The organism is Candidatus Brevundimonas colombiensis, assembly GCA_029202665.1.
Taxonomy (GTDB): Bacteria; Pseudomonadota; Alphaproteobacteria; order Caulobacterales; family Caulobacteraceae; genus Brevundimonas; species Brevundimonas colombiensis.
Genome location: CP119326.1, coordinates 907,061 through 962,838, shown reverse-complemented (window position 1 = coordinate 962,838; position 55,778 = coordinate 907,061). Strand labels below are relative to the sequence as shown.

At 67.6% G+C, this 55,778-nt stretch carries 53 protein-coding genes (2 of these 53 running past the window's edge); 36 read left to right on the top strand and 17 right to left on the bottom strand.

Annotation, left to right across the window (positions count from 1 at the left end; genetic code table 11):
• The 4 genes from truB to P0Y50_04515 all read left to right on the top strand — a co-directional run.
• Positions 1-570: the 3' portion of a tRNA pseudouridine(55) synthase TruB gene (gene truB / locus P0Y50_04530; GenBank protein ID WEK40881.1), read on the top strand. It extends 360 nt beyond the left edge of the window; only the last 570 of its 930 coding nucleotides appear in the window; its start codon lies beyond the left edge, outside the window; its stop codon occupies positions 568-570.
• A gap of 81 nt (positions 571-651) precedes the next feature.
• Positions 652-921 (top strand): 30S ribosomal protein S15, encoded by a 270-nt coding sequence (gene rpsO / locus P0Y50_04525; GenBank protein WEK40880.1) that lies wholly within the window; start codon positions 652-654, stop codon positions 919-921.
• A 253-nt stretch (positions 922-1,174) separates the two neighbouring features.
• Positions 1,175-3,412, top strand: coding sequence for a polyribonucleotide nucleotidyltransferase (gene pnp, locus P0Y50_04520; protein WEK40879.1), 2,238 nt, complete (start codon positions 1,175-1,177; stop codon positions 3,410-3,412).
• 149 nt (positions 3,413-3,561) lie between these two features.
• Positions 3,562-5,412: a DUF885 family protein gene (locus P0Y50_04515; protein WEK40878.1), complete on the top strand. Its 1,851-nt coding sequence runs from the start codon at positions 3,562-3,564 to the stop codon at positions 5,410-5,412.
• Here P0Y50_04515 and P0Y50_04510 read toward each other — a convergent pair.
• Genes P0Y50_04510 through P0Y50_04495 form a run of 4 tightly spaced genes read right to left on the bottom strand, consistent with a single transcriptional unit; the run spans position 5,409 to position 7,805 of the window.
• A complete protein-coding gene (locus P0Y50_04510) occupies positions 5,409-6,344 on the bottom strand; it encodes an NAD(P)/FAD-dependent oxidoreductase (protein WEK40877.1) in 936 nt (311 codons plus the stop codon). The genes P0Y50_04515 and P0Y50_04510 overlap by 4 nt on opposite strands.
• Entirely contained in the window at positions 6,329-7,465 is a 1,137-nt protein-coding gene (locus P0Y50_04505; protein ID WEK40876.1) for a DUF1176 domain-containing protein, read from the bottom strand. The genes P0Y50_04510 and P0Y50_04505 overlap by 16 nt, the downstream gene beginning before the upstream one ends.
• Positions 7,462-7,674, bottom strand: a complete 213-nt coding sequence (locus P0Y50_04500; protein ID WEK40875.1) for a DUF2945 domain-containing protein — start codon at positions 7,672-7,674, stop codon at positions 7,462-7,464. Before P0Y50_04500 ends, P0Y50_04505 begins: the two co-directional genes overlap by 4 nt.
• Complete coding sequence (locus tag P0Y50_04495) at positions 7,638-7,805, bottom strand: hypothetical protein (protein ID WEK40874.1); 168 nt, start codon at positions 7,803-7,805, stop codon at positions 7,638-7,640. The genes P0Y50_04500 and P0Y50_04495 overlap by 37 nt, the downstream gene beginning before the upstream one ends.
• 181 nt (positions 7,806-7,986) lie before the next feature.
• Here P0Y50_04495 and P0Y50_04490 point away from each other — a divergent pair, with 181 nt between their 5' ends.
• The 3 genes from P0Y50_04490 (at position 7,987) to P0Y50_04480 (ending at position 10,630) form a co-directional block, all read left to right on the top strand.
• Complete coding sequence (locus tag P0Y50_04490) at positions 7,987-9,207, top strand: NADP-dependent isocitrate dehydrogenase (GenBank protein ID WEK40873.1); 1,221 nt, start codon at positions 7,987-7,989, stop codon at positions 9,205-9,207.
• A 222-nt stretch (positions 9,208-9,429) separates the two neighbouring features.
• Positions 9,430-10,041, top strand: coding sequence for a DUF2939 domain-containing protein (locus tag P0Y50_04485; GenBank protein ID WEK40872.1), 612 nt, complete (start codon positions 9,430-9,432; stop codon positions 10,039-10,041).
• A gap of 34 nt (positions 10,042-10,075) precedes the next feature.
• Complete coding sequence (locus P0Y50_04480) at positions 10,076-10,630, top strand: DUF2939 domain-containing protein (GenBank protein ID WEK40871.1); 555 nt, start codon at positions 10,076-10,078, stop codon at positions 10,628-10,630.
• Positions 10,631-10,887: 257 nt separating this feature from the next.
• On the opposite strand, the gene alaS is transcribed toward P0Y50_04480, so the two are convergent.
• Positions 10,888-13,545: an alanine--tRNA ligase gene (gene alaS / locus P0Y50_04475; GenBank protein WEK40870.1), complete on the bottom strand. Its 2,658-nt coding sequence runs from the start codon at positions 13,543-13,545 to the stop codon at positions 10,888-10,890.
• 226 nt (positions 13,546-13,771) lie between these two features.
• Here alaS and P0Y50_04470 point away from each other — a divergent pair, with 226 nt between their 5' ends.
• Positions 13,772-14,050, top strand: a complete 279-nt coding sequence (locus tag P0Y50_04470) for a hypothetical protein (protein WEK40869.1) — start codon at positions 13,772-13,774, stop codon at positions 14,048-14,050.
• Between the two features lie 41 nt (positions 14,051-14,091).
• Here the strand turns inward: P0Y50_04470 and P0Y50_04465 are convergent, their stop codons facing one another.
• Positions 14,092-15,024, bottom strand: a complete 933-nt coding sequence (locus P0Y50_04465) for a pirin family protein (GenBank protein WEK40868.1) — start codon at positions 15,022-15,024, stop codon at positions 14,092-14,094.
• A 204-nt stretch (positions 15,025-15,228) separates the two neighbouring features.
• Between P0Y50_04465 and sdhC the strand changes: the two genes are divergently transcribed.
• The 8 genes from sdhC to P0Y50_04425 are packed head-to-tail and all read left to right on the top strand — an operon-like array spanning position 15,229 to position 21,714.
• Positions 15,229-15,693 carry a succinate dehydrogenase, cytochrome b556 subunit gene (sdhC, locus tag P0Y50_04460; protein WEK40867.1) on the top strand — a complete coding sequence of 155 codons (465 nt, stop codon included), beginning with the start codon at positions 15,229-15,231 and terminating at the stop codon, positions 15,691-15,693.
• A complete protein-coding gene (sdhD, locus tag P0Y50_04455; GenBank protein ID WEK40866.1) occupies positions 15,690-16,094 on the top strand; it encodes a succinate dehydrogenase, hydrophobic membrane anchor protein in 405 nt (134 codons plus the stop codon). The genes sdhC and sdhD overlap by 4 nt, the downstream gene beginning before the upstream one ends.
• An 8-nt stretch (positions 16,095-16,102) precedes the next feature.
• Entirely contained in the window at positions 16,103-17,887 is a 1,785-nt protein-coding gene (gene sdhA / locus P0Y50_04450; protein WEK40865.1) for a succinate dehydrogenase flavoprotein subunit, read from the top strand.
• Positions 17,888-17,893: 6 nt separating this feature from the next.
• Complete coding sequence (gene creD / locus P0Y50_04445; protein WEK40864.1) at positions 17,894-19,372, top strand: cell envelope integrity protein CreD; 1,479 nt, start codon at positions 17,894-17,896, stop codon at positions 19,370-19,372.
• Positions 19,372-20,166 carry a succinate dehydrogenase iron-sulfur subunit gene (locus tag P0Y50_04440; protein ID WEK40863.1) on the top strand — a complete coding sequence of 265 codons (795 nt, stop codon included), beginning with the start codon at positions 19,372-19,374 and terminating at the stop codon, positions 20,164-20,166. Before creD ends, P0Y50_04440 begins: the two co-directional genes overlap by 1 nt.
• Before the next feature lie 54 nt (positions 20,167-20,220).
• Complete coding sequence (locus P0Y50_04435; GenBank protein WEK40862.1) at positions 20,221-20,541, top strand: 2Fe-2S iron-sulfur cluster-binding protein; 321 nt, start codon at positions 20,221-20,223, stop codon at positions 20,539-20,541.
• A 1-nt stretch (position 20,542) separates the two neighbouring features.
• Positions 20,543-21,358, top strand: coding sequence for a kinase (locus P0Y50_04430; protein ID WEK40861.1), 816 nt, complete (start codon positions 20,543-20,545; stop codon positions 21,356-21,358).
• Positions 21,355-21,714, top strand: a complete 360-nt coding sequence (locus P0Y50_04425; GenBank protein WEK40860.1) for a PilZ domain-containing protein — start codon at positions 21,355-21,357, stop codon at positions 21,712-21,714. The genes P0Y50_04430 and P0Y50_04425 overlap by 4 nt, the downstream gene beginning before the upstream one ends.
• Here the strand turns inward: P0Y50_04425 and P0Y50_04420 are convergent.
• Positions 21,711-22,571 carry an HAD family hydrolase gene (locus P0Y50_04420; protein ID WEK40859.1) on the bottom strand — a complete coding sequence of 287 codons (861 nt, stop codon included), beginning with the start codon at positions 22,569-22,571 and terminating at the stop codon, positions 21,711-21,713. The genes P0Y50_04425 and P0Y50_04420 overlap by 4 nt on opposite strands.
• 42 nt (positions 22,572-22,613) lie before the next feature.
• On the bottom strand, positions 22,614-23,129 hold the full coding sequence (locus P0Y50_04415; GenBank protein ID WEK40858.1) for an S-type pyocin family protein: 516 nt from the start codon (positions 23,127-23,129) through the stop codon (positions 22,614-22,616).
• Positions 23,130-23,242: 113 nt separating this feature from the next.
• On the opposite strand from P0Y50_04415, the gene coaBC reads away from it, so the two are divergent.
• The 3 genes from coaBC (at position 23,243) to P0Y50_04400 (ending at position 25,357) form a co-directional block, all read left to right on the top strand.
• Positions 23,243-24,472 (top strand): bifunctional phosphopantothenoylcysteine decarboxylase/phosphopantothenate--cysteine ligase CoaBC, encoded by a 1,230-nt coding sequence (gene coaBC, locus P0Y50_04410; protein ID WEK40857.1) that lies wholly within the window; start codon positions 23,243-23,245, stop codon positions 24,470-24,472.
• A complete protein-coding gene (dut, locus tag P0Y50_04405) occupies positions 24,469-24,927 on the top strand; it encodes a dUTP diphosphatase (GenBank protein ID WEK40856.1) in 459 nt (152 codons plus the stop codon). Before coaBC ends, dut begins: the two co-directional genes overlap by 4 nt.
• Positions 24,928-25,084: 157 nt before the next feature.
• A complete protein-coding gene (locus P0Y50_04400) occupies positions 25,085-25,357 on the top strand; it encodes a hypothetical protein (protein ID WEK40855.1) in 273 nt (90 codons plus the stop codon).
• Here P0Y50_04400 and P0Y50_04395 read toward each other — a convergent pair.
• Together P0Y50_04395 and secB are read right to left on the bottom strand one after the other, a co-directional pair.
• Positions 25,354-26,307 carry a DMT family transporter gene (locus P0Y50_04395; protein ID WEK40854.1) on the bottom strand — a complete coding sequence of 318 codons (954 nt, stop codon included), beginning with the start codon at positions 26,305-26,307 and terminating at the stop codon, positions 25,354-25,356. The genes P0Y50_04400 and P0Y50_04395 overlap by 4 nt on opposite strands.
• A gap of 7 nt (positions 26,308-26,314) precedes the next feature.
• On the bottom strand, positions 26,315-26,827 hold the full coding sequence (gene secB / locus P0Y50_04390) for a protein-export chaperone SecB (GenBank protein ID WEK40853.1): 513 nt from the start codon (positions 26,825-26,827) through the stop codon (positions 26,315-26,317).
• A gap of 199 nt (positions 26,828-27,026) precedes the next feature.
• Here secB and timA point away from each other — a divergent pair, with 199 nt between their 5' ends.
• Both timA and P0Y50_04380 read left to right on the top strand, forming a co-directional pair.
• Positions 27,027-27,668 carry a TIM44-related membrane protein TimA gene (timA, locus tag P0Y50_04385; GenBank protein WEK41521.1) on the top strand — a complete coding sequence of 214 codons (642 nt, stop codon included), beginning with the start codon at positions 27,027-27,029 and terminating at the stop codon, positions 27,666-27,668.
• Entirely contained in the window at positions 27,668-28,810 is a 1,143-nt protein-coding gene (locus tag P0Y50_04380; GenBank protein WEK40852.1) for an MltA domain-containing protein, read from the top strand. The genes timA and P0Y50_04380 overlap by 1 nt, the downstream gene beginning before the upstream one ends.
• Before the next feature lie 23 nt (positions 28,811-28,833).
• Here the strand turns inward: P0Y50_04380 and P0Y50_04375 are convergent, their stop codons facing one another.
• The gene (locus P0Y50_04375; protein ID WEK40851.1) at positions 28,834-29,301 is read right to left on the bottom strand and encodes a universal stress protein; all 468 of its coding nucleotides are present in this window, start codon (positions 29,299-29,301) and stop codon (positions 28,834-28,836) included.
• Positions 29,302-29,383: 82 nt separating this feature from the next.
• On the bottom strand, positions 29,384-34,249 hold the full coding sequence (locus P0Y50_04370) for an NAD-glutamate dehydrogenase (GenBank protein WEK40850.1): 4,866 nt from the start codon (positions 34,247-34,249) through the stop codon (positions 29,384-29,386).
• Positions 34,250-34,695: 446 nt separating this feature from the next.
• Here P0Y50_04370 and P0Y50_04365 point away from each other — a divergent pair, with 446 nt between their 5' ends.
• Positions 34,696-35,601: a hypothetical protein gene (locus P0Y50_04365; protein ID WEK40849.1), complete on the top strand. Its 906-nt coding sequence runs from the start codon at positions 34,696-34,698 to the stop codon at positions 35,599-35,601.
• On the opposite strand, the gene P0Y50_04360 is transcribed toward P0Y50_04365, so the two are convergent.
• From P0Y50_04360 to secA, 3 genes are read right to left on the bottom strand one after another with little or no spacing between them, the layout of a single operon-like run.
• Complete coding sequence (locus P0Y50_04360; GenBank protein ID WEK40848.1) at positions 35,602-36,762, bottom strand: aminotransferase class V-fold PLP-dependent enzyme; 1,161 nt, start codon at positions 36,760-36,762, stop codon at positions 35,602-35,604.
• A complete protein-coding gene (locus P0Y50_04355) occupies positions 36,759-37,328 on the bottom strand; it encodes a ClbS/DfsB family four-helix bundle protein (protein WEK40847.1) in 570 nt (189 codons plus the stop codon). The genes P0Y50_04360 and P0Y50_04355 overlap by 4 nt, the downstream gene beginning before the upstream one ends.
• Before the next feature lie 12 nt (positions 37,329-37,340).
• A complete protein-coding gene (gene secA / locus P0Y50_04350; GenBank protein ID WEK40846.1) occupies positions 37,341-40,190 on the bottom strand; it encodes a preprotein translocase subunit SecA in 2,850 nt (949 codons plus the stop codon).
• 294 nt (positions 40,191-40,484) lie between these two features.
• Here secA and P0Y50_04345 point away from each other — a divergent pair, with 294 nt between their 5' ends.
• From P0Y50_04345 to P0Y50_04330, 4 genes are read left to right on the top strand one after another with little or no spacing between them, the layout of a single operon-like run.
• On the top strand, positions 40,485-41,342 hold the full coding sequence (locus tag P0Y50_04345) for a peptidylprolyl isomerase (protein ID WEK40845.1): 858 nt from the start codon (positions 40,485-40,487) through the stop codon (positions 41,340-41,342).
• Complete coding sequence (gene argJ, locus P0Y50_04340) at positions 41,339-42,724, top strand: bifunctional glutamate N-acetyltransferase/amino-acid acetyltransferase ArgJ (protein WEK40844.1); 1,386 nt, start codon at positions 41,339-41,341, stop codon at positions 42,722-42,724. The genes P0Y50_04345 and argJ overlap by 4 nt, the downstream gene beginning before the upstream one ends.
• Positions 42,721-43,137, top strand: coding sequence for a (deoxy)nucleoside triphosphate pyrophosphohydrolase (locus P0Y50_04335; GenBank protein WEK40843.1), 417 nt, complete (start codon positions 42,721-42,723; stop codon positions 43,135-43,137). The genes argJ and P0Y50_04335 overlap by 4 nt, the downstream gene beginning before the upstream one ends.
• 25 nt (positions 43,138-43,162) lie before the next feature.
• The gene (locus P0Y50_04330; protein ID WEK40842.1) at positions 43,163-43,342 is read left to right on the top strand and encodes a Flp family type IVb pilin; all 180 of its coding nucleotides are present in this window, start codon (positions 43,163-43,165) and stop codon (positions 43,340-43,342) included.
• Here P0Y50_04330 and P0Y50_04325 read toward each other — a convergent pair.
• Positions 43,339-44,241: a methyltransferase domain-containing protein gene (locus tag P0Y50_04325; GenBank protein ID WEK40841.1), complete on the bottom strand. Its 903-nt coding sequence runs from the start codon at positions 44,239-44,241 to the stop codon at positions 43,339-43,341. The genes P0Y50_04330 and P0Y50_04325 overlap by 4 nt on opposite strands.
• Between P0Y50_04325 and P0Y50_04320 the strand changes: the two genes are divergently transcribed.
• The 5 genes from P0Y50_04320 (at position 44,240) to P0Y50_04300 (ending at position 47,151) form a co-directional block, all read left to right on the top strand.
• Entirely contained in the window at positions 44,240-45,034 is a 795-nt protein-coding gene (locus P0Y50_04320; GenBank protein WEK40840.1) for a ComF family protein, read from the top strand. The genes P0Y50_04325 and P0Y50_04320 overlap by 2 nt on opposite strands.
• Before the next feature lie 61 nt (positions 45,035-45,095).
• Positions 45,096-45,353, top strand: a complete 258-nt coding sequence (gene grxC / locus P0Y50_04315; protein ID WEK40839.1) for a glutaredoxin 3 — start codon at positions 45,096-45,098, stop codon at positions 45,351-45,353.
• A 4-nt stretch (positions 45,354-45,357) separates the two neighbouring features.
• Positions 45,358-46,197, top strand: a complete 840-nt coding sequence (locus P0Y50_04310; protein WEK40838.1) for a carbon-nitrogen hydrolase family protein — start codon at positions 45,358-45,360, stop codon at positions 46,195-46,197.
• 7 nt (positions 46,198-46,204) lie between these two features.
• Positions 46,205-46,654, top strand: coding sequence for a DUF1178 family protein (locus tag P0Y50_04305; GenBank protein WEK40837.1), 450 nt, complete (start codon positions 46,205-46,207; stop codon positions 46,652-46,654).
• Positions 46,654-47,151: a GNAT family N-acetyltransferase gene (locus P0Y50_04300; protein ID WEK40836.1), complete on the top strand. Its 498-nt coding sequence runs from the start codon at positions 46,654-46,656 to the stop codon at positions 47,149-47,151. The genes P0Y50_04305 and P0Y50_04300 overlap by 1 nt, the downstream gene beginning before the upstream one ends.
• Here the strand turns inward: P0Y50_04300 and P0Y50_04295 are convergent.
• Positions 47,148-47,453, bottom strand: coding sequence for a UrcA family protein (locus P0Y50_04295; GenBank protein ID WEK40835.1), 306 nt, complete (start codon positions 47,451-47,453; stop codon positions 47,148-47,150). The genes P0Y50_04300 and P0Y50_04295 overlap by 4 nt on opposite strands.
• A gap of 244 nt (positions 47,454-47,697) precedes the next feature.
• Here P0Y50_04295 and typA point away from each other — a divergent pair, with 244 nt between their 5' ends.
• The 5 genes from typA to P0Y50_04270 all read left to right on the top strand — a co-directional run.
• Positions 47,698-49,530 carry a translational GTPase TypA gene (gene typA, locus P0Y50_04290; GenBank protein WEK40834.1) on the top strand — a complete coding sequence of 611 codons (1,833 nt, stop codon included), beginning with the start codon at positions 47,698-47,700 and terminating at the stop codon, positions 49,528-49,530.
• A 43-nt stretch (positions 49,531-49,573) separates the two neighbouring features.
• Complete coding sequence (gene glnD, locus P0Y50_04285; GenBank protein ID WEK40833.1) at positions 49,574-52,273, top strand: [protein-PII] uridylyltransferase; 2,700 nt, start codon at positions 49,574-49,576, stop codon at positions 52,271-52,273.
• Positions 52,274-52,309: 36 nt separating this feature from the next.
• Positions 52,310-53,905 carry a murein biosynthesis integral membrane protein MurJ gene (gene murJ, locus P0Y50_04280; protein ID WEK40832.1) on the top strand — a complete coding sequence of 532 codons (1,596 nt, stop codon included), beginning with the start codon at positions 52,310-52,312 and terminating at the stop codon, positions 53,903-53,905.
• A 123-nt stretch (positions 53,906-54,028) separates the two neighbouring features.
• Positions 54,029-55,078, top strand: a complete 1,050-nt coding sequence (gene trpS / locus P0Y50_04275) for a tryptophan--tRNA ligase (GenBank protein WEK40831.1) — start codon at positions 54,029-54,031, stop codon at positions 55,076-55,078.
• Between the two features lie 87 nt (positions 55,079-55,165).
• Positions 55,166-55,778: the 5' portion of a GNAT family N-acetyltransferase gene (locus P0Y50_04270; GenBank protein ID WEK40830.1), read on the top strand. 80 nt of this gene lie beyond the right edge of the window; only the first 613 of its 693 coding nucleotides appear in the window; the start codon lies at positions 55,166-55,168; its stop codon lies beyond the right edge, outside the window.

Below are 55,778 nucleotides of genomic sequence, written 5' to 3'. Positions count from 1 at the left end.
ACCCCGCCGCGTTTTTCCGCCATCAAGGTGGACGGCGCCCGCGCCTATGACCTGGCGCGCGACGGGGTGGCGTTCGAACTGCCGTCGCGGCGCGTGACCATCCATTCGGCCGAGGTCAGTGACGCACCCGACGCCGACCATGTGGAATTGACCATCCGCACCGGCAAGGGCGTCTATGTCCGTTCGCTGGCGCGCGATCTGGCGGCGGTTCTGGGCGCCGAGGGTCACGTCAGCGCCCTGCGGCGCGAGCGCGTCGGCCCGTTCAGCACGGAAAACGCCGTCACTCTGGATTCTCTGGAAGAAATGGTGCATAGGGGCGCCGCCTCGGAAGGCTTGCTTGCCGTCGCGACCGCTCTGGACGACATCCCGGAACTGGCCGTGACGGATCAGGACGCCTTCTCGCTTCGGCAGGGACGCCCGATCGTTCTGCTCCCCCGTCAGGTGGAAACCCTCAAAGACCGTCTTTCGGACGGTTCGCGCACGGTTTCAGCCTTTCAGGGCCAGACCCTCGTCGCGCTGTGTCAGTTGCGGGCCGGCCGGTTAGAACCCGACCGCGTTTTCAACCTCTAGGCCCACGCCATCCGGCAAGGGCCGAGACCCCACGGCCTCAAGCAGCGCGAAAGCGCGATAGGCCAAGAAAGGACTCTTTCGATGTCGGTTACTGCTGAACGCAAGCACGAGATCATCGCCGATAACGCCCGCACCGCTGGCGACACCGGCTCGGCCGAGGTTCAGGTCGCGATCCTGTCGGAACGCATCGCCAACCTGACCGAACACTTCAAGACCCACAAGAAGGACAACCACTCGCGTCGTGGCCTTCTGAAGATGGTGTCGCAACGTCGCCGCCTGCTCGACCACCTGAACAAGGTCGACGCCGGTCGCTACCAGGCGCTCATCGCCAAGCTGGGCCTTCGCCGCTAAGGCGCGGGACCGCGATAGAGATCATTTCGAGGCGCGGGCGGTCACGTCCGCGCCTCGTTGTTTTCCTAGCTGTTGCTTTGCCGACCCGCGCGCCGCGGGACTGAAACGGCGCAGACGCGAGGGCCAGTCTGGTCCTCGCCGGGTCTTCCGCGATGGCGCGGCGATCCACGGACCTCGGGACTGAACGCCCCGCGCTCCACCCAATGATGGGAACCCGCGCGGAATACGCCGCCCGGGATACGAAAGACGAAATATGTTCGATATCAAACGCAAGACGATCGAGTGGGCCGGACGCCCGCTGACCCTGGAAACGGGCCGCATCGCCCGCCAGGCTGACGGCGCCGTGCTGGCGACCTACGGCGAGACCGTGGTTCTGGCCACCGTCGTCTATGGCCGCGCCCCCAAGCCGGGCCTGGATTTCTTCCCCCTGACCGTCAACTACCAGGAAAAGACCTTCGCCGCCGGCAAGATCCCCGGTGGCTACTTCAAGCGTGAAGGCCGTCCGTCGGAAAAGGAAACCCTGGTTTCGCGCCTGATCGACCGTCCGATCCGCCCGCTGTTCGTCAAGGGCTTCAAGAACGAGACCCAGGTCGTCATCACCGTGCTGCAGCACGACATGGAGAACGATCCGGACGTTCTGGGCATGGTCGCCGCCTCGGCTGCTCTGACCATCTCGGGCGTGCCCTTCATGGGCCCGATCGGCGCCGCACGCGTCGGCCTGATCGACGGTGAGCTGGTGCTGAACCCAACCGTCGACCAGATCCCCGGCTCGGAGCTGGACCTGGTGGTCGCCGGTACGCAAGACGCCCTGATGATGGTCGAATCCGAAGCCAAGGAGCTGTCGGAAGAGAAGATGCTGGAAGCCCTGATGTTCGCGCACGCGGGCATGCAGCCGGTGATCGACGCCATCATCGACCTGGCCGAACACGCCGCCAAGGAGCCGTTCGACTTCCAGGCCGAAGACCACTCCGACGTCGTGGCCTCGATCAAGTCGCTGGTCGGCGCGGACATCAAGGCCGCCTACACCCACGCCGGCAAGTACGAGCGCCGCTCGGGCGTCGACGCGGCCAAGAAGACCGCCGCCGCCAAGCTGGTGAAGACCGACGAGAACCCCGACGGCGTCGACGGCTCCAAGTTCTCGGCCGCCTTCAAGGAATGCGAAGCCGAGGTTCTGCGTCGCGACATCATCGAGAACGCCCACCGCGTCGACGGCCGCGCCCTCGACAAGGTCCGCGCCATCGTGTCGGAAGTCGGCGTCCTGCCGCGCACCCACGGTTCGTCGCTGTTCACGCGCGGCGAAACCCAGGCCCTGGTCGTCGCCACCCTGGGCACCGGCGAAGACGAGCAGTACATCGACAGCCTGCAGGGCACCTACAAGGAAAGCTTCCTGCTGCACTACAACTTCCCCCCCTATTCGGTGGGTGAAGCGGGCCGCATGGGTTCGCCCGGCCGTCGCGAGATCGGTCACGGCAAGCTGGCCTGGCGCGCGATCCGTCCGATGCTGCCGTCCAAGGAAGACTTCCCCTACACCATCCGCCTGGTGTCGGAGATCACCGAGTCGAACGGCTCGTCCTCGATGGCGACGGTCTGCGGTTCGTCGCTGGCCCTGATGGACGCGGGCGTTCCGCTGATCCGCCCGGTCTCGGGCATCGCCATGGGCCTGATCCTGGAGCCGTCGGGCGAGTTCGCCATCCTGTCGGACATCCTGGGTGACGAAGATCACCTGGGCGACATGGACTTCAAGGTCGCCGGCACGTCGCAGGGCATCACCAGCCTGCAGATGGACATCAAGGTCGCCGGCATCACCAAGGAGATCATGGAACAGGCCCTGACGCAGGCTTCGGCCGGTCGCCTGCACATCCTGGACGAGATGTCCAAGGCCATGGATGCGCCGCGCACCGAACTGGGCGAACACGCGCCGAAGATCGAAACCATCAAGATCGCGGTCGACAAGATCCGTGAAGTGATCGGTTCGGGCGGCAAGGTGATCCGCGAGATCGTCGAGAAGACCGGCGCCAAGATCGACATCGGCGATGACGGCACCATCAAGGTCGCCGCCAACGACCAGGAGAAGATCGACGCCGCCAAGGCCTGGATCCAGTCCATCGCCTCGGAACCGGAAGTCGGAACCATCTACTCCGGCAAGGTCGTGAAGGTCGTCGACTTCGGCGCCTTCGTGAACTTCTTCGGCGCCAAGGACGGCCTGGTCCACGTGTCCCAGATCGCTCTGGAACGCGTCGCCAACCCGGCTGACGTTCTGTCGGAAGGCCAGGAGGTCAAGGTCAAGTTCCTGGGCTTCGACGACCGCGGCAAGACCAAGCTGTCGATGAAGGTCGTCGATCAGGCGACGGGTGAAGACCTGACCGCCAAGATCAACGCCGAACGCGCCGAGCGCGGCGAAGAGCCTCTGTCGGAAGACACCGGCGGTCGCCCCAAGCGTGAAGGCGGCGGTGATCGCGGCGGCGATCGCGGACGTCGTCGTCGCGACTAATGCGATGTCGTAAGGAAGACTGAGAGGAGGCCCGGCGGAACGATCCGCCGGGCCTTTTTCTTGGCCCGGCCGACGTCGCTTGCGGCGATTTCACTTGCCGCATCCGCCCGTGCGGTCTCCATTGCCGCATCGTCCGTGGGGAGAACGTCATGCTGGATCGTCGCCGCCTTCTTCAGTCCGCCGCGCTGGGCGCCGGGCTTTACGCCGTCGGGGGCGCTGTCGGAGGCGCGGCCGCCGCGGCCCGCCCGCAGGATGGCGATGCCGCCGGAGGCGTGGACGGCGCCTTCAAGAGCTTCATGGACAAGACGTTCGAGGGCACGCTGGACCGCGCGCCCGAGGTCGTGACCATGTTCGGCCTGGACAAGGGCGCGCGCGCCGTCGCCAAGTCGCAGCTGACAGCCCCGACCCGCGTCGAGGAAGAGGACCAGCGCGCCTTCATTCGCCAGCAGGCCGCCGACTTGGGCCGCATCGACAGGCGCGCTCTGTCGCCCCGCAATCTGAACTATTACGACAGCATCAAGGATAATCTGGACGGGGTCATCGCGACCTATGACATCCCCTATGGCCAGGGCGGCTGGCCCAATCCGTATCGGGTCAGCCAGCAGGGTGGCGCCTATCAGTCCACGCCGGACTTCCTGGCCAATCAGCACACCATCGAAACCGCCGCCGACGCCGACGCCTATGTGGCGCGGGTCAACGCCTTCGCCGACGTCCTGACCGCCGAGACGGATCGGCTGAAGGAGGAGTATGCGCTGGGCGTCGTGCCGCCCGATTTCATTCTGGCCAAGGCGATCCGTCAGCAGGATGGCGTCCTGGCCACCCCGGCGGCGACCTCGCCCCTGACGAAATCGGTGACGGACCGCACCCAGGCCAAGGGGCTGACCGGCGACTGGGGCGCCCAGGTCCAGCGCCTGATCGAGACGCGGGTCTATCCGGCCCTGGCCGCGCAGAACGCGGTGCTGAAGGGCGCACAGGCCCGCACGACGCACGAGGCCTCGGTGCGCCGCCTGCCGCAGGGCGAGCAGTATTACGCCAACAGCCTGCGCTACATCACCACCACCCGGCTGACGGCGGACGAGATCCATCGCACCGGCGTCGAGCAGATGGCCGAACTGACCGCCCGCGCCGACGGCCTGCTGAAGGCGCAAGGGCTGACGCAGGGGTCGGTGGCCCAGCGGATCGCGGCCCTGGGCGACGACCCCAAATACATCTACGCCAATACGGACGCGGGCAAGGCCGAGCTGATCGCCAAGCTGAACGCCCAGATGGCGGACATGCAGGCCCGGCTGCCGAACGCCTTCGGTCGCCTGCCCAAGGCCTCGGTCCAGATCAAGCGCGTCCCGCCCGAGATCGAGGCCGGGGCGCCGATGGGCTATTACAACTCGCCCAGCCTGGATGGCGCGCGGCCCGGCATCTACTGGATCAATCTGAAGGATACGGCGGAATGGCCGTCCTGGTCCCTGCCGACCCTGACCTATCACGAGGCCACGCCGGGCCACCATCTGCAGATCAGCCTGCAGCAGGAGAGCGAGTCTGCGCCCCTGCTGATGAACCTGCTGGGCTTCTCCAGCTATGTCGAGGGCTGGGGGCTTTACGCCGAACAGCTGGCCGACGAACTGGGCGCCTATGAGAACGATCCGACAGGACAGATCGGCTACATTCAATCGCTGATGTTCCGCGCCGCGCGCCTGGTGGTCGACACCGGCATCCATTCCAAGGGCTGGAGCCGCGAACAGGGCATCCGCTACATGATGGAGGCCTATGGCGACCAGGAAGGGGCGGCGACGTCCGAGGTCGAACGCTATTGCGGCTGGCCGGGCCAGGCCTGCGCCTACAAGGTCGGGCACAACGAATGGGTCCGGCTGCGCGAGACGGCCAAGACGACCCTGGGGCCCAAGTTCGACATCAAGGGCTTCCACGACACGGCGCTGGCCGCCGGCGGCGTGCCGCTGTCGGTGCTGGAGCGGATCGTCAACGGCTGGGTCGCGGCCCAGGCCTAGTCGGCGACGGTCAGGCCGTCGATCTGGCGCAGACGGTTGTGGATGTCGGTGGCGGCGACGGCGGCCTCGGCGGTCGCCACAGCGATCTGGTTCAGGCCGCGCACGACGTCCCCGGCGGCGTAGAGGCCCGGCACGCTGGTCGCCTGGTGCAGATCGACCTCCAGCCGACCGTCGTCGGACAGGCGTGCGCCCAGCCTTTGGGCCAGTTCGGCGTTCGGCGACGTGCCCAGCGCCGAATAGATCAGGTCGAAGGTTCGCGTCTGGGCCGATCCGCCCGGCCCCTTCCAGGTCAGGGCCGTCACCCGATCCTGCTCCAGCTCTACGGCCTCCAGCGGGGAGAAGATCAGTTCGATCCCCAGCCGGTCCAGTTCGTCGCGGCGGGTCAGGGCGTCCGGCGGGCCGATGTGGATCAGGGTCACGCGATCGGAGTAGGTGCGCATGAAGGCGGCCTCGCGCGCGCCCTTGTCGCTGTGGCCGATGACGGCGACGACCTTGCCGGTCGCCTCATAGCCGTCGCAGATCGGACAGATACGGACCAGAGCCCGCTGCACCGCCCGCTCGACCCCCGGCAGGTCGGGATGGTGGTCGACGACGCCGGTGGCCAGAAGGGCGGCGCGGGCGCGCAGGCTGCGGCCATCCATCTCGGCGACGAAGCCCTGACCGTCACGGGCCAGGGCCTCGACCCGGCCCGGCGCGATGACCGCGCCGTATTCCTCGGCCTGTTCGCGCATCCTGGCCAGGATGTCGGGACCGGAGACTCCGGCGGGAAAGCCGGGCGTATTGTGGCTGAGCGGGATCCAGCACGCGCGGGGCTGTCCGGCGTCGATCACCAGGGTCCGCCTGCGAAAACGGGCGAGGTAGGTCGCGGCCGTCAGGCCGGCGGGGCCGGCGCCGATGACCAGGACCTCGGGGTCGTTCACCGCGTGCGCCACGCGACAGGCCAGAAGTCGGACGGCACGCCCGCGCATTCGCCCATGGTGCTTTCCTGCGTCAGGACGAACCGCTGGCCGGTCCAGGTCCAGGTCTGCTGCACGCCGCAGTCGCCGATGCCGCGCCCCCTGGCGAAGGCGGACAGGGTGCGCGAGCCGGGATCATATTCGCCATTGACGGTCGCATTGTCGGGCATGTTCGGATCGGCGCCCGGCCCGGCCGTGCCGACCAGGGCCGCCGGTCGCGGATCGCGCCCGCCCGGGCCGGTCACATACCAGTTGTGGGTGAGGTTATAGGCGCCCGAGCCGCAGGGCACGGCCCACAGTTCAGTGCGGGCGTCCAGCCGGGCGGACATGACCATGTCGCCCACCGCCGGCATGGCCGATTCCTTCAGGCAGTCGCCAACCTCGGTGCGGGACCGAAGGGCGGCGGGCAGGGTCTGGTTCTGATCGCCGAAGCCGGACTGACTGACGGCGGGCGCGGCCGCCACAGTCGGCAGGACGGGTGCGACCGGCACGCTGGAGGCCGGCTTGTCGCCACGACGCATCAGGGCCGTGGGCGTGTCGAGGCGGCCCTGTTTCTCGTCGATCCACAACAGGGCGGCCGCCGCGCCGTGCAGGGAGATGTCCTGGCTCGAGACGCCGCGAACGGTCATGACCTTGCCCTGGCTCAGGGCGTCGATGACGGGGCGGGCGTCGCCGGCGATCTGGCCGATCGGGGCGTCGTCCTCGCTGGCGTCGTTCAACGCGGCGGCGAAGTCGCGGCCGTCGATCGTCAGGCCGATGCGGGCCGGGCCCTTGGCGTCCCCGTCCGGCCAATAGCCGAACACCACCTGAGGCTTGGCGTCCGGACCGGGGTCGAGCGCGAGGCGGACCCAGCCGCCGTTGTTGCCCGAGGTGAAGCCGAAGGCCCAACAGGTCCCGTCGTTGCCGCAGGTGGCGCTCCAGTCGCGGAACTGTTTCGTCTCGCTGGTGATCTGAAGCACGGGCGCGGCGACGGGGGTTTGGACGGGAGCGGCTGCGGCCTTGGGCGCGCCCGCCTTCTTTGTCGCATCCTTGTCGCCGCAGGCGGCCAGGGCGAGGGCGGACGCGGCGACCGCGATCATCAGGCGTGCAGGGATCATGCCTTCTTCAACTCCGACGGCTTGTGCGCCGCGCGTGCGCCGGTCTTGGCGCTCTCGACGACATATTCCGGATTGTCGGGAGAGGCCGCAACCCTGTGGCCCTTGATATGGGTTTCAGAGGTGACCTTCCTGACCACCTTGCCGGTGGTCGCGCCCTGGCTGTGATCCCATTTTACGCGATCACCGGCCTTGAAGGTCTTTTCCGGCATGGCTGTGCTCCCTGCGGCCCCGCTTGGTGCTCAGCGATCAGCCGGCGCATCAGTTCCGCGTCGATCACCGGCGGGGTCTCGCAAAAGACCAGGATCCACTGCTCGACCAGGTCGCGCTCTTCATCCGTCATGCCGTCGTCCGTCGTCGTTTCGGGGTCTGAGGGAATCCCAGGACGCGCATCGGGTTCAGCTTGACGGCGGACGGCTTTTTCCGGGCAGGGTTAACGCGGGGCTGGGGTTTGCGTGAACGCGCGGCCCCGCTATACCGCCGCCACGATATTCCTTCCCAAAAGCTCATAGGCGGACACGCGCATGGCCAAGATCAAGGTCGAAAACCCCATCGTCGACATCGACGGCGACGAAATGACCCGCATCATCTGGCAGATGATCAAGGACAAGCTGGTCTTCCCGTTCCTGGACCTGGAGCTGGACTATTACGACCTGGGCATGGAGCACCGCGACGCCACCGAGGACCAGGTGACCATCGACGCCGCCCACGCGATCCAGAAGCACGGCGTCGGCGTCAAGTGCGCCACCATCACCCCTGACGAAGCGCGCGTCGCCGAGTTCGGCCTGAAGAAGATGTGGAAGTCGCCGAACGGCACCATCCGCAACATCCTGGGCGGCGTGGTCTTCCGCGAGCCGATCATCTGCTCGAACGTGCCGCGCCTTGTTCCGGGCTGGACCCAGCCGATCGTCGTGGGCCGTCACGCCTTCGGCGACCAGTACAAGGCCACCGACTTCCTGATGCCCGGTCCCGGCACCCTGACGATCAAGTTCGTCGGCGAGGACGGCGAAGTGATCGAACACGAGGTTTACAAGGCGCCGGGCGCCGGCGTGGCCATGGCCATGTACAACCAGGACGCCTCGATCCGCGAGTTCGCCCACGCCAGCTTCGCCTATGGCCTGCAGCGCAACTATCCGGTCTATCTGTCGACCAAGAACACGATCCTGAAAGCCTATGACGGCCGCTTCAAGGACCTGTTCCAAGAGGTGTTCGACGAACACTACGCCGCCGAGTTCAAGGCGCGCGGCCTGACCTATGAACACCGTCTGATCGACGACATGGTCGCGGCCGCGATGAAGTGGTCGGGCGGCTTCGTCTGGGCGTGCAAGAACTATGACGGCGACGTGCAGTCGGACGTGGTGGCGCAAGGCTTCGGCTCGCTGGGCCTGATGACCTCGGTCCTGATGACGCCGGACGGCAAGGTGCTGGAGACGGAAGCCGCCCACGGCACCGTGACCCGCCACTATCGCCAGCACCAGAAGGGCGAGGCCACCTCGACCAACTCCATCGCCTCGATCTTCGCCTGGACGCGCGGCTTCAAGCACCGCGCCAAGCTGGACGGCAACACCGCCCTGGACCAGTTCGCCGACACCCTGGAGAAGGTCGTCGTCGACACCGTCGAAAGCGGCTCGATGACCAAGGACCTGGCGCTGCTGGTCGGCGACCAACAGGGCTGGCTGACCACCGAGGGCTTCCTCGACAAGGTGGCCGAAAACCTGAAGGCCGCCCTGCCCGACGTCGGCTAAGCCTCGCAGGAGGTGGGCGTCCCTGCGGCGTCTGCCCCCTCCACCGCTTCGCGGTCCCCCTCCCCCGACGGGGGAGGAGACGGTCCTCAAGCAGCCGAAGGGCGGTAGGACAAACAAGAGACGGTCCTCAAGTAGCCCGAAGGGCGGTAGGACAAACAAGAATGAAGGCCCCGCCGGATCGCTCCGGCGGGGCTTTTCGTTGTGCGGAGGGCCGGGGCGTGCATGATCGGCGATAATGAGGAAGCGTTTGTGAAGCGGCTGTTCGGAAACCTGGTGCTGGCGGCGGTCGTCGTGGCGGTGTTCGCCTTCTTCGCCGCGCCCGCCGTGGCCTTCTTCGCCATTCGGTCGGCGGCCGAGGCCGGTGACGTGGCGGGGCTGTCGCGGCTGATCGACTTCGGCGCCGTGCGGCAGTCCCTGAGGCCGCAGCTGGCCGGGCGGCCCGAGGCCCTGGCCCCGGCCCCGTCCTTCCTGGAGGACCCCATCGGCGCCTTCCGCCGACAATGGGACCAGCAGAACCCGCTGCAACGGCAACCGGACGTCAACGCCTATCTGACGCCGGCGGCCCTGTCGGGCCTCTTGCGGGGCGAGGGACGGTACGCCAGCCAGAGGACGCTGGCCGGCGCATCGCCGGGAACCGAGGTCAGGAAGCCCTGGCCGCGCCCGGCGTATTGGAGCGTCAACCGCGTGCGGATGGCGGTCGCCGACCAGGGCGGTTCGCGCACCCTGTTCACCTTCGAGCGACGCGGACCGTTCGAGTGGAAGCTGGTCCATATCGGTCTGCCCGAGGGCGCCGCGCCGCTGGTCGCGCCGGTCCGAACCGAGACCAGGCCATGAGCCGCCGCAGCATCCGTTTTCCCAAGGAGGGATCATGACCCGCAAGATCATCATCGGCGCCGTGATCGTCGGGATTGTCGCCCTGGCTGTCGCCCTGTTCGCCTCGCCCTTTCTGACGGCGCAGAACATCGTGCGGGCGGCGCGGGCCGGGGATGCGGCGGCGCTGGAGCGGCAGGTGGACTTTCCGGCCTTTCGCGCCAGCCTGAAGAGCGAGCTCAACGCCCGCGCACGGCTGGAAATCCGTGAACGGGCCAAGGGCGACCGGGGGCTGGCGGCCCTGGGCATGCTGCTGGCGCCGTCGCTGGTGGAGGGGGCGGTCGACAACTTCGTCACGCCGCAAGGCGTCGCGGCCATGGTCAGATCGGGCGAGACGCCAAAGCCGGAACGGCCGACGCCCGCCGACGACACCCCCGCCGCGCCCAAGGACAAGCTGCATCAGTCCTGGGCCTATCGCGGCCTGAACCGCTTCGCCGTGACCCTGACGCGCGACGACCGGCCGAACGACGAACTGGTGCTGATCCTGGAACGACGCGGGCCGTTCAGCTGGAAGCTGGCGGGGGTCGATCTGACGCCCGATCCCATGATGTGAGGGGTCGGCGAAATTGCACTGCACTCGGGAAAAAGGTGCAAAGTGCAAGGTGGTGCAATTTCAGGGCGATCAACAGACGCGCGCGATTCCTGCTCTGCATGACGACGGTTCTCCCTTCCAACCGCGATTATACGCGCAGGCGGACCGGCGGTGGGAAGATGGGCGCTGCCGGCGACTAAGCCTATGAAGACGAAGCCTTTTCCGATCGCGAATAGGATGGATGGCCCCTCTTGCAATGGGAGAAGGGCGTCGTCGGTTCAGGCCACCGCCGCGCGCACCGCCGCCAGGCCGTCCTCGGCCTTGGAGCCGTCGGGTGCGCCGCCCTGGGCGAAGTCGGGCTTGCCGCCCGCGCCCTGACCGCCCATGGCGATAACCGCCGCCCGCGCCAGATCGGCGGCGTTGACGCGGCCGGTCAGGTCCGAGGTGACGGCGACGGTGACGGCGGCCTTGCCGTCCGTCACGCCGATCAGGGCCACGACGCCCGAGCCGACCTGTTTCCTGAAATCCTCGGCCACGCCGCGCAGCCCCTTGCCGTCCACGCCGTCCAGAACGCGGGCGATCAGCTTGACGCCGTTGATCTCCTCAGGCGCGGAGGACGCGCCCGAGCCGCCGCCAAGCGCAAGCTGCTTCTTCAGCTCGGCGACCTGTTTTTCCAACGTCTTGACTGACCCCTGCAGGGTCTCGACGCGGGCCGGGACGTCCAACGGCTGGATCTTGAAGTCGCGGGCCAGGTTGCGGGCGACCTTGGCCTGACCTTCCAGATAGAGGCGGGCGGCCTCGCCGGTCAGGGCCTCGATGCGGCGGACGCCGGCGGCGACGCCGGTTTCCTGAACCACCTTGAACAGGCCGATGTCGCCGGTGCGGGCGACGTGGGTGCCGCCGCACAGTTCGACCGAATAGGGAGCATTGTCGCTGACCAGCGAACGACCCAGCGTCAGGACCCGGACCTCGTCGCCGTATTTCTCGCCGAACAGGGCGATGGCGCCGGCCTCGATGGCGTCGGCGGGGGCCATCAGTTTTGTCTCCGCCGGGACGTTCTGGCGGATCACGGCGTTGACCTCGGCCTCGATGGCGGCCAGTTCGTCCTCGGTGACAGGGGCCGAATGGCTGAAGTCGAAGCGGGCGCGCTCGGCGTCGACCAGCTGGCCCTTCTGGGCGACCTGCGGGCCCAGCACATTCTTCAATGCGGTGTGCAGAAGGTGGGCGGCGGAGTGGTTGGCGCGGGTCGTCGTGCGCTTGTCGGCGTCGACCAACTGGGCGACGCGGGCGCTCATCGCCAGCTTGCCGGCCGTGATCTGGACCGACAGGACGTGCAGATCGCCTGCGTGTTTCTTGACGTCCAGCACCTCAGCCGCACCGGACGGCCACTCAAGCACGCCTTGGTCGCCGGTCTGGCCGCCGCTTTCGGCGTAGAAGGGGGTGGTGTCGAACAGGACTTCGACGATGTCGCCGGCCTCGGCCGCCTCGACGGGCGCGCCGCCCTTCATAATGGCGAGGACCTCGCCCGAACCTTCGACGGCGTCATAGCCGGTGAAGACGGTCGACCCCATCCGGTCACGCACCGCCAGCCATTCGCCGGCGTTCGCCGATTGGCCCGAGCCCTTCCAGTGTTCGCGCGAACGCTGGCGTTGTTCGGCCATCGCGGATTCGAAGCCGTCGACATTGACCGAAAAGCCGCGACGGCGCGCCTCGTCCTGGGTCAGATCCAGCGGGAAGCCATAGGTGTCGGACAGGGTGAAGGCGGTCTGGCCGTCCAGCATGTCGCCGGGCTTGAAGCCTTGAACCGCCGTGTCGAACAGGGTCATGCCCCGGCCCAGCGTGGTGCGGAAGCGGATCTCTTCCTGCTTCAGCGTGTCCTCGATGAAGGGCTGGGCGCGGGCCAGTTCGGGATAGGCGTCGCCCATTTCCGCCACCAGCGTCGGCACCAGACGGTGCATCAGCGGGTCGCCGGAGCCGTCCTTTGGGCCCAGCAGGTGGGCGTGGCGCATGGCGCGGCGCATGATGCGGCGCAGGACGTAGCCCCGGCCCTCGTTCGACGGGGTGACGCCGTCGGCGATCAGGAAGGACGACGAGCGCAGGTGGTCGGCGATGACCCGGTGACTGGCGGCGCGCTCACCCTCGGCCCTGGTCGAGGTCGCGTCCTCTGAGGCCGCGATCAGGGTCTTGAACAGGTCGGTCTCGAACACCGAATGCACGCCTTGCAGCACGGTGGTGATCCGCTCCAGGCCCATGCCGGTGTCGACGCTGGGCTTGGGAAGGTTGCGAACGATCTGATCGTTCTCCTTCTCGAACTGCATGAAGACGTTGTTCCAGATCTCGACATAGCGGTCGCCGTCCTCATCCGGCGAACCGGGAGGGCCGCCAGCGATCTTGTCGCCGTGATCCCAGAAGATTTCGGTGCAAGGACCACAAGGCCCGCTATCGCCCATGGCCCAGAAATTGTCCGAGCCGGCGATGCGGATGATCTTGTCGTCGCCGAAGCCCGTGACCTTCTTCCAGATCGCGGCCGCCTCGTCGTCGTCGATATAGACCGTGACCAACAGGCGTTTGGCGTCCAGGCCGAAGTCCTGGGTGACCAGCTTCCACGCCCGGTCGATGGCGTGCTCCTTGAAATAGTCGCCGAAGGAGAAATTCCCCAGCATCTCGAAGAAGGTCAGGTGGCGGGCGGTGTAGCCGACATTGTCCAGATCGTTGTGCTTGCCCCCCGCGCGCACGCATTTCTGAGAGCTGGTCGCGCGCGGATAGGGCGGCTTGGCCGCTCCGGTGAAATAGTCCTTGAACGGCACCATGCCCGCGTTGACGAACAGCAGCGACGGATCGTTCTGCGGCACCAGCGGAGCCGAATGCACCTTCTCGTGACCGTCGGCCGCGAAATAGTTCAGATAGGTGGCGCGGATCTCGTTCAGGCTGGGCATGGGCAGGTCTTCGGCTCGGCGGTCGCTAAGGAACCGGCGTCATATAGGGTTTTGGCGGGGAACGCATCATCCTCGCGCTGTCGTCCGATCAGGGGCCAAGGTCATTCTATCCACGCGCCATGATCGAACGGGTGTTGAACTTGGGGTTGACGCGTGAGCATCCTGAAGCCGCGCAATTTCGCGCCTCTTGGGGAGGAATGAAATGACACGCGTTAGAAACCTAGCGATGGCGATCGCAGCTACTGCGGCGGCCACCGTGACCTTTGGTCCAGCCGAGGCCTTGGTTCAGGGCTCATGGAACCCCAATCTCGTCGCCTACTCTTATGTCTACTACGCAGATGCGGCGAAGACCGAAGTGCTTGGCTATGCGTGGGACAGATGCGGCGGAAGCGGCAACAACGTCTATGTGCTCAAGCCTTACATTCCGACGGCCTATTATGACGAAACGCCTTCGTACGTTTGCTCAGGAATGGGGCCGTATATGCCGCCTGACTGGCCTTACTGATCAGCGAAGGGCGGTTCGATTAACCGCCCTTATTCCTGTTTCTAAACTTTCGGCGGCGGACCGAACTTGCCGGCCTGATAGTCCTGAACCGCCTGGATGATCTCTTCGCGGGTGTTCATGACGAAGGGGCCGTGGCTGAAGACGGGCTCGCCGATGGGTTCGGCATGGCCCAACAGGATGACGGCGTCCGAAACGGCGGCGATCTGGACCGCGTCGCCGTCGCCCAAAGCGGCCAGATTCCATTGCGGCACGACAGTTCCGGCGACCGAGACCTCGCCCTTGACGACATAGAGAAAGACGTTGCGGCCGGGCGCGACCGGTGCCTGGAACGTCGCGTCGGCGTGCAGGCGGACGACGGCCAGCTGGATGTCGATCAGCGACTGGATCGGCGCCTTGACGCCCAGCCACTCGCCCGAGACCGGCTCGACCGTGACGCCGCCTTCGGTGGTGAAGGTCGGGATGTCAGCCTTCTGCAGGCCGATATAGTCCGGCTTGGTCATCTTCAGCCGCGACGGCAGGTTTACCCACAGCTGCAGAATCTCCATCGGGCCGCCGTCGCGCTTGAAGGCGGCGGGCGACAGTTCGGCGTGGATCAGGCCCGAGCCGGCCGTCATCCACTGGACGCCGCCCGCCGTGATGATGCTCTCGCCGCCCCCGGAATCGTTGTGGGCCAGTTCGCCGTCCAGGATGAAGGTGACGGTCTCGAAGCCCCGGTGCGGGTGGGGACCGAACGGCAGGCCCGCATTGCCCGGCGCATAGGTCTGGGGCCCGTGGTGGTTCAGGAACAGGAAGGGATCGACCTGCTCCAGACCCGGGCCGGGCACGGGGCGGCGCGTGGTCAGGTCGCCGATATCGTCGCGAACGGCGGAGTGCAGGCGAAGGACGGGGCGCGGGGAAATCTGGCTCATTCGCCACATATAGGGTGGCGGATAGAGGCTGGCCAGACTCGGGCGGGTGGCGGCGACGGCGTGCATGCGGCCGTTCTGGACCGGTTCGACCGCCGGCCCAGAGCGCAGCGGCGTTTACGCGGAAACGTGATTCGGCCGAACGGCAAGGCTTCGGCCGGTAACAATCGCCGCTTCTGGCCCGCCGTGCGTTGACACCGGCCCCCCGGGGTCACAAAAGCCTTCGCAACCGCACACGGCGATTGAATTCATTCGCTTTTGAGAACCATTCGCATGACCCAGCCCAGCCCGAAGCCGGGTGGCGCAGCAAACGACCGAACGGGTCGTTTCGTCACCCAACCGAACGGTCACGTCACGCCCCTGTCGCCCCATATGAGCGTCTGGCGCTGGCACGTGACCATGGCCGCCTCCATCCTGTTCCGCGCCACCATCATCGCCGCGACCGTGGGCGTGCTGTTCGTGGTGGGCTGGCTGGGCGCCCTGGCCTTCGGGCCCGAGCATTACGACTGCTTCCTGATGCTGGCCGGATCGCCGCTGGGCCTGTTGGTCGGCTTCGGGCTGACGGCGGTGCTGTTCTCCTTCATCCTGAACGGCGCCCGTCACACCTATAATGACACCGGCAACGGACTGACGCTGAAGTCGGCCAATCTGTTGTCCAACATCGCCGTCTGGGCGCCGGTCCCGCTGGCCGTGCTGTTCTGGGTCGTCCTGTTCGCCGCCGGGAGGGTTTCGCTGTGAGCGGCGCCGTCAAGTTCAAGAACAACGTCAAGGTTTCCGAGCGCCACGGCGCCGGCGAATGGCTGACTGAGCGGGTTCTGCTGGTCGCCCTGCTGCCGCTGGGCCTGTGGGTCGCCTCGACCGGGTTCAGCCTGGCGGGCGCTGGTTATGACGCCGTCATGGCCTGGTTCGCCAATCCGCTGAACGCGGCCCTGATGGCGATCACGGCCGTGGTCTTCTTCGGCTATCTCAGCCTGGCCTGGAAGGTCGTGCTGGAGGACTATGTGCCGAACGCGGGGACGCGCGGCCTGCTGGTCATCCTGTTGAACATCGTCTTCGTCGTGCTGGCCGCCGCCAGCGTCTTCTTCATCGTGCGGCTGGCGCTGGGCTCGGCGCCGCTGCCCGCCGGCTTCGGAGCCTGAATAGACCGATGGCTGCTTACGAACTGATCGATCACGAATACGACGTCGTCGTCGTCGGCGCCGGGGGCTCTGGCCTTCGCGCCGCGCTCGGCGCCGCTCAACAGGGCCTGAAGGTCGCCTGCGTGACCAAGGTCTTCCCGACCCGCTCCCACACCGTGGCGGCGCAAGGGGGCATCTCCGCCTCGCTCAGCAACATGGGCGAGGACAGCTGGCAATGGCACATGTACGACACCGTCAAGGGGTCGGACTGGCTGGGCGACCAGGACTCCATCGAATATCTGGTTCGGAACGCCCCCAAGGCGGTCTATGAGCTGGAACACTGGGGCGTGCCCTTCAGCCGCACCGATGAAGGCAAGATCTATCAGCGCGCCTTTGGCGGCATGACCCGCAACTTCGGCGAAGGCCCGGTGCAGCGCACCTGCGCCGCCGCCGACCGCACCGGCCACGCCATCCTGCACACCCTGTACGGCCAGTCGGTCCGTCGCGAGGTGAAGTTCTTCGTCGAATATTTCGCCCTGGACCTGATCATGCAGGAAGGGACCTGCACCGGCGTCACCGCGCTTCAGCTCGACAACGGACAGCTTCACCAGTTCCGCGCCAAGATGGTGGTCCTGGCGACCGGCGGATACGGCCGCGCCTATTTCTCGGCCACCTCGGCCCACACCTGCACCGGCGACGGCAATGCGATGGTGCTGCGCGCCGGCCTGCCGCTGCAGGACATGGAGTTCGTCCAGTTCCACCCGACCGGCATCTATGGCGCCGGCTGCCTGATCACCGAGGGCGCACGCGGCGAGGGCGGATACCTGACCAACTCGGAAGGCGAGCGTTTCATGGAACGCTATGCGCCGACCGTGAAGGACCTGGCCCCGCGCGACATGGTTTCGCGCTCCATGACCATCGAAATCCGTGAAGGCCGCGGCGTGGGCCCCAAGAAGGACCACATCTTCCTGCACCTGGATCACCTGGACCCGAAAATCCTGCACCAGCGCCTGCCGGGCATTTCCGAAAGCGCCAAGATCTTCGCCGGGGTCGATGTGACCAAGGAGCCGATCCCGGTCCTGCCGACCGTCCACTACAACATGGGCGGCATCCCGACGAACTATCACGGCGAAGTCCTGACGCTGCGCGACGGCAATCCCGACAGCGTGGTGCCCGGTCTGATGGCCGTGGGCGAGGCGGCCTGCGTCTCGGTGCACGGCGCCAACCGCCTGGGCTCCAACTCCCTGACCGACCTGGTGGTGTTCGGGCGCGCCGTCGGCCTGCGCTGCGGCGAGGTGGTGGACAAGGCGTCCGCCGTGCCGTCGGCCTCCAAGGCTCAGACCGACGCCCACCTGGCCCGACTAGACCGCTTCCGCAACGCCAATGGCTCGACGCCCACCGCTGAGCTGCGTCTGTCGATGCAGCAGGCGATGCAGGCTGACGCGGCGGTGTTCCGCACCGGCGAGACCCTGCAGCAGGGCGTCGACAAGCTGCGCGCCATCGAGGCGGCCGGAGCGGACATCAAGACCACCGATCGCGGCCTGATCTGGAACACGGATCTGATGGAGACGCTGGAGTACGACAACCTGATCGCCCAGGCGATGGTCACCATCGAGGGCGGCCTGAACCGGACGGAATCGCGCGGCGCCCACGCGCGCGAGGACTACCCCAACCGCGACGACGTCAACTGGATGAAACACACCCTGGCCTGGAAACGTCCGGGCGAAGGCGTCCAGATCGATTATCGACCGGTTCACAACTACACCATGTCGGACGACATCGCCTATATCGAGCCCAAGGCCCGGGTGTACTGATCCGCCATGTCCCAGCCGCCCTCAGACGCCCAGCCGGATACGCCCGCGCCGTTCACGCTCAGCGCGGCGACGGCGGCGCGTCTGGCGGAGGTCAAGGCGCCGCGGCGTTCCCTGGGACTTAAGCTCCTGCTGGTCTGCGCCCTGGCGTTGCTGATGAGCATTCCGGCCCTGTTCGTCTTCGGCCTGCTGATGGATCGCAGCAACCGGGCTGACCGCGTGGCGACCGAGGTCGGCGACCTGATGGGCGGCCAGCAGACGTTCCTTGGGCCGGTCATCGCCGTGCCGTACAGCCGGATGGCTAACGGGCCGTCGAACGCGCCGGGCGGGCCGGTCGTTCAGCCGAACGTCCCGCGCCTGGAGACCGGCGTCTGGTACGTCTTCCCGACCCAGGGAAAGATCGACGTCGATACCGATTCCGAGGTGCGCAAACGCTCGCTGTTCCGCGTCGCCGTCTATCAGGCCCAGGTCGGTTATTCCGGCCAGTTCGACATGACGCGCGCCGGTTCCGAGGCGCCAAACGGCGCCGTGCTGGACTGGAGCCGAGCCGAGATCGTGGTCGGGGCGTCCGACGCGCGGGGCGCACGCTCCGACATCGTCCTGAAGATCGCAGATCGCACCGTCGCCCTGACCCCGTCCACCCTTGATGCGTCCGTCAGCCTGGTCGACGATCCCGACGTCGATCAGCGCGCCGGCCCGCGCTCCGCGCTGAAGCTGTTCGGGGCGCCGTTGAGCCTGACCGACCGTTCGGGCGTCCTGCCGGTGTCGGGCCGGGCGACTTTCTCCGGCGCCCAGCGGGTGTCGGTCCTGCCGTTCGCGGGGACCACCGAGGCGGGGATCAAGGGCGACTGGCCGCATCCGTCCTATAATGGCGGCTTCCTGCCGACCAAGCGCGAGGCGAGCGCCGGTCGGTTCGATGCGAGTTGGAGCGTGCCGTTCGTCGCGCGGGGCATTCCCGCCGAAGGGGACGCCAGCACACTGGCCCGTCTGGGGGCGGCGGACCTGGCGGTCAGCTTCGTGGAGCCGGCAAATCCCTATCAGTCGGTCAGCCGGTCGCTGAAATATGCGCCGATGTTCATCGGCCTGGTCTTCCTGGCCTTCTTCCTGTTCGAGACGACGACGGGCCGACGCGTTCACCCGGCGCAATACATCCTGATCGGCCTGGCCCAGGTCATCTTCTACATGCTGCTGTTGTCCATCGCCGAACACACAGGGTTCGACATCGGTTTCGCCCTGGCGGCGACGGCCACGGTCGCCCTGATCTCGGCCTACGCCGGATGGACCTTCGACAGCCGGCGGCAGGGCGTGCGCGCCCTGGTCGCCTTCACCTTCCTCTACGGCCTCATCTATGTGCTGATGCGGCTGGAGGACTACGCCCTGTTGGTCGGCGCATTGGCCAGCTTCGCCGCGATCTTCGCGGTCATGTATTTCACTCGCAAGCTTGATTGGTACGGCATCACCGGCGCCGCGACCAAGGACATATCCTGATGGTTCAGCTCACTCTTCCCCAGGGCTCCAAGCCGACGACAGGCAAGGTTTACAAGGCCGCGCCCGGCTCCAAGGACGTCAAGACCTACAAGGTCTATCGCTACGACCCCGAGGTCGATGCGGACCCGCGCTGGGACGTCTATGAGGTGCCGACCGGCGACCATGGCCCGATGCTGCTGGACGCCCTGATCCACATCAAGAACACCATCGACCCGACGCTGTCGTTCCGGCGCTCGTGCCGCGAAGGCATCTGCGGTTCCTGTTCGATGAATATCGACGGACGCAACACCCTGGCCTGCACCAAGGGCTGGGACGAGTGCTCTTCGCACAACATCACCATCGCCCCCCTGCCGCACCAGCCGGTGGTCAAGGACCTGGTGACGGACCTGAGCCTGTTCTACGCCCAGTACGACTCGATCCAGCCCTATCTCCAGTCGGACGAGCCCGACCCCGAGAAGGAGCGCCTGCAGACCCCGGCCGAGCGCGAAAAGCTGGACGGCCTGTATGAGTGCATCCTGTGCGCCTGCTGCTCGACCTCGTGCCCCAGCTACTGGTGGAACCAGGAAGAATATCTCGGCCCGGCGGCGCTGCTGCAATCCTATCGCTGGATTTCCGACAGCCGCGACGACGCCACGCAGAAACGTCTCGACGATCTGGAAGACCCGTTCAAACTGTATCGCTGCCACACGATCATGAACTGCGCCCAGGTCTGCCCCAAGGGTCTGAACCCGGCCAAGGCCATCGCCGAGACCAAGAAGCTGATGGTCGCCCCCAGCCGCAAGAAGGCGGCCTGACGGATCGGACGCCGGGGCTTTGTCTCCGGCGATCCCCTGGGTTAGGAGCGGCGCATGGCCAGCATCACCTACATCGAGCATGATGGAACCGAGCACGTCGTGGACGTGAAGCCGGGTCTGTCGGTTATGGAAGGCGCGGTCCGCAACAATGTGCCGGGCATCGACGCCGATTGCGGCGGGGCCTGCGCCTGCGCGACCTGCCACGTCTATGTCGACGAGGCGTGGCGCGAGGCGACGGGCAAGCCCAGCGCCATGGAAGAGTCCATGCTGGACTTCGCCGAAGAGGTCGAACCCAACAGCCGTCTGTCGTGCCAGATCCGGGTGTCGGACGCGCTGAACGGCTTAATCGTGCGGCTGCCGGAAAATCAGCACTGAAATGACCGCCGCCGCCCTGGTCGATAGGATCGGCGGCTGGATCGAGCATCGTATGCTGCGGCAAGGCGGTGAAGACGCCATGCCCATCATCGGCGTGGCGGGGTGTCAGGGATCGGGCAAGTCGACCCTGGCGCGTGGACTGGCCGAACGTTTCGGCGCCGCGACCCTGTCGCTGGATGACGTCTATCTGACCAAGTCAGAACGGGCGGAGAAGGCGCGCGCCGTCCATCCCCTGTTCGCCACGCGCGGCCCGCCGGGCACGCATGACCTGACGCTGTTGCACGCGACGCTGGATCGGTTGACGAGGGCGGGGTCGACCGACCGGACGCCCCTGCCCCGGTTCGACAAACTGGCTGACGAGCGCGCGGCCGAGACGGCCTGGGCGGTGGTGACGGGTCGGCCGCGCGCCATCGTGCTGGAGGGCTGGTGCCTGGGCGCGACGCCGCAGGGCCCGGCGGCGCTGGCGGAGCCCGTCAATGCGCTGGAGCGGGATGCGGACCCTGACGGCGTGTGGCGACATGCGGTGAACGCGGCCCTGGCGCGGGACTATGGCGGGGTTGCGGGGCGGTTGGACGCCTTGATTTTTTTGAAGGCGCCCAGCTTCGACGTTGTGCTGGACTGGCGCTGCGAGCAGGAGGAGGAACTGACGGGCGGGCCAGCGCCGCCCGCGCGTCGCGACCAACTCCGGCGTTTCGTACAGCACTATGAGCGACTGACCCGACATATGCTGGACGGCGGGATTGCGCCGGACTTGACGGTGGCGCTGGACGCAGATCGTCGGATCATCGCAGCCCCTTGGGGCGTTGAACGTCCATGAAGCTGTTCAAATCCAGAACGGCGACGATGAAGCCGCCCGGCGAAGACCGGCGCGCCTCGCTGCGTCGCGCCGTCAATGCGCGGGGGGTGGTCTGCGGGACCGACATAGAGGTCGTCTGTCTGATCGTGGACCTTTCCGACGGCGGGATGCGGGTGCGGATGGATCGCGGATCGGCGCTGCCGAGCGAAGTCGTCGTGGTCGATGTCGCCGACGCCGTGGCCTATCCGGCCGAGGTGGTCTGGCAGCGTGGCCAGGAGGCGGGCCTGCGCCAGACCGGCGCCAAATCTCTGCGCGGCCTGGCCCCGGCGCGTCTGATCCCCGCGCGCGACGCCTGGCTGAGGGCCGGCGGGCGTTAGAGGCCGGCCGGCATGCATCCGGCATTGATGGCGATCCGCCCGACCAGACCCTTGACGATCAGATCCAGCGCCGAACCTTCGCGGTAGTCGGCGGCGGCGACGAAGTTCACCCGGTCCTCGGAAATCAGGGAATAGACCTTCTTCTGATCCTTCTCGTTCGACCGGGGGTCATAGACTGCGATGGAGAAGCCGCCCTTGGTGTGCATCATCTTCATGGTCGGAACATCTGTGTCGCCGTCGCCGATGAAGATCATCCTGTCGAACGGCACGGGGCGTTCGTCGTCGGGGATGAAGTGGTTGATCCGCTCGTGCTCCCAATGGTTCTTCACGCCCTTGTTGATGCGGAACAGATACTGGGTCTTGGTGGTGTAGTTCACCCCCACGGCGGGCCAGGCGGCCTGATCCTTTTCGTCATAGACGTAATGGGAGGCGAAGACGTGGGTCAGGGCAGGGCGGATCGGCGTGCCGTCGATCATCTCCTCCAGCCCGGCGGAGATGATGTAGTGTTCGATCTCCAGCCCGTATTTGGCGCCGAAGGCGTTGATGCGGTCGAACCACGACAGGTCCTTCAACCCCTCGAACAGGGCGACCTCGCGCCCGTGATCGCGCAGGGTCTCGCGCGTGACCGGCGCGCCGTTCTGGCGCGCGTGGTGCAGCATCAGCTGCATATACATCAGGATGCCATCGCCGTCGGCGTCCTTGGTCAGACGCTCGGCCTCACCCCAGAAGGCGCCGATGTCCATGCCCACCGAGGGGATGAAGCTGACCTCCTGCATGTTGCCGCGGGCCAGGGTGCCGTCGAAATCATAGATCAGGGCGGTCTTCAGCGGGGTTTTGGAAGAGGCCGTGTCGGGCATGAGGCGAAAATCCGGTGCGTCAGTCGAACCCCGCCCTCTATATCAGCCAGCCACCCCCGTCGATTGGCGCCGCTGGCCGAAGGTGGGGGCCGCCGTCTTCTGCTCGGACCAGTAGGCGGCGCCGTCTCTCGGCTTGAACATGGTGCGCGGCGTGCCGTTCCGGGCCACCACGGCGAAGGTGTTGGTCGACGCCTGATAGATCAAGGTGTCGCCGTTCGGGCGCTTGACCGTCTCCACGTCTCGCGGCGGCTTGGTCGTGAAGGCCGTGACCTTGGCCAGATAATCCTCGGCCGAGCGGGCTCCGAAGTCGGCGCCGTTGCGGTCGTACAGGCGGCTGATCTTGGCGTCGACCGTCTCGCGCCGGTTGGCGGTCAGGACGGGTTTGACCTCTTCGGTCGTGGTCGTGGAGACCGAGACACTGACCGGCCCTGCGGCGGCGACGGGCGTGGTCGTCGTTCTTTCACGCGTCTCGACCGCCGACGATCTGTCACATCCACCGGCGGCCAGAAGCAGCCCGCCTATCGCCAGGGCGGCAGCCCCCCTTATCATCGTCTTCATCGCCACACCCTCCAGACACCCGCTTTACGCGACGAAAGCACAACTTGGCTGTTCGCGCAATGTTCTGACAGTGCGTCTCGACGGCGTCATGCGGGGCCGCTAGATCAGGGGTCATGAACAGCCGCCCCCTCACCCACCGCAAGATTCTGCTGATCGTCGGCGGCGGCATCGCAGCCTATAAGGCGCTGGAACTGGTCAGGCTGATTTCAAAGGCGGGCGGGCAGACGCGCGTGATCCTGACCGAGGCCGGGGCCGAGTTCGTCACGCCCCTGTCGCTGGCGGCCGTGAGCGGCCATCCGGTGCGGTCTGGCCTGTTCCACCCGGAAGACGAAACCGCGATGGGCCATATCGAGCTGTCGCGCTGGGCCGATCTGGTGGTCGTGGCGCCGGCGACGGCGGGGCTGATCGCCAAGGCGGCCAATGGTCTGGCCGACGACCTGGCCTCCACCACCCTGATCGCCACGGACAAACGGGTGCTGCTGGCCCCCGCGATGAATGTGCGGATGTGGGAGCATCCGGCGGTCCAGGCCAATGTCGCGCGGTTGAAGGCCTTCCCCGGTTTTCACGGCGTCGCGGTCGTGGGGCCGGACAGCGGCGAAATGGCGTGCGGCGAGTTCGGGCCGGGCCGGATGGCCGAACCCTCCGCCATATTGGAGGCCATGGAGGGTCTGCTGGCCGGCGCCGCTGGACGGCCCCTGACCGGTCGAAAGGCGGTGGTCACCGCCGGTCCGACGTTCGAGCCGATCGACCCGGTGCGGGGCCTGACCAACCGCTCCAGCGGCAAACAGGGCTATGCCATCGCCGCGGCCCTGGCCGAACTGGGGGCCGAAGTGACCCTGGTGTCCGGCCCGACCGCCTTGGGGGCGCCGCCCGGCGTGACGCGGATCGACGTCGAAAGCGCGCTGGAGATGCAGGCGGCGACGCAGGACGCCCTGCCCGCCGACATCGCCGTGCTGTCGGCCGCCGTCGCCGACTGGCGCGTGGACACCATCGCCGGCGGCAAGATCAAGAAGGGGCCGGGCGGTCCGCCGACCCTGGCCCTGATCGAGAATCCCGACATCCTGGCCGGGATCGCCGCGCCGGGCCCGAACCGCCCACGGCTGGTGATCGGTTTCGCCGCCGAGACCACGGACCTGGAGGCCAACGCCCGGGCCAAGCTGTCGCGCAAGGGCTGCGACTGGATCATCGGCAACGACGTCTCTGACGACGTGTTCGGTTCAGACGGCAACGCCGTCTTGCTGGTCACCGCCGACAGGACCGAGACCTGGCCACGCCAGTCCAAATCCGCCATCGCCCGCGCCGTCGCCGCCCGGATCGCCGACCATTTCAAGGACACCGAATGACCGAAGCCACCCCCGTCCAGATCCAGCGTCTGCCCCATTCCGAGGGTTTGCCCCTGCCGGTCTATGAAACGGCCGGGTCGGCGGGCATGGACCTGCGCGCGGCGGTGCCGGAAGATCAGCCCATGACCCTGGCGCCCGGCCAGCGGGTCCTGGTGCCGACAGGGCTGAAGATCGCCCTGCCCCTGGGATACGAGGCCCAGGTGCGCGCCCGTTCGGGTCTGGCCCTGAAGCACGGCATCATCTGCCCCAATGCGCCAGGCACTATCGACAGCGACTATCGCGGCGAGTGCGGCGTCATCCTGGCCAATATCGGCGCCGACCCCTTCGTCATCCGCCGCGGCGAGCGCATCGCCCAGCTGGTGATCGCCAGGCACGAGCGCGCCGACTGGATCGAGGTCGAGGACCTGGACGAGACGGCGCGTGGAACCGGCGGGTTCGGATCGACGGGACGGTAGGACGAGCGCTGCGCGGATGGAGCGATCACACGCGAACCGCCTTTCCGTCGTCGTCACGCTTACTCTGGTTGCGTGTTCGGAGCCTCAGACAGAGAGGGCGCGACCGCCCCATCCGGCAAGTCCAGGTCGGGCCGCCTGTCCTGCCCCTGCGTTCCCGATGGCCGAGATCGAGAATACGACCTTCACGCCCCTCATCCTGGATCAGGGCGTCTATGTGTTCCTGACCAACGGTCGATACCGGTTTCGGGGCGGTTGGGGCGGTTCGGAACAGGGATTCTATCGTGTGTGCGGCGCCGATCTCTGCATCACGCGGAAGGATCAACCCGAGTTTTGCCAAACTTTGCGCCGGACGGCGAAGGGGCGATATCTCGATCCTTCGGATCGAGACGTGGTGTTCGAACCTCTGACGACGGAGCGACGCCTGCCCTAAACCGGCGGCGCCGTCGTCTGCACAAGCGCCTGGCGACGGCGGATGTGTTCACGCCAAGCGGTGTAGAGCCCGCTTGAGGCGATCAGGGCTGCGCCGGCCAGGGTGCTGGCGGTGGGCGTCGTATGCATCAGCCACCAGCCGAAGAGGATGGCGCCGACGATCTGCAGATAGTCGAACGGCGCCACCACGGCGACCGGCGCGGCGCGCAGGGATGCGGTCATGAACAGTTGCGCCAGACCGCCCGCCACCCCGCCGGCGGCCAGCAGGGCGAAGGTCGCCGGGCTGTGCATCCGGCCCACGAAGGGCAGCAGGATGGCGCCCACGACCGACGAGCCGATAAAGAACCAGAAGACGATGGCGGCGACGTGTTCTGTGCCGCGCAACTGCCGCAGGGTGATGGTCACGCCGGCGGTCAGCAGCGCCGCCATCAGGCCGAATGCGATCCCCTCCACGGGCAGGGCGTGTTCGCCGTTCGCGCCGGGCCGCATGACGATGACCACGCCGATGAAGCCGACGGCGACGGCGGCCCAACGGCGGGGGCCGACCGCCTCCTTCAGGATCAGGAAGGACAGCAGGGTGGAAAAGATCGGGGCGGTGAAGCTGAGGGTCGTGGCGTCGGCCAGCGGCAGCAGGGTCAGGGTCTGGAACAGACACAGGATGGAGACGATGCCCAGGGCGCTGCGGCCCACATGCGCCCAGGGACGCCGCGTGGACAGGGCGCCGAGGCCGCCCTGGCGGGTCATGACCCAGATCACCACCACCGGCACGCCGAACAGGGCGCGGTAGAACAGCATTTCCGGCGCGACGACGCCGTCGTGCGACGCCAGCTTCAACACCGCCGCCATGATCGAGAAACACCCGGCCGCCGCGATCCGCAGGACGATGCCGCCGGCGATGTCCTCGCCGGCGGGGATCAGGCGTTCATTTCCCGGCCGCGCAGGCGCGGGCAAGGTCGGCTCAGGCCTGGCCGGTTTCGACCGGCTGCTGGGCGATCTGCTGCTGGCGCGCGATATAGATGGCGGCGAAGTCGATGGGGTCCAGCTGGAACGGGGGATAGAAGCCGCCGTCGGCCGTGGCGCCCGAAATGATCTCGCGCGCGAACGGGAACAGATAGCGCGGGCATTCGATCAGCAGCAGCGGCTCGATGTCCTGCTCCTGAACATTGGCCAGTTGGAACAGGCCGCCATAGACCAGTTCCACGTGGAAGACGGGCTGGTTCTCGTGGGTGGCCTTGATCGACAGCTTCAGGTCCAGCTCGAACAGGCCGTCCGGGCGACCCTGGGCCGCCATTTCCACGCCCAGATCGATGGCGGGCTTGCCGTCGATGCGCAGGGACTCAGGCGCGCGCGGGTTCTCGAACGAGAAGTCGCGGACATACTGGGCCAGGATGCGGAAGCCGGGACCGGCGGGCTGACCCTGCTGGGCGTCGCCTTGCTGGGGCTGTTCGGCGGGAGGAGCGGCGTCGGTCATGAGGCGGTCTTCTGAGCGATCTGAGGCCGATGAGGCCATAATGAGGCGCCGCGACTACCATGCCGGGACGCTTGGCCGCAATGTCGTGCACGCGATTGGGGGCGCGCTTCGCCTTGCCTCGCCCTATATGAGCCCGTAATCACGCCAGACAGCCGTCCGGCGCGCGCGTCGCCCCGTTACAGGATTTTTCGCCTTGAACCTGCCGGTCCAGTTCCAGATCGTCGTCTTCGCCGTGATCGCGGCCGTCGTCCTGTTCCAGCTCTACAATGTGCTGGGCAAGCGGGTCGGGCGTCAGCCGCAGGAAGACGCCAAGACCGCCGTGACCGGGCCGACGCCGAACGAAACCCCAGCCATTGCGTCTGCCATCGACCCGGCGACCCTGGCCTCCATCGCCACCCTGAAGGCGCGCGATCCGGCCTTCGACCCCGCGCGGTTCCTGGACGGCGCGCGTCAGGCCTATGAGACCATCGTGCGCGGCTACGCCTCGGGCGACCGGGCGGCGCTGAAGCCCCTGCTCAAGCCCAATGTCATGGCGTCGTTTGAGGCGGGCATCGCGGCGCGCGAAACGCGCGGCGAGACGGAAACGGTGGAGTTCCTGTTTCCGCCCCGCGCCGACCTGGAAGGCGCAGCGGCCGAAGGCGACAAGGCGGTGGCCAAGGTGCGCTTCCTGGCCGAACTGCGCAGCCGTGTGACCAAGGCGTCGGGCGAAACGGCCGATTCCGAAACGGGCGAGCCGTTGGTCGAGGAACGCCGCACCGCCGAACACTGGACGTTCGAGCGCACCCTGGGCGCGGCCGATCCGAACTGGGTGCTGGCGCGCGTCGAGCCGGCCAACGCCTGATGGCCCGCCTGCGGCGGCCTGCTGTCAGGCGGCTGGGCGCCGGGTCGCTGGGCCTGGCCGGGATGATGGTTCTGGCCGCCTGTTCGTCCGGACCCATGACGCCGCAACAGCAACCGTCCGGCGCGCTTCCCGGCGGCCCCCAACCCTACACGCCTTCCCCCACGCCGGGCGGACCGTCGCCCGCGCTGTCCAACGCCCTGAGCCCCGCCGTCCTGCCGGGATGGAACGACGAGGATCATCTGGCGGCCTTTCGCGCCTATGTCGACGGATGCGGAGCAGCGCGCGATAGCGCGGGCCGCAGCGTCTGCGCCCGCGCCAAGGCCATAGCCACGACCATGACGGTCACGCCATCGGACGCCCGCGCCTTTTTCGAAGCCAGTTTCAGCGCCGTTCCCGCGTCCACGGCCGACGGTCGCCCCGGGCTGCTCACATCTTATTTCGCCCCAGAGTATCCGGCGCGCCGCCAGCCGGACGCCGAGTTTTCCGCTCCCGTCCTGCCAAAGCCCGCCAATCCGCGCGCGGCGGGGGACCGGTCCTATATCGAATCCGCCGCGCGGCCCGATCAGGCCCTGGCCTGGATGCGGGCCGAGGACCTGTTCTTCCTGCAGATCCAGGGTTCGGGCTATCTGACCTTCGAGGACGGGACGCGGGGGCGCGCCGCCTACGCCGCCGACAACGGCAAGCCCTTCGTCGGCATCGCCCGACCGATGGCCCAGCAGGGGTTGCTGGCGCAGAACGGGACCTCGGGCGACGCCATCCGGGGCTGGCTGGCCAGCCACAGGGGGTATGAGGCCCAGGCCGTGATGGCGCTGAACCCCCGCTACATCTTCTTCAGGCTGGACCCGGACGATGACGGCCATCCGGCCGGCGCGGCGGGCGTGCCCCTGACCGAACGACGGGCCATCGCGATCGATCCGACGCACTGGCGCTATGGCGAGCTGGTCTGGCTGGAGGCGGACGGCGGCAATCTGCGCGGCGCCAGCGCCAGCTATCGCGGATTGGCGATGGCGCTGGACACCGGCTCGGCCATTCGCGGTCCCGTGCGGGCCGATCTCTATATGGGTCGGGGCGACGCCGCAGGAGCCGAGGCGGGAACCGTGCGCCATCCCTTGCGGATGTGGCGGCTGGTTCCGAAGGGCTGAGGCCCCTCCCCTTTCGTTGAGCGCTAGGCCAGGTCTTCGATCTCGTCCTCGGTCAGTTCGCCGGGAACGATGGTGACGGGCAGTTTGCGGCCGCCGACCTGGGCGCCGTTCTTGATGATGGCGGACACCAGGGGGCCAGGGCCGCGCGAGCCGGTTCCCGCCGCCAGGACCAGGATCTTGATGTCCGGGTCGGCGGCGACGACCTTCTTGATGGCGCTCTGCGCGTCGCCGGTCTCGATCAGGAAGACGGGCGCGGCGCCGGATCGGGCCATCGCCTCTTCGCCTAGCCGATTGAGCAGGGCTTCGGCCTCCTCACGCTGCTGGCGGGCGATCTCCTCGCGGGCGCCGGACCAGTGGGCGTCACTGTCGGACGACAGGACGCGCAGCATGACCACACGCCCGCCCGTCGACTTGGCCCGGCGCGAAGCGAAGCGCAGGGCGGCCTCGAACTCGGGACTGTCGTCGACGACGACGAGGAATTTTCTCGGCATGGCGGACCCCTCAACCTGATGTCGGACGAGAAGAGGCGGCCGAACGGACAGTCCGTCAAGCCGCCTCGGACTCAGTCGTGCATCAGACGCGTGTCGCGGCCGAGGCCAGGTCGCGGATCGTGGCGTTGGCGATGGTCAGCTTGGCGAAGGTCCAGCCCGAGCCGGACTGTTCGATCTCGTCCACCGAGGCGCGCACGCCCTCGACCGCCGCCTGTTTTGAGCCGATCCAGGCGTCCACGGCCCCCTCGGCCGCATCCTCGCTGACGCCGACCGACGGATCGGAGGCGCCGGCGACGGCGCGGGTCAGGGCGGCCTGTTCGTTCATCAGGTCCTCGATCAGGCGACGCACCGCCAGACGGTCGAAATGATCCGCAGACGGAATGGAGCCGGCGGCGGCGCGCAGACGGTCGAAGTCGAAGGCGGCCCCGACCTGGTGATACAGGCGCGCCATGGCCGCGACCGGCCAGCCGGTCTCCTGCGCCAGATCGCCGATGTCGGAGGCGGCGACCAGCGGACGCATGATCGCGATGCTGCGCACCAGGTCCTCGGGCGCGCCCAGGTCGGCAAAGGTCCTGACCCGCGCGTCCAGCCGCCCCTGTTCGAACCGCGACAGCACCGGCGCGCCCTCGGCTTGAAGGGCGTCGGCGATCGAACGGTAGCGGTCGATCAGCCCCTGGACCGAGACGCCGGTCTTGGCGCGACGGGCCATCCAGAAGGTCTGGCGACGCAGGACCACGGCGATCTCGCGATAGAGGGCGACCTGGGCCTCGGCCGATATCTTCAGGTCCAGGGCCGAGACGGCGTCCCAGGCCTGATCCAGGCGGAAGACGCGGCGCGCGGCTTCGAAGGCGATGATCAGCGCCGTGGTGTCGCATTCCGCCGAGCCGCGCAGGCGGTCGGGGAAGGTCGGGCCGCACATGTTCACGACCTCGTTGGCCATGACGGTGGCGATGATCTCGCGCCGCAGCCGGTGGCTCTTCATCTCCGGCTCGAACCGGGCCAGGGCGTCGGGGAAGTAGCGGACCAGGATCTGTTCGAAGAAGGGATCCTCGGGCGCGTTCGACGCCACGATGTCATCCGACAGCTCCAGCTTGGCGTAGGCGGTCAGGACCGCCAGTTCCGGCCGGGTCAGGGCGATGCTGGCCGCCATCATCTCCCTGACGCGGACATCGTTCGGCAGGCCCTCGACCTTGCGATCCAGCTTTCCGCGCGCCGACAGCGTCTGCATGAACCGCTGCTGGGCGTCGAGCGCGCCGGGCCCTTCCGCCTGCTGCAGGGTTAGGGCCAGGGTCTGGTCGTAGTTGTGGGCCAACACCTTCAGGCCCACCTCGTCCGTCATCGAAGCCAGAAGCGGCGCGCGTTCGTCCACCGGCAGGACGCCGTTGGTCACGGCCGAACCCACCAGAATCTTGATGTTGACCTCGTGGTCGGAGGTGTCGACCCCGGCCGAGTTGTCGATGGCGTCGGTGTTGATGCGGCCGCCGTTCTGGCCGAACACGATGCGGCCCGCCTGGGTGAAGCCGAGGTTGGCCCCCTCGCCCACCACCTTGACCCGCAGCTCGTCGCCATTGATCCGCAGGGCGTCGGTGCCCTTGTCGCCGACCTGGGCGTCGGTCTCGGCGGGCGATTTCACATAGGTGCCGATGCCGCCTAGATACAGCAGTTCGGTCGGCGCCTTCAGGATGGCGCGGATCAGGCTGACGGGGTCCAGAACATCGTCGGCGATATCCAGCGCGGCCTTGATCTGGGGCGTGAGCTGGATCGACTTGGCCGAGCGGGAGAAGACGCCGCCGCCTTCCGAGATCAGGGCCTTGTTATAGTCCTGCCAGGACGAGCGCGGCAGGTCGAACAGGCGTTTGCGCTCGGTCCATCCCGTCACATGATCCGGGCTCGGATCAATGAAGATGTCGCGGTGATCGAAGGCGGCGACCAGGCGGGTGGCCTTGGACAACAGGGCCCCGTTGCCGAAGACGTCGCCGGACATGTCGCCCACGCCGACCATGGTGAAGGGTTCGGTCTGGATATCCTTGCCGATCTCGCGGAAGTGGCGTTTGACCGCCTCCCAGGCGCCGCGCGCGGTGATGCCCATGGCCTTGTGGTCGTAGCCGACCGAGCCGCCGCTCGCGAAGGCGTCGCCCAACCAGAATCCATAAGCCGCCGACACGCCGTTGGCGATGTCCGAGAAGGTCGCCGTGCCCTTGTCGGCCGCCACGACCAGATAGGGGTCGTCGCCTTCCCAGGCGATGACATCGGCCGGATGGACGACCGAACCGTCGGCGGCGATGTTGTCGGTGATGTCCAGCAGGCCCGACAGGAAGGTGCGATAGGCGCGGATGGCCTCGCCCTGGATGGCCTCGCGGTCGGTCGTGCGGGGCAGTTGCTTGGGATAGAAGCCGCCCTTGGAGCCGACCGGCACGATGACGGCGTTCTTGACCTGCTGGGCCTTGACCAGACCCAGGACCTCGGTGCGGAAGTCGTCGCGACGATCGGACCAGCGCAGGCCCCCGCGCGCCACAGGCCCGAAGCGCAGGTGAACACCCTCTACGTGCGGCGCCCAGACGAAGATTTCGCGATAGGGTTTGGGCAGGGGCAGGTCGTCCAGCTCGCGCGAGGCGATCTTGATGGCGATGTGCGGCTTGGGCTGGCCGTCGGGGTCATGCTGGAAGTAGTTGGTGCGCTTGATCGCGCCGATCAGGGCGGCGATGCGACGAAGGGCCCGGTCGTGATCCAGGCTCTTCACATCCTGAAGCAGGGCGGTGATCTTGCCTTCCAGCTCGGCGACGGCTGAGGCGCGGTCGTCGGCCGATCCGCCGGCGGCCGGTTCGAACTTGGCCTTGAACAGCGACAACAGGGCGCGGGCGGCGTCGGGGTATTCTCGCAGCGCCTCTTCCTGCACGGTCTGGGACGGATCCAAGCCCGTCTGCTGGCGATAGTGGGCCAGGGTCCGGATCAGGGCCGCCTCGCGCCATTCGACGCCCAACTCGATCACCAGCCGGTTGAAGCCGTCGCTTTCGTTGCGACCGGTCCAGACCGCGGCGAAGGCGTCCTCGAACGGCCCCTTCACGTCATCGAAGATCAGGGCCTCGCCGCGCGGGTCCTCCATCAGGAATTCGTGGATGTGGATTTCGGTGTCGCCCAGCGGACGGATGGCGTTGCCGTATTCCTCCAGCGTCTTCAGCCCCATGTCGGCCAGGATCGGCAGAACGTCGGACAGGGGCACGGCCGAACCGCGACGGTACAGTTTGAAGCGGAACTGCAGGCGGCTGTCGTCCGGGGTGCGGAAGGCGCGCACGGCCACCGGCTCGCCCTCGCCGGGCGCCCCCGTGTCGTTCAGCCGGGTCATGAACTGCAGGTCCAGCGCCGCCTCGTCGGCGTCGTAACGGTCGCGATAGCCGGCGCCGAAGGCCCGCGCCCATTTGGCGCTGACCGGTCCGACCGAGACCTCTTCCACGCCCGAACGGCGCAGGCCCGCTTCGAAGCGGTCGACCCAGCCGCGCCCGGCCTCGGCGACGTCGGCTTCAAGCTGCACGGGGTCGGGGTTCGGGTGTTCGCCGGGCGTGACGCCGATAATATAGTGGACCCGCACCAGCGGCGCGTCGGACAGTTGCGGATACCAGGCCGACATGCGGCCGCCCCAGGCGCGGGCGACGATCTGGCCGATCCGCTCACGCACCGCCGCGTCGAACTTTTCGCGCGGGATGAAGCACAACACCGAGACGAAGCGGTCGAACGGATCCTGGCGCGAGAACAGGCGGATGCGGGGCCGGTCGTACAGGTGAAGAATGCCCAGGGCGATGGACAACAGCTCGTCCTCGCTGATCTGGAAAAGCTCGTCGCGGGGATAGTTTTCGAGAATGTTCTTCAGGCGCTTCTCGTTGTGACTGCCCGGCGCCTTGTCCGCGCGGGCCAGGGCGTTGGCCACCTTGCGACGGAGCAGCGGCACCTCGGTCGCCAGCTGGTCGTAGGCTTCGGACGTGAACAGGCCGACGAAACGGGTCTCGCCCGTCGCCTTGCCGTCCGCGCCGTAACGTTTGACCCCGACATAGTCCATGTAGGCGCGGCGATGCACGCGCGAGCGGGCGTTGGCCTTGGCCACCGTGACCGGCTCGGACAGGTCCAGCTGGCGGCGCATCTGATGCGTCAGGACCGCCGGTTCGGACGCGCGGCGCAGCACCGTGCGCTCGGGATCGGCCAGTATGCCCAGGCCCTGGCCCGACTGGCTCAAGGGCGCCTCGGCCTCATAGTCGCCGCCGGCGGTTCGCGGATAGTCGTAGTCGCGCGCGCCCAGGAAGACGAAATGATCGCTCTTCAGCCATTTCAGGAAGGCGATGTTCTCGGCCAGGACGGCGGCGTCGACGGCGGACGGCGGGGTGGACTCCAGTCGCTGCACCGCCTGGCGCATCAGGCCGGTCATGGCCTCGTGATCGGCGACGGCGGCGTGGACGTCGGCCAGACTCTGGGCCAGGCCCTCGCCCAGCACGTCGCGACGCTCCTGCGGCACGCTGTCGATGACCAGCATGATGATCGACAGACGGCGGCCGTCCAGCTCCACCACCGGGTGGAATAGGGCCCGCACCGACACGGCGGCTTCGGCCAGGGCGCCCATGACGCTGTCGACCAGGAAGGGGGCGTCGGCCTGAACGATGCGGACCAGGTCGTAGTCCAGCGCCTTGCCGTCGACGCCATGCATCGGACCGACGGTGATCGCCGGCGCCGCGGCGTCGGCGGCATAGGCCTTGGCGGCCGTCCAGGACGCGGCCAGCAGGGCGGCCAGATCCTCGCCGCCCAGTTCGGGCGTCTCGTCGGCGGCGTAGTCTTCGTACGCCTGGGCCAGATAGACCTGTTCCGTCGCGCCGGGTCCGGTTCCCACGATCCGGGCGAAGGCCGCCTCCAGCGCGGCCTTGGTGATCGGCTGAACGGAAGGTTGGCGCGGATCGGGGACGGTCATGGACGAGCAGTCTTGAACGACGCGGCAGGGCCGCAAGGGATGCGGCGCGACGTGGCGCCACAACTGCTGACTAGGCCAGGACCGGTCGCGCGGGAAGCCCCTGGCGACCGATCATTGTAATGATCAGTGATCAGGTTGGAATTATTGTGCAGCGCCACAAAGCAGAAAGCCGCCGGACTGGGGGAGTCCGGCGGCCTGCGCGAGCGGCGCCTGGAGGGGAGGGGGGGCGCCGATCTCGCTTCGCTGCGGTACGGAGGGGGGGGTGTCCCGCAGCTTCGAGAAGGGAGATGGGAAGGCCGTTTCGCCGTTCAAGGGCGCGCCCGCGCGATTTATCGCGACATTTTCACTCCGGCGCGCGACGTGTCGAAACACGCCCGCCGCCGACAACGGATTTCGGCGCCAAGCGTTGATCGTATTCAATGGTGAAGCTGGAGCACCGGGTCGATATGCGTCGATTTATCCTAGGGTCCATCGTTGCAGCCGTGATCGGGCTGCTGCTCGCGGGTGCGGGCTATTGGGCCTACTGGAACTTCTATTCTCGGTTCCAGCCTGTCACGATCAGCCGCAATCCCGCAGAGGTGCAAAGACTGCTGGACGAGGCATCCTGGGTGTCGGACGGCAGCGGCGGCCAGCCCCTGTACATCGTCACCTATCGCGACAGCGCCTCGGGCCATCGCTATCTGCGCGATGAGGCGCCCAAGCTGAAGGCGGCGGGGGTGGAGACGCGCTTCATCCTGTTCGCCCGGCCGGACGCGGACGGGGCGTCGCGATCGACGACCGCCGAAAGGGCCACGGTCGCCGAACTGTGGCTGAGCCGGGACTGGCCGCTGTACGAACGCTGGATGGCCACGCCGTCCGGCAGCTGGACCGCCGCCGGCCTGCCCCAGGCTGACGGAAACCTGGCGCGATCGGCCGTGGTCGAGGCCGGGCGGCGGTTCGACGAGCAGCTGAGCCGGATGCTGCGCGCCTCCGGCGTGAAAATCAGCTATCCGCTGATCCTGTGGCGCGATCGGGACGGGTTTCTGAAAGCCTGTGGCTGCGCCGACAGCCGGGCGTGGGCCTTCATCCGCGACGACGTGGGGGCGCCGGATCGACTGGGCGGACCGACGGGTGCGGTCCCGCCGCTTGACGAAGACCAGGCCGCGCCGGAAGACGGGACGCCAGCCATGCCCTATCCCGATCTGCCGACCATTCCGCCGATGAATGCGCCGCCGAACGGGCCAGCCGCCGCGCCGCCAGCCCAGGTCCAGAACCCGACCCCGGCGCCGACACGGCCCGCAGCCCCCTCTGCGCGGCCTTCGTCCCGGGCGGCGCCCACGCCCACCCAGCAGGAAGACACCACCTTCTATTGATTAGAGGGCGGCCGAGGCGGCGATCAGCCGATCCACGTCGTCGGCGTCCTGATACAGGCCGAAACCGAAGCGGATGACGTCGTCGCGGACGTCGGTGACGATGCCCGCCCGCTTCAGCCCCGAACACCAGGCGGGGGCGTCGGGATGGCGCAGCGCCAGAAACCGGGCGCGGGGCGCGAGGCCATCGACCGGATTGAGGATTTCGGCGTCCGCGAGCGGCCCCGCGCGCCCCTCGATCACCGCCGACTGGAACCGGACGGCCAGGTCGCGGGCGTGGGCGGCGACGGCGGCGGTGTCCAGGCCCTGGTCGCTCAGCGTCCGCCGCGCCGCATTGAAGCGGTACAGCGCCGAACAGTCGAAGGTCGCGCCCCAGAAACGGCCGCCGTCGCTGCGATACTGCACCCCGCCGGGCGGCCCGGACAGGTCGCCAAACTCTGCAAACCAGCCTGTGTTGACCGGGCGCGGCGCAAAGCCGGGCGGGGCGTGCAGGAAACAGGCGCCCTCGCCCGCCATGGCGTATTTGTAGCCGCCCGCCACATAGAAGAGGCGGTCCGCGACCTTCGACAGATCCGTCGGGGTCGCCATGAAGCCGTGATAGCCGTCGACAAGAACCCACGGCCCCTCGGGCCGCGCCAGATCGGCAAGGTCCTCGATCCCGTCGAACATGCCGCCGGTGCGGAAGAAGACCTGGCTGACGACGATCCAGTCATGCCGACCTTCACGCGCGGCGGCGACGAACCGCTCGGCGAAGGTGTCGAAAGGCGCCAGGGGAATGCGGGTGACCACCGCCTCACCCGCCTCCTGCCAGCGCTCTGACTGGCGGCGGAAGGAATGGAATTCGCCGTCCGTCGCCAGAATGCGAACCGGCTTCTTCTCCAGGCCCGAGAACAGACGCAGCAGGAAGTCGTGGGTGCTGGACGAAAAGACCAGACTGTCCGGCGAGGGCAGGCCCAGTTCGGCGGCGACGTGGGCTTGCGCCTGCGGGATCACCTCGCCGAACAGCAGACCCCATTTGTTGTCGGCGTGGATATTGGCGTCGATCCAGGCCTGCTGCTGCGCCTCGAAACCGACATCTGGCCAGAGATGATGGCTGTGGGCCGCAAAATGCAGCCGCTCCGGGGCCAGCGACAGGGCGCGCGAGAACAGGGACTTGTAGCTCATCCCCCGATCCTAACCGGATTGGCGTCGATCCGCGAGGCTCGGACGGCGCGGGCCGTCGTCAGGCCGTGCTGCTTCATCCAGGGGCGCAGACGCTTTCGCGCATTGGCGTAGGGCGACGAGGTGTTGAACTGGATCATCCGGCCCCGTGTCCACGTCCCATACCAGGGCAGGCCATAAAGGCTGTGATCGTCATGGGATTCAATCAGGACCATGATCGCCCTATAGGCGTCGTCCAGCATCGCCAGTCGCGCGTCATGGGGCGCCCCCGCCAGATCGGCGTAGAAGCGTTGCGCCAGACGGCCCAGCTCATTGCCTTTGAATCCCGTATCCGGGTAGTCGATCGGCCGCCCCGCCGCTTCGCGTTCATGCCATTTCAGAACCGTGCGGTTCCACCCGACTAGATAGGCGATCAGGTCGTCCACGCTGATGAGGGTTCCGGCGACATGCCCCTCAAGCTCGGGCAGGGCGGCCAGAGAGGCCGGAACCCCTGACAGGTCGGCGCGCAGGGCGGCGTAGGTGCGCCGCACGGCGTCCAGCAGAGCCTGACGATCCTGCGGAACGCCCATGGCCCCCCGGCCTTAGACCAGGGCGCCGTGGCAGTGTTTGAACTTGCGGCCGGACCCGCAGGGGCAGGGAGAGTTGCGGCCGGTCATTTCCCAGCCGGGGGGCAGCATTTCGACCGGCAATCTGGCGCGGTCGTCGCCGATCAGGGTCTCTTCCGGATTCTGGGCCGAGGGGTTGGCCATCTCGTTCTCGCCAGTGCCGGGGTTCAGGTGGATTTCCTGGAACTCGGGCAGCTCAGGCGGCGCCTGGAAGCGGAACTCCACCGTCATCAGCCAGCGGGTGACATTGTGGCGCAGGTCGTAGAGCAGGCTTTCGAACAGGGAGAAGGCTTCGGTCTTATATTCCTGCAGCGGATCGCGCTGGCCATAACCGCGCAGGCCGATGACGCCGCGCAGATGGTCCAGGTGAACCAGGTGCTCGCGCCACTGCATGTCGATCATCTGCAGCATGAACTGCTTTTCCAGACCGCGCGTCTGTTCGGCGCCGATCATGTCCAGACGTTCCGCGGCGCGGGCGTCGGCGGCTTCCAGCAGCCGTTCCTCGATCTCCTCGTTGGAGACGCCTTCCTCGGCCGCCCAGTCGTGCAGCGGCAGCTCCAGGCCCAGGGTCGAACGGACGCGTTCGTCCAGACCGTCGATGTCCCACTGTTCGGCATAGGCCTTGGGCGGCATGTAGCGTTCGACCAGGTCGGAAACCACGTCGCGGCGGAAATCGCCGACCAGTTCGGACAGGTCCTCGGAATCCATGAACTCCTGGCGCTGCTCGAACACGGCCTTGCGCTGGTCGTTCACGACGTCGTCGTACTTCAGCAGGTTCTTGCGGATGTCGTAGTTGCGGGTCTCGACGCGCTTCTGGGCGGTTTCGATGGCGCGGTTCAGCCAGGGGTGGGTGATGGCCTCGCCTTCCGCCACGCCGAAGGTCTTCATGATCGAGTCCAGACGGTCCCCGGCGAAGATGCGCAGCAGGTCGTCCTCGCAGGACAGGTAGAATTTCGACACGCCGGGGTCGCCCTGGCGGCCGGTGCGGCCACGCAGCTGGTTGTCGATGCGGCGGCTCTCGTGACGCTCGGTGCCCAGGACGAACAGGCCGCCGGCGTCCAGCGCGACCTTTTTCTGAACGGCGATCTCGGCCTTGAACTCGGCCTCCTTGGCTAGCTCCATCTCGTGGGTCACTTCGACAGCCATGTTGCGCTGTTCCAGCATCCACTTCTGCATCTTCATCTCGAGGTTGCCCCCGAGCTGGATGTCGGTGCCGCGGCCGGCCATGTTGGTGGCGATGGTCACCGCGCCCGGCAGGCCGGCGTCGGCGACGATATAGGCTTCTTGCTCGTGCTGGCGCGCGTTCAGGACGCTGTGCGGAATGCCGCGCAGCCTGGTCTCGTAGGTGATGTCATAGGCGGCGTCGCCGATCTTCTCGGCTTCCTTGGTCTTGCCGGCGTATTCCTTCTTGAGAGTGCGCGAGACCTCGACCTTGTGCTCGTAGCGGTTCAGCAGGTCCGACAGCTGTTCCGACCGTTCGATGGAGACGGTGCCGACCAGGATCGGCTGGCCTGCCAGATGGCATTCGGCGATCTGTCTGGCGATCGCCTGGTTCTTCTCGTCGTGGGTGCGATAGACTTCGTCGTCGAAGTCCTTGCGCTGGATCGGCCGGTTGGTCGGCACCTCCAGCACGTCCATCTTGTAGATGTCGCCAAACTCCTGGGCCTCGGTCGCGGCGGTGCCGGTCATGCCCGACAGCTTTTCGTACAGGCGGAAATAGTTCTGGATCGTCACCGAGGCCAGGGTCTGGTTCTCGGGCTGGATCTTGACGTCCTCCTTGGCCTCGATGGCCTGGTGCAGACCTTCGGACAGGCGGCGCCCTGTCATCATGCGACCGGTGAATTCGTCGATCAGGACGATCTCGCCGCCCTTGATGATATAGTCCTTGTCGCGCTGATACAGGGTGTTGGCGCGCAGGGCCTGGTTGGCGTGGTGCACCAGGCTGATGTTGGCCGCGTCATACAGGCCGGTTGTGTCGGCGGCGAAGTGGCCGCCTGCTTCCAGCGCCTCCTCCATCCGTTCCGAGCCCAGCTCGGTCAGCAGAACCTGCTTCTGCTTCTCGTCGAGTTCGAAGGTGTCCTTGTCCTTGATCAGGTCCTTGATCAGGCCGTCGAGGACTTTGTAGAGGTCAGAGCGGTCCTCGGTCGGACCCGAGATGATCAGGGGCGTGCGCGCCTCGTCGATCAGGATGGAGTCGACTTCGTCGACGATGGCGAAGTTGTGCGGACGCTGCACCATCTCGCGCCGGTCATAGACCAGATTGTCGCGCAGATAGTCGAAGCCGAACTCGTTGTTGGTGCCGTAGGTGACGTCGGCGTTGTAGGCCTGCTGGCGCTGACCCTGAGACAGGCCATTGACGATGACCCCGACCTCCAGGCCCAGGAAGCGATAGACCTTGCCCATCGTCTCGGCGTCGCGGCGGGCCAGATAGTCGTTGACGGTGATGACGTGCACGCCCTTGCCCGCCAGGGCGTTCAGATAGACGGGCGCCACGGCGACCAGGGTCTTGCCCTCGCCGGTCCGCATCTCGGCGATGCCGCCTTCGTTCAGGATCATGCCGCCGGCCAGCTGGACGTCGTACTGACGCTGGCCCAGCACGCGCTTGGAAGCCTCGCGCACCACGGCGAAGGCTTCAGGCAGGATTTTCTCCAGCGTGTCGCCGTTCGCCAACCGATCCTTGAAGGCGTCGGTCATCATCCGCAGTTCGTCGTCGGACAGGGCCGCGAATTTTGGCTCCAGCGCATTGATGCGCTGGGCGTGGTCCTGGAAGGACTTGACCTTGCGGTCGTTGGAAGAGCCGAAAAATTTCTTGGCGAAGCCGAGCATGTTGGGTCCGGTAGCGGTCGAGCGTCTGCGAGCTGAGCGGCTCTGAAATCCCGTGAGGGCGGCGATAGGGACGCCGCGAGAGAGGCCCGGACCGATGACGGCCCCGGTGCGCCGGAAACAGGCGCGCGCGAAGGGCCGCGCAGACGATCAAAACCCCTCGACTTGGGCGCAGGGCGGACTTAAGCACCGGCCTAACCCCTGTCAACGCGAGGGGCTTTCGGCCGCCTGCGACGGAGCGCCCTCTTGAACCCATTCCGGCGACACTCAGACCCGCGCAAAACCCCGGTCCTGGCGATGCTTCTGGCCGCCGGCCTGGCGACGGCGGCCTGTTCGCGCGGCGGGGGCGACCGTCCGCCCGAACCGGGCGACCGGGCGGTGGCGATGGTGCAGGACCGGACCATCTGGGCCTCGGACGTCAAGCGCGAGGCGGTGGCGCAAGGATTGATCGGCGAGGGCGAGCCGCTGGACATCACCTCGGACCTGTTCCGCCGCGTGCTGGATGAGGTGATCGACCAGAAGCTGCTGGCCGGCGAGGCGCAGCGGCGGCGGCTGGATTCCTCGCCCCTGGCCCAGCGCCGGCTGGAGGCGACGCGCGAACGCATCCTGGGCGACATGCTGGTGGAGAGCGTGGTCGACAAGGCCGTGTCCGACCAGGCGGTGCAGACCCTGTATAATGAACAGCTGCGGCTGGCGAAGACCGCCGAGGAAATCCGGGTGCGGCTGATCCTGTCGCGCACGAAGCCCGAGGCCGAGGCCGTGATCGGCATATTGGGCCAGGGCGCCGGGTTCGAGGCGGTGGCCATGGAGCGCTCCATCGACGAGGCGACGCGGTTCTCCGGCGGCGACCTGGGCTATTCCACGCCGGACGTGATGCCCCAGGCCTATGCCGACGCCCTGCGCGACAAGCCCGCGGGCGCCCTGGTCGGACCCTTCCAGACCGAGGGCGGATGGGCGGTGCTGCGGGTCGAGGATCGACGCAAGGAGACGCCGCCCACCCTGGAACAGGCCCGGCCGCAGATCGTGCGCTATCTGACCTATGAGGGCGTGCGCCAGCTGCTGGAGCAGTTGCGCGGCAAATCCAAGGTGGATGTCCGACTGCCCGCCCCGCCGACGCCGCCCGCCCAATCCTCTCAACCGGCCGCACGACCATGACCAAGACTCCCTCCACGACCGGCCAGAAGATCGAACATGCGCTGGAAAAGGCGCTGGACCCCTTCGCCACGGCGCTGAAACGCGCGACGCGTACGCCGGGATCGGAACCGGCGGCGACATCGCCGGCGGCCGCTGGCAAGCCCGGCTTGGCCATTTCGCCGCTGGCCGTGCCCTTCCCGACCATTCCCCCCATCGGCGGGGTCGAGATCGCCACCGCCCGCGCGGGCTTCTACAAGCATGAACGCGACGATCTGGTGGTGTTCCGCTTCGCGCGCGGCACCAGCTGCGCCGGGGTCTTCACCCGCCACAAGATCGGCTCGGCGCCGGTCGACTGGTGCAAGAAGCAGCTGGGCTCGGCCGAGGGCGGCAAGGACGTGCGCGCCCTGGTGATCAACGCCGGTTGCGCCAACGCCTTCACGGGGAAGGCCGGGGCCGATGCGGCGCGGCGCACGGCCTCCGAGGTCGCCAAACGCTTCGGCTGTCGCCAGCGCGACGTCATGCTGGCCTCGACCGGGGTGATCGGCGTCGTGCTGGACGAAAAGAAGATCATCGCCAAACTGCCCGAGATCGAACAGGGCATGGATGCCGACGCCTGGGCCAGGGCCGGTAGCGGCATCATGACCACCGACACCTTTCCCAAGGGCGCCTACGCCGAAGCCGAGATCGAGGGCTACAAGGTCCGCATCGCCGGGATCGCCAAGGGGTCGGGCATGATCGCCCCGGACATGGCGACCATGCTGGCCTTCATCGTCACCGACGCCGACATCCATCCCAATGTGCTGCAGGCCCTGCTGGGCCTGCACGTCCGCACCACCTTCAACTCGGTGACGGTGGACGGCGACACCTCGACCAATGACACAGCCCTGCTGTTCGCCACCGGCACGTCGGGCGCGCCGCGCATCGGCCGGGTCGGCGACCGCCGCCTGAAGAGCTTCTCGGCCGCGCTGGACAGGGTGATGCTGGATCTGGCGCACCAGCTGGTGCGTGACGGCGAGGGCGCGACCAAGTTCGTCAAGGTGACGGTGGACGGCGCCGCCAGCCCAGCATCAGCGCGAAAGTTGGCCAAGTCGATCGCCGACAGCCCCCTGGTCAAGACCGCCATCGCCGGTCAGGACGCCAACTGGGGCCGGGTCGTCATGGCCGTGGGCAAGACCGAGGAGCCGGTCGATCGCGACCATCTGGCCATCTGGTTCGGCCCGCACGAAGCCGCCGTCGACGGCGCCCCGTCGCCGACCTATGACGAGGCCAAGATGACCGCCTATATGAAGAACCCCGAGATCGACATCACCGTCGACGTCGGATCAGGCCGCGCCTCGGCCACCGTCTGGACCTGCGATCTGACCAAGGGCTACATCGAGATCAACGGCGACTATCGCTCGTGACCGACGCAGCCGTCCTCCCCACCGTGCTTGTCGTCGCCGTCGCCATGATCGACGTGGACGGTCGGGTGCTGATCGCCAAACGTCCCGAGGGCAAGAAGCTGGCGGGCCTGTGGGAGTTTCCGGGCGGCAAGGTCGAACCGGGAGAACGACCCGAACAGGCCCTGATCCGTGAACTGAAGGAAGAACTGGGCGTCGACGTCAGCGAAAACTGTCTGTCCCCATTCGTTTTCGCCAGCCACGCTTACGATTCGTTTCACCTGTTGATGCCATTGTATCTGTGCCGGCGGTGGGACGGCGTGGTCACGGCGCGTGAGCACGACGGCCTGGCCTGGGTGAAGCCGAACACGCTGTCGGACTATCCCATGCCGCCGGCGGACGAACCCCTGGTCGCCTGGCTGCGCGACCTGCTGTAATCACCGCCGATCAGAGAGGCCGGCCATGCGACGTCTTATCGGCCGGTTCCTGTGTGACGAGAACGGCGCAACGGCCATCGAATACGGCCTGATCTGCGGGCTGATCTTCCTGGCCATCACGGGTTCGATCGGCCTGATGGCCAACGCCAACAACGGCCTTCTGGCCGTGACGGTCGCCAAGCTGAGCGCCGCCCTGGGCGGCTAATCGGGTTCCTCGCCGGTCATTTCCCGAACACCCAGAGCATCGGCTAGCCGCGTCTTGGCCGAGCCGCGCGGCAGAGGCTTCTGCTGGCTCTCATGCGGTTTCCAGCCGGCCAGGTGAATGATCTCGAACGTCGCGGGGATGCGGCCGTCCTCCAAGCCGTGGCGTTCGGCGTAGAGGGCCGCCGCGCGGGCGACGATGCGGCGGTTCAGCGGCCGAACCGCGCCTTGCAGCACATTGGTCTCGCCCATCGCCCGCAGGTCGCGGACCAGGGCGAACAGGTCGGAATAACGCACCGTGAACCGATCCACGTCAGAAACGGGCAGGGCGAACCCGGCCCGCTGCAGCAGGGCCGCCCCATCATAGCCATCGGCGAAAGGCGAAATACGCGCCTGGGCGCCGCCGCGCTCGGCCAGTTCCGCCTCGGTCAGTACGCCGCGCAGTTCCTTGAGCGTGCCCGCCCCGAACAAGGTCCCGATGAACAGGCCGTCGGGCCTCAAGGCGCGCCTGATCTGGGCCAGGGCGCCGGGCAGGTCGTTGGCCCAATGCAGGGTCAGAAGCGAGACGATCAAATCGTTCGATTCCCCGTCCAGCGGCAGGGCGTCAGCGCCGGGCGCCGCCTTCTGTATGAGACTCAGAGGCGTAAGCACGGGACCGACCCGTCCGGCGGCGTCGCTGGCGCGCACCGCGCGATCGAACACGCCAGGATGGGCGGACAGATCGACCGCGACGGGAAAATCGCGCACTATCGCCTCCAGGCTCTCGGCGGCGTTCTGGGCGGCGCGCGCGTGCAGGAAGTCGGCCTGATCGAAACGGTGCGCCGACCGCGTCAGGCGGGCCTGGCGACGGACGGCGTCAAAGATGCGCGGGAGGCCTTCGGAAGAAGCATGGGGGACGGTCATGGGGTTGCAGGATGGGGACTGGCGACGCGCCTGGGAAGGGGCGGAACGACAGTTGCGAAGCGCGGGGCGCGGTCTGGCCGATCTGATCCTGCCGCCGATGGCGCACGACAGCCGCGAGGCCACGGCCGCCGCCGGCCTGACGCCCGACGCCTGGAGCCGGATCAGATTTCTGGAAGCGCCGGTGTGCGACGGCTGCGGAGCGGCGTTCGAATACGACGGCGGCGCCTTCGCCGAGGCCCGTTGCGCCGCCTGCATCGCCCAGCCCTACGCCTTTGAGCGGGCGAGGGCGGCATGTCTGTACGACGCGGCCTCGCGCGGATTGATCCTGCGCTACAAACACGGAGATCAGCAGCAGTTCGCGCCGCTCTTCGCCCGCTGGATCGGTCGGGCTGCGGCCGAACTGGTCGAGACGGCGGACGCGGTCGTTCCGACGCCGCTGCATCGGTTCAGGCTGCTGTCGCGCCGGTTCAACCAGGCGGCCGAGATCGCCCGGCCCCTGGCCCGCAGCGCTAGGCGCGACTATTTGCCCGACGCTCTGGTCCGAACGGTCCACACCACCAGCCAGGGCGGCAAAAGCCGGCGCGGGCGGCGGTTGAACGTCAAGGCGGCCTTCGTCGTGACCGAGGCGGGGCGGCGGCGCATCCGGGGACGGCGCATCCTTCTGATCGACGATGTGTTGACCACGGGCGCCACCGCCGAGGCCTGTGCGCGCGCCCTGCTGGACGCCGGGGCGCGGGCCGTAGACCTGGCGGTCGTCGCCCTGGTGCGAAACGCCCGGGAAGTCGTTATGTAACCCATCGCGCTTCTCGGCGGCGGCTTGCCGCGCGAGGGCGTCCAAGCTTCGGAGAACAGATTTGGCCGACGTCGTCATCTACACCAAACCCGGCTGCCCCTACTGCTTCAGCGCCATGTCGCTGCTGAAGAAGAAGGGCGCGGACTATACCGAGATCGTCGCCTCCAACGATCCCGCGAAGAAGGCCGAGATGGTCGAGAAGTCCGGCGGACGCATGACCTTCCCGCAGATTTTCATCGATGGACAACACGTCGGCGGGTCCGACGACATCCACGCCCTGGACCGCGAAGGCAAGCTCGACGCGCTTCTGGCGGCGTGATCGCGTGAGCGGCGGGCTCGACATCGCCCTGATCCAGACCCGCACGCCGGCGACGGCGGCGGAGGGGCTGGCCCATGTCGAACCGCTGGTCCGCGAGGCGGCGTCGGGCGGCGCGCGGTTCATATTCACGCCCGAAGGGACCAATCTGCTGGAGCAGCGTCGCGATCGCCGCGACGCCGCCCTGGCCGAAGAGGATCAGGACACGGCGGTTCTGGGCCTGCGGCGCCTGGCGTCCGAACTGGGCGTATGGCTGCTGATCGGATCGGCCATCGTGAGGTCCGGTCATGCCGGGGACGCGAGGGCGGCCAATCGGTCGCTGCTGGTCGACCCGTCGGGCGCGATCACGGCGCGCTATGACAAGCTGCATGTCTTCGACGTCGATCTGCCGAACGGCGAGCGATACCGCGAAAGCGCCGCGGTGCGGCCGGGCGACCGGGCGGTGGTGGCCGACACGCCCTGGGGCAGGCTGGGCCTGACCATCTGCTACGACATCCGCTTTCCCCATCTGCATCGCCAGCTGGCCAAGACGGGGGCGTCGATGATCGCGGTTCCCGCGGCCTTCACCGCTCCGACCGGCGAGGCCCATTGGGAAATCCTGCTGCGCGCGCGCGCCATCGAAACCGGCGCCTTCGTCCTGGCCCCGGCGCAGGGCGGACTGCATGAAGACGGTCGGCGCACCTGGGGCCGCTCCACCGTTGTCGGGCCGTGGGGCGAGGTGATCGCCAGGGCCGATCACGACGACCCTTGCATCGTGCGGGCGAAACTGGACATGGAGGCGGCGACGCGCGCCCGCGTCGCCATACCCGCCCTGACCCACGACCGCGACTTCCTGCCGCCCGCCTGATCCGTCCATGATCCGATACGCCCTGAAATGCGAAAAAGACCACGGGTTCGAGGCCTGGTTCGCCTCGTCGTCCGACTATGACGACCAAGGCGCGCGCGGCCTGGTCGAGTGTCCGTTCTGCGGCTCGCGCAGCGTCGAAAAGGCGGTCATGGCGCCCTCGGTCAGCGGAACCAGGCGCGCCAATACTGCGCCCGACCCGGCCGCACCCGAGGCCATGCGAAAGATGCAGACCCTGATGATGGCGGCGGCGCGCGAGGTTCGCGCCCATGTCGAGGCCAACTTCGACTATGTCGGCGACGCCTTCGCCCGCGAGGCGCGCGACATCCACGAAGGCCGCTCCGAAAAGCGCGAAATCTACGGCGAGGCCACCCCCGCCGACGTCAAGAAGCTGAAGGACGACGGCGTTCCGGTCTCGGCCCTGCCCGACGCCCCGCCCGAACCGTCGAAGGTGAACTGATGACTTTGGAATGGCGGCCCATGCGGCCGGAAGACATCGAGGCGGTGACGGCGGTGGCGCGGTTGTCGTTTCCCGATCATTTCGAGGACCAGACCTGTTTCGAGAACCGGCTGGCGCTGTATCCGCGCGGGTGTTTCGTCCTGACGGACGGGCAAGGGCCGACGCGAGGCTATCTGATCGCCTATCCGTGGAAGACCGAGAGCGCGCCGCCGCTGAACACCGTGATCGAGGGTCTGCCGGCCGACGCGGCCCTGATCTATCTGCACGACCTGGCCCTGCATCCCGATGCGCGAGGCGGGGGCGTGACCGGCGCGATCGTGGAACGTCTGGCCGGGCAGGCCGCCGAAGACGGCTGGCCCGCCATCGCCCTGGTGGCGGTCAATGATGCGGTCGGCTTTTGGACCCGCCACGGATTCATCGAACAGCCGGCCGAGGCCATGGCGGCCAAACTGGCCAGCTATGGCGCCGACGCCCGCTATATGCTGCGGCCGCTTTAGGGACGATTGAGCGCGGTCTGGCCGCCCGCGCGGACGAAATGGACGCGTTGAACCCGGGGCAGGGCGACATAGGCCCGCCGTCGCATCTCGCGCTCGCAGATGCGGGCATCGCCAATGCTGTCGGGGGTCAGGACGGCGCGATGGACCGCGCACCAGTCGCGACTGGCCGCACGGATTCGTCCAGCCAGGATCACGGCCTCTCCCGGCCGGGCCGTGTTCAGGCCGTGCGCATCCACATGCATGTCGGGGGCGTCGCCGGCGAGCAATGCGCCGGCAAGGGCGGCTGCGACCATCAAACTCATCGTCATCTCCAATCCAGTATGGGCCTGGGTCAGGCCGCTGCTGGAAAGAGGAGGCGTTCGACGGCTTCGGATGCGGCGACGCGGATGAAATATCGGTAAGGCGAGATGAGCGCCGCCGACGCCCGCTCTGGTGTTTCTGTCCACATGCCTGTAAGAGGCGCGCGAAACTTTCTCCCCCCAATGCCTGCATCCCTTGCAGCGGCGCGGATTTTCCGCGACCGAACACAGTCCGCCCGAGCCCTTCATGAATCTGCGCAACGTCGCCATCATCGCCCACGTCGACCATGGCAAGACCACCCTGGTGGACCAACTTCTGGCCCAGTCCGGCGTGTTCCGAGCCAATGAGGCGACGACCGAGCGCGCCATGGACTCCAACGATCAGGAGAAGGAACGCGGCATCACCATCCTGGCCAAGTGCACCTCGGTGCTCTGGAACGGCAAGGCGGGCGAGACGCGCATCAACATCATCGACACCCCCGGCCACGCCGACTTCGGCGGCGAGGTCGAGCGTATCCTGGGCATGGTGGACGGCTGCGTCATCCTGGTCGACGCCGAAGAGGGCGTTATGCCCCAGACCAAGTTCGTGCTGACCAAGGCGCTGAAGATGGGCCTGCGCCCGATCCTGTGCATCAACAAGGTCGACCGCGCCCACGCCGACCCGGACCGCGTCCACAACGAGACCTTCGACCTGTTCGCCGCCATCGGCGCCACGGACGAGCAGCTGGACTTCCCGCACATCTACGCCTCGGGCCGCAACGGCTGGGCGACGCTGGACCTGAACCAGCCCAACGACAACCTGGCCCCGCTGTTCGACCTGATCGTCGACCACGTGCCGCCGCCCGCCGTCCAGGCCAACCGGGACAAGCCGTTCCGCATGCTGGACGTGCTGATCGAAAGCGACCCCTTCCTGGGCCGTCTGCTGACCGGCCGCATCGAGAGCGGCAAGGCGATCCCCGGCATGGCGATCCACGCCCTGGACCGCGACGGCAAGGAGATCGAGCGTGGCCGCATCACCAAGGTTCTGGCCTTCCGCGGCCTGAAGCGTCAGGCCCTGGACGAGGGTTCGGAAGCGGGCGACATCGTCGCCATCGCGGGCATGGCCAAGGCCACCGTGGCCGACACCCTGTGCGCCATGGAAGTGACCGAGCCGCTGGACGCCCAGCCGATCGATCCGCCGACCATCTCCATGACCGTCTCGGTCAACGACAGCCCCCTGGCCGGCCGCGAAGGCGACAAGGTCCAGTCGCGCGTCATCCGCGACCGCCTGCTGAAGGAGGCCGAAGCCAATGTCGCCATCCGCGTCACCACGACCGAAGGCGGCGACGCCTATGAGGTTGCGGGCCGCGGCGAACTGCAGCTGGGCGTTCTGATCGAGAACATGCGCCGCGAAGGCTTCGAGGTCTCGATCTCGCGTCCGCGCGTGGTGTTCCAGGAAGGCGAAAACGGCGAGAAGCTGGAGCCGATCGAGGACGTCATGATCGACGTCGACGACGAGTTCTCGGGCATCGTCATCGAGAAACTGTCGGCGCGTAAGGCCGAAATGACCGACATGGGTCCGTCGGGCGCCGGCAAGACCCGCATCAGCCTGAAGGCCCCGTCGCGCTCGCTGATCGGCTATCAGGGCGAGTTCCTGACCGATACGCGCGGTTCGGGCGTGCTGAACCGCGTGTTCAGCCACTATGAGCCGCACAAGGGCGCCATCGCCGGCCGTCTGAAGGGCGTGCTGATCTCGAACTCCGACGGCGACACGGCGGCCTTCGCCCTGTGGAACCTGGAAGATCGCGGCGTCATGTTCGTCGGCGCCGGTGAAAAGACCTATCAGGGCATGATCATCGGCGAAAACGCCCGCTGGGACGACCTGGACGTCAACCCGATCAAGGGCAAGCAGCTGACCAACGTCCGCGCCTCGGGCAAGGATGAGGCCGTGCGCCTGACCCCGCCGCGCCAAATGTCTCTGGAACAGGCCATCGCCTATATCGACGACGACGAACTGGTGGAGGTGACGCCGAAGTCGATCCGCCTGCGTAAACAGACGTTGAACCCGTCGTTCCGCAAGAAGCGCGTCCGCCCGGAATAATCCCCGACTGACGCGGCGAGGGTTTGAGGCCTATATCGGCGACATGACCCCCGCTTCGCCTGGCCTGGACGACCGACTAGACAAGGCCGCCGCCGCGCAGGATCCGCGCGCGGCGGTCTCTTTCGTTCTGCGCGAGGCCTATGACGCCGCCCGCACCCGCGCCGAGCGCAAGCTGGACGCGGGTCTGAAGGGCCGCGAGGTCGCCCGACTGTACGCCGCGGCCGCCGACGACATGCTGACGGCCCTGTGGCGGGTGGCGACCGAGACCCTGTTTCCCGTCTCGCCCGTCGAGAGCGAGCGTCTGTCGCTGGTGGCGGTCGGGGGCTACGGGCGGGGCGTCCTGGCGCCCTTCTCGGACCTCGATCTGCTGTTCCTGCGCCCGGCCAAGGCGACGCCGCGCGGCGAGAGCGTGATCGAGTTCGTCCTCTATGTGCTGTGGGATCTGGGGGTGAAGGTCGGGCCGTCGGTGCGCTCGGTCGAGGAATGCCTCAGCCTGTCGCGCACAGACATGACGGTGCGGACGACCCTGCTCGAGGCGCGGCCGCTGGCAGGCGATCAGCGCCTGGCCGAGCTGATGATCGGTCGGTTCCGCGAGATGGTGTCCAGGTCCGACCCGCGCCCCTTCATCGCCGCCAAGCTGGAAGAACGGGCCGTGCGGCACGAGAAGTCAGGCTCGACGCGCTACAAGGTCGAACCCAACGTCAAGGACGGCAAGGGGGGCTTGCGCGACCTGAACACCCTGTACTGGATCGCCCGGTCCCTGGCCCCTGAAAGCCGGCTGGGCGCGACGGTGATGGACGAGCTGTTCACCCCGCGTGAACGGCGCACGTCTGACGAGGCGTTCGACTTCCTGTGGCGGGTTCGCATTCACCTGCACCTGATCGCGGGGCGCGCCGAGGAGAAGCTGACCTTCGACATGCAGCCCGAGGTGGCCCGGCGCATGGGCTGGCGCGGGCGGGGCGACGAGCCGGCGGTCGAGCGGTTCATGCGCCGATATTTCCTGGTGGCGCGCGACGTCGGCGCCCTGACCCGCGCCATGTCGGCCAAGCTGGAGGCGCGTCACCAGAAAACGGCGCAAGGCCTGTCGCGCCTGATGACCCCGTTCCGTCCGGCGCGCCGCAAGCTGGAAGTCGAGGGGTTCTGGGTCGATCAGGGGCGGCTGTCGGTCGAGGGACCGGATGTGTTCGCGGCCGACCCGGTCAAGCTGCTGACCCTGTTCGTCTGCGCCGACAAACATGACCTTGATCTGCACCCCGACGCCTTCTCGGCCGTGACCCGGTCTCTGTCGCTGGTGACGCCGCGGCTGAGGCGCGATCCCGCGGCGACGCGGGCCTTTCTGGACGTGCTGGCCCATGGTCAGCGGCCCTATCGCGTCCTGACCATCATGAACGAGACAGGCCTGTTGGGGCGGTTCCTGCCCGAATGGGGCCGGATCGTCGGCCAGACCCAGTTCAACATGTATCACGCCTATACGGTGGACGAGCACACGCTGCAGGCCATCGGCGTCATCAACGACATCGCGCGCGGCAAACTGACGGGCGATCACCCGATGGCCAGCGAGATCGTGCATCTGATCTCGGACATGGAAGCCCTGATGCTGGGGATGCTGCTGCACGACGTGGGCAAGGGCGGCGAGCGGGGGCAGCTGGAGGACGGCGCCATCGCCGCGCGCCGGGCCTGCGAGCGGCTGGGCGTTGATCCCCGCCGCATCGAACTGGTGGTCTGGCTGGTGCGCAGTCACCTGGCGCTCAGCGACTATGCCCAGAAGCGCGACCTGTCGGACCCGGCCACGATCCGCGCGTTCGCCGAACTGGTTGGCGATCCCGAACGGTTGCGGATGCTGCTGGTCCTGACCGTCGCCGACATCCGGGCCGTGGGGCCCGGGGTGTGGAACGGCTGGAAGGGTCAGCTGATGCGCACCCTCTATAATCAGGTCGCCGCCCTGTTCCGGGGCGAGGACGTGGCGCGTGAGGATCCGCTGTCGGTCCACCCGGCCCTGGTCGAACGGGCGCGCCGAACCGGGGCGGCGGCCGAAGCCGCGCCAGTGTCGCCGGTTGAAGGATTGCCCGTCCAGGCCACCGAAATCTCCATCGCCGCCGTCGACCGACCCGGCCTGTTCGCCGACCTGGCCCAGACCATGGCCGCCCTGGGCGCCGATGTCACCGACGCGCGGGTGGCGACCGAGGACGGGGTGGTGCTGGACGTCTTCCGCGTTCAGGACGGGGCGGGCGCAGCCTATGGCCAGGCCGAGCCGCGAAGGTTGACGACCCTTGTCGAGGCGCTGGAAAAGGCCGCGCGCGGCGAGGGCCGGATCGGCCAGGCGCCCCAGCCGGCCGGCAACGCCCGAAAGGCCGCCTTCGAAGTTCGGCCCGTGGTCATGGTCGATCACCACGCCAGCGAACTCGCCACCGTGGTCGAGGTGTCATGCGCCGACCGGCCCGGCCTGTTGGCCGATCTGTCGCGCGTCTTCAACGACGAGGGCCTCAGCATCCGCTCGGCCCATGTGGCCAGCTATGGCGAGCGGGCGGTGGACAGTTTCTATGTCGTGGACCGCAAGGGACGAAAGCTGACGTCCGAACAGCGGGTCACCGAATTACGGACGGCGTTGGAGGTCGTTCTGGACAGCCGCGCGCCTGCGCCGGCCGGCCGCAAGGTGCGCTCGGCCCGGGCCAGCGCCCGCGACGTCTCCGAACTGGGTCGGCGGGCGCGCAAGCCCATATCGCCGGGCGAGCAAGCGCGCTAAGCGAAATCGATCTTCCGCTCTCTGTCGAATGTCCGCATGAGCCTCGCCCGCAACACCCTGGTTCAGTCATCGCTGACGCTCGGCAGCCGCTTGTTGGGCTTCGGGCGCGATCTCGCCCTTTCAGCGACCTTTGGCCAAGGCCCCCTGATGGACGCCTGGTCCACAGCCATAATGCTGCCGAATATGTTTCGTCGCCTGTTCGCGGAGGGCGCATTCGCTCAGGCCTTCGTGCCGGTTTATGGCGGGGTGCGCGCACGTCAGGGCGAGGAGGCCGCGGCCGTCACCGCGTCCGAGGCGCTCAGCTTCATGCTGGCCATGGTGGCGGGCTTCTGCATCCTGTTGCAGGTGGTCATGCCGTGGATCATGCCGTGGCTGCTGTCCGCCTATCAGGGCCAGCCCGAGGTGCTACGCGCCGCCGTGACCGCAACCCAGCTGGCCATGCCCTATCTGGCCTGCATGACCGTGGCGTCCTTGCTGTCCGGTGTGCTGAACACCGGCGGCCGGTTCGCCCTGTCCGCAGCCGTGCCGGTTTTTCTGAACCTGTGCACCCTGGCCGCCCTGGTTCCGCCCATGCTTCTGCCCATCCCGCAGGAGACGGTGCTGATGATGGTGACGGCGGCGGTGACGGTCTCTGGCGTCATTCAGGCGGGCCTGTTGTGGTGGGGCGTGCGGCGTCTGGGCGTGCGGCTGAAGATCGGCCTGCCGCGCCTGACCCCCAATGTCCGTCACACGCTTGCCCTGGCCGTGCCCGGCGCGCTGGCGGGCGGCGCCCTTCAGATCAACTCCCTGGTGTCGCAGTTCCTGACCGGGTCGGACGAGGGCGCGCGATCGGTCCTCTACAACGCCGACCGTCTGTATCAACTGCCGCTGGGTCTGGTCGGCGTCGCCATCGGCCTGGCCCTGGTGCCGCGCCTGACCAAGGCCTTCGTCGCCGGCGACCACGCGGGCGGCCAGCGTACCCTGGACGACGGGATCAACCTGGCCATGGCCTTCACCCTGCCGGCCGCCGTGGCCCTGTTCGTTATTCCCTTTTTCATCATCGACGCCACGGTGACGCGCGGCGCCTTCACCTCGGCCGACGCCAGCCGCACCGCCGATGTCCTGCGCCAGTTCGCCTGGGGCGTGCCCGCCTTCGTCCTGGCCAAGGTGCTGACCCCGCCCTTCTTCGCCCGTCAGGACACCCGCCGCCCGATGATCTTCGCCATCACCAGCGTGGTCATCACCGTGGTCCTGGGGTCGGGCCTGTTCTTCTGGTTCCGCAGCCAGGGCTGGGACGGCGTGCTGGGCCTGGCCATCGCCACCAGCACCTCGGCCTGGGTCAATGTCGGCCTGCTGGGCGGGGTTCTGGTGCGCGAGAACAGCTGGCGTCCGTCGCCCGCCTTCCTGTCACGCATCGGCCGGGTCATCGCCGCCAGCGGTGTCATGGCCGCCATCCTGTTCGCCGCCAGCATCAACTATCGACTGTTGAGCCATGTCTTCCTGGCCAAGGAGATCGCGGTCCTGATCGTCTGCGGCGCGGGCGCGGTTCTGTACGGCGCCTGTCTGTTCGCTTTCCGGGCCGTCACCGTGTCGGAACTGAAGGCCACCCTGCGGCGCGAGCCGGGCGGAGGCGTGGCGTCCGGTCTGGACTGACCGGCCCCGAACCGATAAGCGCGAGGCCATGACGAACTCGGGCTTCATTTTCGACCTGCGATGGCGCGGCTGAACAGCCGCTCCTTTCGCCATGCCTGACACTGATTTTTCGAGACCCGATCCATGACTGACCCGACCCCGGCCCCCGCAGCTCCGGCCTATGACGGCCCGCGCCGCATCCTGTCCGGCATCCAGGCCTCCGGCGCCCTGCACCTGGGCAACTATCTTGGCGCGCTGACGCGTTTCGTCGAGCTTCAGGACCAGGGCGCGCCGGTCTTCGTCTTCGTCGCCGACATGCACGCCATCACCGTGTGGCAGGACCCGGCCAAGCTGGCCGCCCAGACGCGCGAGATCGCGGCCGCCTATCTGGCCTCGGGGCTCGATCCGGCCCGGTCGATCATCTTCCCCCAGTCGGCGGTGCGCGCCCACGCCGATCTGGCCTGGGTCTTCAACTGCGTCGCCCGCCTCGGCTGGCTAGACCGGATGACCCAGTTCAAGGAGAAGTCGGGCAAGCACAAGGAACGCGCCTCGGTCGGCCTCTACACCTATCCGGTGCTGCAGGCGGCGGACATCCTGCTGTACAAGGCGACCGAAGTGCCGGTCGGCGAAGACCAGAAACAGCATCTGGAACTGACCCGCGACATCGCCGCCAAGTTCAACAACGACTTCGGCGTGCCCGGCTTCTTCCCCGTGCCCGAACCCGTCATCCAGGGCCCGGCGACGCGCGTCATGTCCCTGCGCGACGGGGCGGCCAAGATGTCGAAGTCGGATCCCTCAGACAACAGCCGCATCAACCTGACCGACGACGCCGACACCATCGCCGCCAAGATCAGGAAGGCCAAGACCGATCCCGAACCGCTGCCGGAAACCCTGGACGGCCTGAACGACCGCCCCGAAGCCAAGAATCTGGTCGCCATCTACGCCGCCCTGTCGGGCCAGACCCGCGAGCAGGTGATGGCCGAGTTCGGCGGTCAGGGCTTTGGCGCCTTCAAGCCTGCATTGGCCGATCTGGCGGTATCGTCCCTGGCGCCCGTCACGGCGGAAATGCGCCGCCTGCTGGATGACCCGGCCGAGATCGACAGGGTGCTCAAGGACGGCGCTGAGCGCGCCGCCGAGGTCGCCGACCCAGTGGTCGATGAGGTCAAGACAATCGTCGGTTTCTGGCGCCCCTAGGGGGCCTGATCCCGTCTTCTGCGATTTTCGGATGCGGCGACCCGTCAAGGGTTTCATCAGGCGCAGCCCGCCCCTAGATCAGCGGTCATGAGCCACCCTCTCGACCGCGCCGTCTGGAACGCGCTGAACACCCGCCTGTCGTCGCTGACGACGCCGGATTCCAGTTTTCACGCCGTTCGCATCGACCCGGAGGTCGGGGTCTTCATGGCCTGCGCCGACCGTTCGCCCGACAGTCTCGCGGCTATGGGCGACCTTGCACGGACCTATCCCGGCGCGGGCTTGATCGAGGTCGAAGGCAGCGCCATCGCCGACGTCCTGCCGGTCGGGGCGGGTGTCGTCGGCCGCGTACCTCTGGTTCAGATGACCGCGCGGGCCGTGACGGCGGGCGGCAAGTCGGTCGTCTATGACACCCTGACCGAGGCCGACGCCCCGGCCATGCTGGCGCTGGCGACCCTGACCAAGCCGGGTCCGTTCCGGTCGGCGACCCGCAAGCTGGGTCCCTTCATCGGCGTGAAACAGGACGGCGAACTGATCGCCATGGCCGGGCGACGCCTGCGCGTGGACGGCTTCACCGAACTGAGCGGCATCTGCACCCATCCCGACCACCGCGGCCGGGGTCTAGCCGCGGCTCTGTCGCGCGCGGTGGCCGCCGAAATTCTGGCCAGCGGAGAGACCGTCTTCCTGCACGCCTTCGCCGATC

What these genes read in the sequence shown, in the direction of transcription:
- rpsO (WEK40880.1), top strand. Translation starts at nt 652, where the DNA reads ATGTCGGTTACTGCTGAACGCAAGCACGAGATCATCGCCGATAACGCC.
- pnp (WEK40879.1), top strand. Translation starts at nt 1,175, where the DNA reads ATGTTCGATATCAAACGCAAGACGATCGAGTGGGCCGGACGCCCGCTG.
- P0Y50_04515 (WEK40878.1), top strand. Translation starts at nt 3,562, where the DNA reads ATGCTGGATCGTCGCCGCCTTCTTCAGTCCGCCGCGCTGGGCGCCGGG.
- P0Y50_04505 (WEK40876.1), bottom strand. Translation starts at nt 7,465, where the DNA reads ATGATCCCTGCACGCCTGATGATCGCGGTCGCCGCGTCCGCCCTCGCC.
- P0Y50_04500 (WEK40875.1), bottom strand. Translation starts at nt 7,674, where the DNA reads ATGCCGGAAAAGACCTTCAAGGCCGGTGATCGCGTAAAATGGGATCAC.
- P0Y50_04495 (WEK40874.1), bottom strand. Translation starts at nt 7,805, where the DNA reads ATGACGGATGAAGAGCGCGACCTGGTCGAGCAGTGGATCCTGGTCTTT.
- P0Y50_04490 (WEK40873.1), top strand. Translation starts at nt 7,987, where the DNA reads ATGGCCAAGATCAAGGTCGAAAACCCCATCGTCGACATCGACGGCGAC.
- P0Y50_04485 (WEK40872.1), top strand. Translation starts at nt 9,430, where the DNA reads ATGATCGGCGATAATGAGGAAGCGTTTGTGAAGCGGCTGTTCGGAAAC.
- P0Y50_04480 (WEK40871.1), top strand. Translation starts at nt 10,076, where the DNA reads ATGACCCGCAAGATCATCATCGGCGCCGTGATCGTCGGGATTGTCGCC.
- alaS (WEK40870.1), bottom strand. Translation starts at nt 13,545, where the DNA reads ATGCCCAGCCTGAACGAGATCCGCGCCACCTATCTGAACTATTTCGCG.
- P0Y50_04470 (WEK40869.1), top strand. Translation starts at nt 13,772, where the DNA reads ATGGCGATCGCAGCTACTGCGGCGGCCACCGTGACCTTTGGTCCAGCC.
- P0Y50_04465 (WEK40868.1), bottom strand. Translation starts at nt 15,024, where the DNA reads ATGCACGCCGTCGCCGCCACCCGCCCGAGTCTGGCCAGCCTCTATCCG.
- sdhC (WEK40867.1), top strand. Translation starts at nt 15,229, where the DNA reads ATGACCCAGCCCAGCCCGAAGCCGGGTGGCGCAGCAAACGACCGAACG.
- sdhA (WEK40865.1), top strand. Translation starts at nt 16,103, where the DNA reads ATGGCTGCTTACGAACTGATCGATCACGAATACGACGTCGTCGTCGTC.
- creD (WEK40864.1), top strand. Translation starts at nt 17,894, where the DNA reads ATGTCCCAGCCGCCCTCAGACGCCCAGCCGGATACGCCCGCGCCGTTC.
- P0Y50_04440 (WEK40863.1), top strand. Translation starts at nt 19,372, where the DNA reads ATGGTTCAGCTCACTCTTCCCCAGGGCTCCAAGCCGACGACAGGCAAG.
- P0Y50_04435 (WEK40862.1), top strand. Translation starts at nt 20,221, where the DNA reads ATGGCCAGCATCACCTACATCGAGCATGATGGAACCGAGCACGTCGTG.
- P0Y50_04430 (WEK40861.1), top strand. Translation starts at nt 20,543, where the DNA reads ATGACCGCCGCCGCCCTGGTCGATAGGATCGGCGGCTGGATCGAGCAT.
- P0Y50_04425 (WEK40860.1), top strand. Translation starts at nt 21,355, where the DNA reads ATGAAGCTGTTCAAATCCAGAACGGCGACGATGAAGCCGCCCGGCGAA.
- P0Y50_04420 (WEK40859.1), bottom strand. Translation starts at nt 22,571, where the DNA reads ATGCCCGACACGGCCTCTTCCAAAACCCCGCTGAAGACCGCCCTGATC.
- P0Y50_04415 (WEK40858.1), bottom strand. Translation starts at nt 23,129, where the DNA reads ATGAAGACGATGATAAGGGGGGCTGCCGCCCTGGCGATAGGCGGGCTG.
- coaBC (WEK40857.1), top strand. Translation starts at nt 23,243, where the DNA reads ATGAACAGCCGCCCCCTCACCCACCGCAAGATTCTGCTGATCGTCGGC.
- dut (WEK40856.1), top strand. Translation starts at nt 24,469, where the DNA reads ATGACCGAAGCCACCCCCGTCCAGATCCAGCGTCTGCCCCATTCCGAG.
- P0Y50_04400 (WEK40855.1), top strand. Translation starts at nt 25,085, where the DNA reads ATGGCCGAGATCGAGAATACGACCTTCACGCCCCTCATCCTGGATCAG.
- secB (WEK40853.1), bottom strand. Translation starts at nt 26,827, where the DNA reads ATGACCGACGCCGCTCCTCCCGCCGAACAGCCCCAGCAAGGCGACGCC.
- P0Y50_04380 (WEK40852.1), top strand. Translation starts at nt 27,668, where the DNA reads ATGGCCCGCCTGCGGCGGCCTGCTGTCAGGCGGCTGGGCGCCGGGTCG.
- P0Y50_04375 (WEK40851.1), bottom strand. Translation starts at nt 29,301, where the DNA reads ATGCCGAGAAAATTCCTCGTCGTCGTCGACGACAGTCCCGAGTTCGAG.
- P0Y50_04370 (WEK40850.1), bottom strand. Translation starts at nt 34,249, where the DNA reads ATGACCGTCCCCGATCCGCGCCAACCTTCCGTTCAGCCGATCACCAAG.
- P0Y50_04365 (WEK40849.1), top strand. Translation starts at nt 34,696, where the DNA reads ATGCGTCGATTTATCCTAGGGTCCATCGTTGCAGCCGTGATCGGGCTG.
- P0Y50_04360 (WEK40848.1), bottom strand. Translation starts at nt 36,762, where the DNA reads ATGAGCTACAAGTCCCTGTTCTCGCGCGCCCTGTCGCTGGCCCCGGAG.
- P0Y50_04355 (WEK40847.1), bottom strand. Translation starts at nt 37,328, where the DNA reads ATGGGCGTTCCGCAGGATCGTCAGGCTCTGCTGGACGCCGTGCGGCGC.
- secA (WEK40846.1), bottom strand. Translation starts at nt 40,190, where the DNA reads ATGCTCGGCTTCGCCAAGAAATTTTTCGGCTCTTCCAACGACCGCAAG.
- P0Y50_04345 (WEK40845.1), top strand. Translation starts at nt 40,485, where the DNA reads ATGCTTCTGGCCGCCGGCCTGGCGACGGCGGCCTGTTCGCGCGGCGGG.
- argJ (WEK40844.1), top strand. Translation starts at nt 41,339, where the DNA reads ATGACCAAGACTCCCTCCACGACCGGCCAGAAGATCGAACATGCGCTG.
- P0Y50_04330 (WEK40842.1), top strand. Translation starts at nt 43,163, where the DNA reads ATGCGACGTCTTATCGGCCGGTTCCTGTGTGACGAGAACGGCGCAACG.
- P0Y50_04320 (WEK40840.1), top strand. Translation starts at nt 44,240, where the DNA reads ATGGGGTTGCAGGATGGGGACTGGCGACGCGCCTGGGAAGGGGCGGAA.
- P0Y50_04325 (WEK40841.1), bottom strand. Translation starts at nt 44,241, where the DNA reads ATGACCGTCCCCCATGCTTCTTCCGAAGGCCTCCCGCGCATCTTTGAC.
- P0Y50_04305 (WEK40837.1), top strand. Translation starts at nt 46,205, where the DNA reads ATGATCCGATACGCCCTGAAATGCGAAAAAGACCACGGGTTCGAGGCC.
- P0Y50_04300 (WEK40836.1), top strand. Translation starts at nt 46,654, where the DNA reads ATGACTTTGGAATGGCGGCCCATGCGGCCGGAAGACATCGAGGCGGTG.
- P0Y50_04295 (WEK40835.1), bottom strand. Translation starts at nt 47,453, where the DNA reads ATGAGTTTGATGGTCGCAGCCGCCCTTGCCGGCGCATTGCTCGCCGGC.
- typA (WEK40834.1), top strand. Translation starts at nt 47,698, where the DNA reads ATGAATCTGCGCAACGTCGCCATCATCGCCCACGTCGACCATGGCAAG.
- glnD (WEK40833.1), top strand. Translation starts at nt 49,574, where the DNA reads ATGACCCCCGCTTCGCCTGGCCTGGACGACCGACTAGACAAGGCCGCC.
- murJ (WEK40832.1), top strand. Translation starts at nt 52,310, where the DNA reads ATGAGCCTCGCCCGCAACACCCTGGTTCAGTCATCGCTGACGCTCGGC.
- trpS (WEK40831.1), top strand. Translation starts at nt 54,029, where the DNA reads ATGACTGACCCGACCCCGGCCCCCGCAGCTCCGGCCTATGACGGCCCG.